The sequence below is a fragment of the Streptomyces humicola genome (assembly GCF_024436035.1).
Taxonomy (GTDB): Bacteria; Actinomycetota; Actinomycetes; order Streptomycetales; family Streptomycetaceae; genus Streptantibioticus_B; species Streptantibioticus_B humicola.
In genome coordinates, this window is record NZ_JANFNG010000020.1 from 1 (window position 1) to 57,671 (window position 57,671).

At 71.6% G+C, this 57,671-nt stretch carries 48 protein-coding genes (1 of these 48 running past the window's edge); 26 read left to right on the forward strand and 22 right to left on the reverse strand.

The window, feature by feature from the left end; translation table 11 throughout:
- From NGB36_RS22365 to NGB36_RS22375, 3 genes are all read right to left on the reverse strand, one after another.
- Positions 1 to 654: ATP-binding cassette domain-containing protein (locus NGB36_RS22365; protein ID WP_255922185.1), on the reverse strand; the 654-nt coding region annotated here is incomplete at its 3' end.
- A complete protein-coding gene (locus NGB36_RS22370; RefSeq protein ID WP_255922186.1) occupies positions 651 to 3,341 on the reverse strand; it encodes an ABC transporter permease subunit in 2,691 nt (896 codons plus the stop codon). The genes NGB36_RS22365 and NGB36_RS22370, both read right to left, overlap by 4 nt.
- A 6-nt stretch (positions 3,342 to 3,347) precedes the next feature.
- Entirely contained in the window at positions 3,348 to 3,866 is a 519-nt protein-coding gene (locus NGB36_RS22375; RefSeq protein ID WP_255922187.1) for a hypothetical protein, read from the reverse strand.
- Positions 3,867 to 3,998: 132 nt separating this feature from the next.
- Here NGB36_RS22375 and NGB36_RS22380 point away from each other — a divergent pair, with 132 nt between their 5' ends.
- From NGB36_RS22380 to NGB36_RS22390, 3 genes are all read left to right on the forward strand, one after another.
- Positions 3,999 to 4,523, forward strand: a complete 525-nt coding sequence (locus tag NGB36_RS22380; RefSeq protein WP_255922188.1) for an MTB12 C-terminal domain-containing protein — start codon at positions 3,999 to 4,001, stop codon at positions 4,521 to 4,523.
- Positions 4,498 to 5,865, forward strand: a complete 1,368-nt coding sequence (locus NGB36_RS22385) for an ABC transporter substrate-binding protein (protein WP_372509502.1) — start codon at positions 4,498 to 4,500, stop codon at positions 5,863 to 5,865. The genes NGB36_RS22380 and NGB36_RS22385 overlap by 26 nt, the downstream gene beginning before the upstream one ends.
- 359 nt (positions 5,866 to 6,224) lie before the next feature.
- Positions 6,225 to 6,449 carry an I78 family peptidase inhibitor gene (locus NGB36_RS22390; protein ID WP_255922189.1) on the forward strand — a complete coding sequence of 75 codons (225 nt, stop codon included), beginning with the start codon at positions 6,225 to 6,227 and terminating at the stop codon, positions 6,447 to 6,449.
- A gap of 81 nt (positions 6,450 to 6,530) precedes the next feature.
- On the opposite strand, the gene NGB36_RS22395 is transcribed toward NGB36_RS22390, so the two are convergent.
- Entirely contained in the window at positions 6,531 to 7,508 is a 978-nt protein-coding gene (locus NGB36_RS22395) for a phosphatase PAP2 family protein (RefSeq protein WP_255922190.1), read from the reverse strand.
- A 585-nt stretch (positions 7,509 to 8,093) separates the two neighbouring features.
- Here NGB36_RS22395 and NGB36_RS22400 point away from each other — a divergent pair.
- Positions 8,094 to 9,737, forward strand: coding sequence for an MFS transporter (locus tag NGB36_RS22400; RefSeq protein WP_255922191.1), 1,644 nt, complete (start codon positions 8,094 to 8,096; stop codon positions 9,735 to 9,737).
- A 45-nt stretch (positions 9,738 to 9,782) separates the two neighbouring features.
- Positions 9,783 to 10,970, forward strand: a complete 1,188-nt coding sequence (locus NGB36_RS22405; RefSeq protein ID WP_255922192.1) for an acyl-CoA dehydrogenase family protein — start codon at positions 9,783 to 9,785, stop codon at positions 10,968 to 10,970.
- A gap of 37 nt (positions 10,971 to 11,007) precedes the next feature.
- Here NGB36_RS22405 and NGB36_RS22410 read toward each other — a convergent pair whose 3' ends face one another.
- Complete coding sequence (locus NGB36_RS22410) at positions 11,008 to 11,454, reverse strand: cell division protein SepF (protein ID WP_255922193.1); 447 nt, start codon at positions 11,452 to 11,454, stop codon at positions 11,008 to 11,010.
- A gap of 564 nt (positions 11,455 to 12,018) precedes the next feature.
- Between NGB36_RS22410 and NGB36_RS22415 the strand changes: the two genes are divergently transcribed.
- The 6 genes from NGB36_RS22415 to NGB36_RS22440 all read left to right on the forward strand — a co-directional run bounded on the left by NGB36_RS22415 (position 12,019) and on the right by NGB36_RS22440 (position 17,961).
- Positions 12,019 to 12,777 (forward strand): S1 family peptidase, encoded by a 759-nt coding sequence (locus NGB36_RS22415; protein ID WP_255922194.1) that lies wholly within the window; start codon positions 12,019 to 12,021, stop codon positions 12,775 to 12,777.
- A gap of 72 nt (positions 12,778 to 12,849) precedes the next feature.
- Complete coding sequence (locus NGB36_RS22420; RefSeq protein WP_255922195.1) at positions 12,850 to 13,800, forward strand: helix-turn-helix transcriptional regulator; 951 nt, start codon at positions 12,850 to 12,852, stop codon at positions 13,798 to 13,800.
- Positions 13,801 to 13,931: 131 nt separating this feature from the next.
- On the forward strand, positions 13,932 to 14,921 hold the full coding sequence (locus NGB36_RS22425) for a slipin family protein (RefSeq protein ID WP_255922196.1): 990 nt from the start codon (positions 13,932 to 13,934) through the stop codon (positions 14,919 to 14,921).
- 385 nt (positions 14,922 to 15,306) lie between these two features.
- On the forward strand, positions 15,307 to 16,401 hold the full coding sequence (locus NGB36_RS22430) for a S1 family peptidase (protein ID WP_255922198.1): 1,095 nt from the start codon (positions 15,307 to 15,309) through the stop codon (positions 16,399 to 16,401).
- Positions 16,402 to 16,598: 197 nt separating this feature from the next.
- The gene (locus NGB36_RS22435; RefSeq protein WP_255922199.1) at positions 16,599 to 17,333 is read left to right on the forward strand and encodes a molybdopterin-dependent oxidoreductase; all 735 of its coding nucleotides are present in this window, start codon (positions 16,599 to 16,601) and stop codon (positions 17,331 to 17,333) included.
- On the forward strand, positions 17,317 to 17,961 hold the full coding sequence (locus NGB36_RS22440; RefSeq protein WP_255922200.1) for a cytochrome b/b6 domain-containing protein: 645 nt from the start codon (positions 17,317 to 17,319) through the stop codon (positions 17,959 to 17,961). Before NGB36_RS22435 ends, NGB36_RS22440 begins: the two co-directional genes overlap by 17 nt.
- A 38-nt stretch (positions 17,962 to 17,999) precedes the next feature.
- Here NGB36_RS22440 and NGB36_RS22445 read toward each other — a convergent pair whose 3' ends face one another.
- Entirely contained in the window at positions 18,000 to 19,211 is a 1,212-nt protein-coding gene (locus NGB36_RS22445; protein WP_255922201.1) for a serine hydrolase domain-containing protein, read from the reverse strand.
- Positions 19,212 to 19,276: 65 nt separating this feature from the next.
- Positions 19,277 to 19,831, reverse strand: a complete 555-nt coding sequence (locus NGB36_RS22450; protein WP_255922202.1) for an ester cyclase — start codon at positions 19,829 to 19,831, stop codon at positions 19,277 to 19,279.
- A gap of 199 nt (positions 19,832 to 20,030) precedes the next feature.
- On the opposite strand from NGB36_RS22450, the gene NGB36_RS22455 reads away from it, so the two are divergent.
- The 6 genes from NGB36_RS22455 to NGB36_RS22480 all read left to right on the forward strand — a co-directional run bounded on the left by NGB36_RS22455 (position 20,031) and on the right by NGB36_RS22480 (position 29,274).
- The gene (locus tag NGB36_RS22455; RefSeq protein WP_255922204.1) at positions 20,031 to 23,582 is read left to right on the forward strand and encodes a DNA polymerase III subunit alpha; all 3,552 of its coding nucleotides are present in this window, start codon (positions 20,031 to 20,033) and stop codon (positions 23,580 to 23,582) included.
- 71 nt (positions 23,583 to 23,653) lie between these two features.
- Positions 23,654 to 24,652, forward strand: coding sequence for a DNA polymerase Y family protein (locus NGB36_RS22460; RefSeq protein WP_255922293.1), 999 nt, complete (start codon positions 23,654 to 23,656; stop codon positions 24,650 to 24,652).
- A gap of 171 nt (positions 24,653 to 24,823) precedes the next feature.
- Entirely contained in the window at positions 24,824 to 25,753 is a 930-nt protein-coding gene (locus tag NGB36_RS22465; protein ID WP_255922205.1) for an esterase/lipase family protein, read from the forward strand.
- Between the two features lie 304 nt (positions 25,754 to 26,057).
- Positions 26,058 to 27,587, forward strand: a complete 1,530-nt coding sequence (locus tag NGB36_RS22470) for a carboxyl transferase domain-containing protein (protein WP_255922206.1) — start codon at positions 26,058 to 26,060, stop codon at positions 27,585 to 27,587.
- 56 nt (positions 27,588 to 27,643) lie between these two features.
- Positions 27,644 to 28,897, forward strand: coding sequence for a methyltransferase domain-containing protein (locus NGB36_RS22475; protein WP_255922207.1), 1,254 nt, complete (start codon positions 27,644 to 27,646; stop codon positions 28,895 to 28,897).
- A complete protein-coding gene (locus NGB36_RS22480) occupies positions 28,894 to 29,274 on the forward strand; it encodes a GntR family transcriptional regulator (RefSeq protein WP_255922208.1) in 381 nt (126 codons plus the stop codon). Before NGB36_RS22475 ends, NGB36_RS22480 begins: the two co-directional genes overlap by 4 nt.
- A gap of 12 nt (positions 29,275 to 29,286) precedes the next feature.
- Here the strand turns inward: NGB36_RS22480 and NGB36_RS22485 are convergent, their stop codons facing one another.
- Positions 29,287 to 30,699, reverse strand: coding sequence for a CoA transferase (locus tag NGB36_RS22485; protein WP_255922209.1), 1,413 nt, complete (start codon positions 30,697 to 30,699; stop codon positions 29,287 to 29,289).
- Positions 30,700 to 30,754: 55 nt separating this feature from the next.
- Here NGB36_RS22485 and NGB36_RS22490 point away from each other — a divergent pair, with 55 nt between their 5' ends.
- Positions 30,755 to 32,077 carry a GH39 family glycosyl hydrolase gene (locus NGB36_RS22490; RefSeq protein ID WP_372509503.1) on the forward strand — a complete coding sequence of 441 codons (1,323 nt, stop codon included), beginning with the start codon at positions 30,755 to 30,757 and terminating at the stop codon, positions 32,075 to 32,077.
- A gap of 6 nt (positions 32,078 to 32,083) precedes the next feature.
- Here NGB36_RS22490 and NGB36_RS22495 read toward each other — a convergent pair whose 3' ends face one another.
- The 6 genes from NGB36_RS22495 to NGB36_RS22520 form a co-directional block, all read right to left on the reverse strand.
- Entirely contained in the window at positions 32,084 to 35,338 is a 3,255-nt protein-coding gene (locus NGB36_RS22495) for a lipopolysaccharide biosynthesis protein (protein WP_255922295.1), read from the reverse strand.
- Positions 35,339 to 35,615: 277 nt separating this feature from the next.
- The gene (locus NGB36_RS22500) at positions 35,616 to 36,425 is read right to left on the reverse strand and encodes a polysaccharide deacetylase family protein (protein WP_255922210.1); all 810 of its coding nucleotides are present in this window, start codon (positions 36,423 to 36,425) and stop codon (positions 35,616 to 35,618) included.
- Positions 36,422 to 37,393 (reverse strand): glycosyltransferase family 2 protein, encoded by a 972-nt coding sequence (locus NGB36_RS22505; RefSeq protein ID WP_255922211.1) that lies wholly within the window; start codon positions 37,391 to 37,393, stop codon positions 36,422 to 36,424. The genes NGB36_RS22500 and NGB36_RS22505 overlap by 4 nt, the downstream gene beginning before the upstream one ends.
- On the reverse strand, positions 37,390 to 38,235 hold the full coding sequence (locus NGB36_RS22510; RefSeq protein WP_255922296.1) for a glycosyltransferase family 2 protein: 846 nt from the start codon (positions 38,233 to 38,235) through the stop codon (positions 37,390 to 37,392). The genes NGB36_RS22505 and NGB36_RS22510 overlap by 4 nt, the downstream gene beginning before the upstream one ends.
- Positions 38,236 to 38,713: 478 nt before the next feature.
- On the reverse strand, positions 38,714 to 39,808 hold the full coding sequence (locus NGB36_RS22515; RefSeq protein ID WP_255922212.1) for a GNAT family N-acetyltransferase: 1,095 nt from the start codon (positions 39,806 to 39,808) through the stop codon (positions 38,714 to 38,716).
- Positions 39,809 to 39,810: 2 nt separating this feature from the next.
- A complete protein-coding gene (locus tag NGB36_RS22520) occupies positions 39,811 to 40,233 on the reverse strand; it encodes a DUF1616 domain-containing protein (RefSeq protein ID WP_255922213.1) in 423 nt (140 codons plus the stop codon).
- Positions 40,234 to 40,464: 231 nt separating this feature from the next.
- Between NGB36_RS22520 and NGB36_RS22525 the strand changes: the two genes are divergently transcribed.
- Entirely contained in the window at positions 40,465 to 40,725 is a 261-nt protein-coding gene (locus NGB36_RS22525; RefSeq protein ID WP_255922214.1) for a hypothetical protein, read from the forward strand.
- Positions 40,726 to 40,753: 28 nt separating this feature from the next.
- Here NGB36_RS22525 and NGB36_RS22530 read toward each other — a convergent pair whose 3' ends face one another.
- The 3 genes from NGB36_RS22530 to hmgA all read right to left on the reverse strand — a co-directional run bounded on the left by NGB36_RS22530 (position 40,754) and on the right by hmgA (position 44,366).
- Positions 40,754 to 41,944 (reverse strand): type ISP restriction/modification enzyme, encoded by a 1,191-nt coding sequence (locus tag NGB36_RS22530; protein ID WP_308288906.1) that lies wholly within the window; start codon positions 41,942 to 41,944, stop codon positions 40,754 to 40,756.
- A 313-nt stretch (positions 41,945 to 42,257) separates the two neighbouring features.
- Positions 42,258 to 43,004 (reverse strand): GntR family transcriptional regulator, encoded by a 747-nt coding sequence (locus NGB36_RS22535; protein ID WP_255922215.1) that lies wholly within the window; start codon positions 43,002 to 43,004, stop codon positions 42,258 to 42,260.
- An 18-nt stretch (positions 43,005 to 43,022) separates the two neighbouring features.
- Positions 43,023 to 44,366 carry a homogentisate 1,2-dioxygenase gene (hmgA, locus tag NGB36_RS22540; protein ID WP_255922216.1) on the reverse strand — a complete coding sequence of 448 codons (1,344 nt, stop codon included), beginning with the start codon at positions 44,364 to 44,366 and terminating at the stop codon, positions 43,023 to 43,025.
- A gap of 184 nt (positions 44,367 to 44,550) precedes the next feature.
- On the opposite strand from hmgA, the gene NGB36_RS22545 reads away from it, so the two are divergent.
- From NGB36_RS22545 to NGB36_RS22555, 3 genes are all read left to right on the forward strand, one after another.
- A complete protein-coding gene (locus NGB36_RS22545) occupies positions 44,551 to 45,969 on the forward strand; it encodes an aldehyde dehydrogenase family protein (protein ID WP_255922217.1) in 1,419 nt (472 codons plus the stop codon).
- 67 nt (positions 45,970 to 46,036) lie between these two features.
- Entirely contained in the window at positions 46,037 to 47,119 is a 1,083-nt protein-coding gene (locus NGB36_RS22550) for a Zn-dependent alcohol dehydrogenase (protein ID WP_255922218.1), read from the forward strand.
- A 104-nt stretch (positions 47,120 to 47,223) separates the two neighbouring features.
- Entirely contained in the window at positions 47,224 to 47,853 is a 630-nt protein-coding gene (locus NGB36_RS22555) for a TetR/AcrR family transcriptional regulator (protein ID WP_255922219.1), read from the forward strand.
- A 60-nt stretch (positions 47,854 to 47,913) separates the two neighbouring features.
- Here NGB36_RS22555 and NGB36_RS22560 read toward each other — a convergent pair whose 3' ends face one another.
- Positions 47,914 to 48,375 carry a MaoC family dehydratase gene (locus NGB36_RS22560; RefSeq protein ID WP_255922220.1) on the reverse strand — a complete coding sequence of 154 codons (462 nt, stop codon included), beginning with the start codon at positions 48,373 to 48,375 and terminating at the stop codon, positions 47,914 to 47,916.
- A gap of 92 nt (positions 48,376 to 48,467) precedes the next feature.
- Positions 48,468 to 49,067, reverse strand: a complete 600-nt coding sequence (locus NGB36_RS22565; protein WP_255922222.1) for a hypothetical protein — start codon at positions 49,065 to 49,067, stop codon at positions 48,468 to 48,470.
- Between the two features lie 228 nt (positions 49,068 to 49,295).
- Here NGB36_RS22565 and NGB36_RS22570 point away from each other — a divergent pair, with 228 nt between their 5' ends.
- Positions 49,296 to 52,226 (forward strand): penicillin acylase family protein, encoded by a 2,931-nt coding sequence (locus NGB36_RS22570; RefSeq protein WP_255922223.1) that lies wholly within the window; start codon positions 49,296 to 49,298, stop codon positions 52,224 to 52,226.
- 36 nt (positions 52,227 to 52,262) lie between these two features.
- Here NGB36_RS22570 and NGB36_RS22575 read toward each other — a convergent pair whose 3' ends face one another.
- Positions 52,263 to 53,462, reverse strand: coding sequence for a hypothetical protein (locus NGB36_RS22575; RefSeq protein WP_255922224.1), 1,200 nt, complete (start codon positions 53,460 to 53,462; stop codon positions 52,263 to 52,265).
- Between the two features lie 118 nt (positions 53,463 to 53,580).
- On the opposite strand from NGB36_RS22575, the gene NGB36_RS22580 reads away from it, so the two are divergent.
- The 3 genes from NGB36_RS22580 to NGB36_RS22590 are packed head-to-tail and all read left to right on the forward strand — an operon-like array spanning position 53,581 to position 55,991.
- Positions 53,581 to 54,357, forward strand: a complete 777-nt coding sequence (locus NGB36_RS22580; protein ID WP_255922225.1) for an SDR family oxidoreductase — start codon at positions 53,581 to 53,583, stop codon at positions 54,355 to 54,357.
- A gap of 34 nt (positions 54,358 to 54,391) precedes the next feature.
- Positions 54,392 to 54,988, forward strand: a complete 597-nt coding sequence (locus NGB36_RS22585) for a TetR/AcrR family transcriptional regulator (RefSeq protein ID WP_255922226.1) — start codon at positions 54,392 to 54,394, stop codon at positions 54,986 to 54,988.
- 16 nt (positions 54,989 to 55,004) lie between these two features.
- Entirely contained in the window at positions 55,005 to 55,991 is a 987-nt protein-coding gene (locus NGB36_RS22590; RefSeq protein ID WP_255922227.1) for an NADPH:quinone oxidoreductase family protein, read from the forward strand.
- 63 nt (positions 55,992 to 56,054) lie between these two features.
- Here the strand turns inward: NGB36_RS22590 and NGB36_RS22595 are convergent, their stop codons facing one another.
- Positions 56,055 to 57,263 (reverse strand): acyl-CoA dehydrogenase family protein, encoded by a 1,209-nt coding sequence (locus NGB36_RS22595; RefSeq protein ID WP_255922228.1) that lies wholly within the window; start codon positions 57,261 to 57,263, stop codon positions 56,055 to 56,057.
- 5 nt (positions 57,264 to 57,268) lie between these two features.
- On the reverse strand, positions 57,269 to 57,671 hold the 3' end of the coding sequence (locus tag NGB36_RS22600) for a phosphotransferase family protein (RefSeq protein ID WP_255922230.1). 620 nt of this gene lie beyond the right edge of the window; only the last 403 of its 1,023 coding nucleotides appear in the window; its start codon lies beyond the right edge, outside the window — the gene reads right to left on this strand; it ends in the stop codon at positions 57,269 to 57,271.

Below are 57,671 nucleotides of genomic sequence, written 5' to 3' on the forward strand. Positions count from 1 at the left end.
GTGTTCGCCCGGCTCGCCGGCGAACACCACGGCGCCGCGCCGCAGCTCGTAGACTACGGCGGCCGCGGACCGCAGCCCCTCGGGAAGCCGCTGCTCGGCCACCACCACGGTGCGGCCCGCCGACGCGAGTGAGGCGAGCATCTGGTGAGTCCGCGCCGCGGCGGCGGCCGACAGCCCCTGGCCCGGCTCGTCGACGAGGACGAGCCGGGCGGGGCCGATCAGGAGCCGGGAGAGCGCCAGCATGCGCTGCTCTCCGCCGGACAGCGTCCCGGCGTGGTGGGAGAGCAGCTCCCGCAGCGCAGGGAAGGCGGCGAGCGCGGGTGCCGGTTCCGTCGAGTCCGCACCGGCGACGGCGAGGTTCTCCGCGACGGTGAGCGAGCCGAACACCGCACGCTGGTCCGGCACGAACACCAGGCCGCGACGGGCGCGGCGGTGCGCGCTCAGCCGGGTGACGTCCTCACTGCGCCAGACCACCCGGCCGGCGGCCAGCGGAACCGTACCGGCCAGAGCGCGCAGCACGCTGCTTCTCCCCGACCCGTTGCGGCCCACGAGAACGGTCAGCCGCCCCGCCGGGATGGCCAGGTCGATCCCGTGCAGCGCCTCCAGCGGCCCATACCGCACACGCGCCGCCCGCAGCGCGATCTCGACGCTCACGGCAGGGCCTCCGCGTACGCGCGCTGCACCCGCGGATCGGTCAGCACGGCTGCGGGCGGACCGGCGGCCAGCAGCCGCCCGCCCGCCATGGCGTATCCGAAGTCGGCAATGCCGCCGACCAGTTCGAGGTCGTGCTCGACGAGGAGCAGCGCCATGCCGTCGGCGGCGAGGGCGCGCAACACCGTGCCGAGCGCCGCGACCTCTGCCTCGTCGAGCCCGGCCGCGGGTTCGTCGAGGAGCAGAACACGGGGCCCGGCCGCGATCGCCCGGCCCAGCTCGGCCCGGCGCAGCAGACCGGTGGGCAGACCGGCGGCCGGCTCGTCGCGCACCTGGTCGAGGCCGAGGAGGCGCAGCGTACGATCGGTGGCCGCGCTCACGTCCGGGCGGCGGCCCTGTTCGGCGCCGACGTGGATGTTCTCGGCGATCGTCAGGCCGGGGAAGACGGCGAGCTGTTGGAACGTGCGGGCAAGACCGAGCCGGGAGCGGGCGTGCGCCGACAGCCGGGTGACGTCACGCCCGCCGAGCAGCACCTGCCCGCCGCCGGGGCGCAACGTCCCGCACAGGCAGTGGAAGAGCGTGGACTTCCCGGCACCGTTCGGCCCGATCAGCGCCGTCACCCGGCCCGGCGGCACGACGATGTCGACGTCGTCGACTGCGGTGTTACCGCCGTAGGCGTAGGTGAGATGACGAGCCGTCAGCCGTACCGCCGGGCCGTGCCGCGCGGTGCCTTTGACGGCCCCGAGGCGGCCGTCGCGGGGGAGCGATACCGAATGGCGGGCGGGCACAGGCCGGTCGGCGCCGGTTCGCCGTGCGGCGATGCGCGCGCGCACCCGCTCACCCGCCGGGCTGAGCGACACGCGCACAGCCGGGGCCGCCGTGAACCGGGTGCGCAGACCGGCCAGTCCGCCGGGGAGCCGACCGAGGAGGATCGCCAGGACACCGATCACGGCCGTCGCGACGCCCTCGCCCGTCCCGGAGTCGAGGCCGACGAGCAGGGCCGCGGCGATCAGCGCTCCGAGCGCGCTGTCCGTCCCGAATACCACCACCGCCGCAAACCACAGAAGCCCGTACAGCGGATCGAAGGTGCCCGGGTCGAAGGCCTGCACCCCGAGTCCGAGCATGCCTCCGCCGAGCCCGGCGAGGGCCGCGCCCACCACGAACGTGAAGATCTTCAGCGTGGGCACCCGCACCCCGGCCGCCGCCGCGCCCGGCTCGTGCTCGCCCATGGCGGTGAGCGAACGCCCCAGCCGGCCCCTGCGCATCGTCGCCACGGCCGCCAGAACACAGCCGAGCAGCAGCAGTTCGAGCACGTAGTACGCCCGGTCATCGGAGAAACCGGCCGGACGCGGAAGCCCGGCCCCGAGCCCCGATGTGGCGTACGGCTGGGCGAGGACGAAGCGGCTGACGGCCGTTCCGACGGCGAAGGTGGCCAGCGCCAGCGCGAGCCCGCGTCGCCGGATCGCAGGTCCCCCGGTCAGCAGCCCGAGCGGAGCGACCAGCAGGACCGCGACGAGCAGCGCCGCGAGCCCGGGCAGCCGGGGTACCCCTGGGAAGCGGCCCGCCGCGAGCAGCCCGGTGAACAGCGCCCCGAGCCCGGCGTATCCGGCCTGCCCGAGCGAGATCTGCCCGCCGTACCCGCTCACCACCACGATCGACAGCAGGATCACCGCCATCGCGGGGACCTGTACCGATGTGCTCAAGTCGGTCCCGGAGAAGCCGAGCGGGAGCAGGAAGAGCACCGCGCACGCTGCCCATGACCGGTAGGCCCGGTACGAGCCACGTGACGTCACCCCCCGCACCGGCACCAGGCCCGATGTGACCGAAGCCCCGATCTGCGGGCCGGCCACCACGGCGACGAGGAGGGCCACGACGAAGAGATTCGCCCCGACCGCCTGCAGCAGCGGCTCAGCCCACCCTTGCGGATGGAAGCGGGTCAACTGGCTCTGGCCGACGCCGATCGCCAGCGCCACGGCGACCACCGCCGGCAGGCTGCGCATGCCGGCGGCGACGGCCACCGCCATCGTCTCCATCACCAGCAACGACAGACCGTACGGATCGAGCCGCAGGAACGGTGCGAGGAGCACCCCCACGAGACCGGCCGTGAATGCGCCGAATGCCCAACCGGCCGCCGCCACCCGGTCCGCGTCGATCCCGGCGAGCGTGGCCAGACGCCGGTCGTCGACGACCGCGCGCAGCCTGACGCCGTACGGCGTCCAGCGGGTGACCGCGGCGACCGCGCCGCCGACCACGGCGACCGTGGAGAGCGCGGCGACCGACTGCGCCACGGGACCCCACGGCACCAGCGACGGCGCATCCGCCCGCGCGCCCCCGCCCCACAGCAGATACGCCGCGCCGACGAGCGTGACGAAGACACCGAGCGTCGCCACCAGCGTCTCCGCGGGCCCGGCATCGCGCGCCGCCAACGGCCGGAAGACGGCGCGGTCGAGGAGGAGCCCGAGCCCCGGCGCGATGGCGCCGAGGCACGTCGCAGCGGCGAGCCAGAGCGGCCAGCCGTGCACGACGGCGAGCTCCCGCAGCGCATAGGCGGTCACGGTGGCGATCGCGCCGTGCGCGAGATTGAGCACCCCCGTGGCGCGGTAGGTCACCACCAGGCCGATGCCCGTCAGTGCGGCCGCGCCACCTACCGCGATCCCGGCAAGGGTGAGGTCGACGGTGAGCGAGGCCACGTGAGGTCAGCGCTCCGGTTCGGGCGCCGGTGGTTCGCACACGGGGCAGGGGCGCAGGCGCTCCTCGTCCGCGGGAGCCTCGGCGGCCTCCGGTTTCCCGGCCACCAGGGGGCAGTCCGCGCGGTGCAGCATCGTGCCGCCGGGAACGGCGACCAGATGTGCCGATGCGGGTGCTGCGGAGGTGGGCACCGGTTCTTCGTCCTGGGTCAGCAGCCGGTACAGCTCCTCGACACGGGACTCCGCCGCTCCCGCTGCGGTCCCGCTCCCGGTCCCGTCCCGGGCGAGTAGCACCGCGCCCGCGACGATCAGGGCGGCGCCGGGAATCGTCGCCGACGCGAGGTAAGGAAGCTGACGTTCCGTTAGACTCTGACCGGAGACGCCGTACCACCCCAGGACACACAGCACCGCGCCCGCGGCGAGCGCGACCCAGCCGCCCCAGTCGGAGACGGCTCTGCGCAGCCGCTCGTGTCCGTGGCGTTCCGCAGCGACGTCGGATGCCTCAGAGGCCTCAGAGGCTGCGACCATCGGGCCCCCTCGGGGTCGGCGGACGAGGACTGACAGAGCGTCAATTGAGTGTGCATGTCACTCGATTTGCTATAGTATGTCGGCGACGGTAGGAGATCAATCGTCCGCACCCCGTCCGGGACGGTGAGGCAGATGGCCAGCAACCCGCGCATGACGACGGCATCGGCTCTGATATCCGTGGCCCTCGCGCTGGCCGTCACCGGCTGTGGATCGACTGCGAGCAGCGGCAGTTCGAGCCCGACCCCGACCCCGACCCAGACGTCGACGCCCACCCCTTCCCCGACGGCGGCCGCGCCCGGCAACCCCGCCGCCGCCAGGACGCAGGTCGAGCAGGACTGGGTGAAGTTCTTCAGCCCCAAGACCTCACTGGCGGACAAGACCACGCTGCTGGAGAACGGGCAGCAGCTCCAGCAACTCGTCCAGAGCTTCGCCAACGACCCCCGGGTGGGCCAGGTCGAGGCCTCCGTGCAGAACGTGCAGTTCACCTCGCCGACCGGCGCCACTGTGACGTACACCCTCTCGCTCAAGGGCACACCCGTGCTCCCCAACGCCTCCGGCACCTCCGTGCTGCAGAACAACGTATGGAAGGTCTCCGACAAGTCGCTGTGTTCGCTGATCGCGCTCGACACCAGTGCGCCCAAGGCCCCCGGCTGCTGAGCGGCGAGCCGTCCGCAGGGCAGGCCTGGCCGCGCTTGCCGCCGCCGCGCTCGCGCTGAGCGCGGCCTGCGGAACCCGCCTCCCGGCCAGCGCGTTCAGCGGGAGGCCGACGGCCACCGCACCCACGGCCGCACCCATCAAGATCGGCATCGTGACCAGCACCACCAGCCCCGTCGGAGGAAGCACCTTCATCGGACCCCGGGACGGTGCCGAGGCCTACCTCGCCATGGTCGACGCCAAAGGCGGCGTCAACGGCCATCCGATTCAGGTGATCACCTGCGACGACGGCGGCAGCGGCGTCGGGAACACCTCCTGCGTGCACAAACTCATCGATCAGGACGGGGTCTTCGCCCTCGTGGCCACCACCTCCCTGGACTACGCCGGCGCGCCGTACGTCAGCAGCAAGGGAGTGCCGGACGTCGGCGGCCAGCCCATTGGCACCGCCTACGACACCTATCCGCATCTGTACGGGATCTACGGCAGCGACGAACCGCGGCAGGGAACACCCGGCTGGGGAGGCACCCTCTACGGCGGCACCGAGGTCTACCGCTACTTCAAGGAGGCGCTCGGCGCGCGCACCGCCGCGGTCGTCTACTACGACCAGGCCGACTCCGCCCGCTACGCCGGCCAGATCATGGCCGGGCTGCGCACCGAGGGCTACCGGGTGGTGCCGGAGCAGGTCGACTTTGCGCTGCCCAACTTCCCCGCGGTCGCCGCCGATCTGCGCTCCCACGGCGTCGACCTCCTCCTCGACGCGATGGACACCCACGGCAACGCCCAGTTGTGCCGTGCCATGCAGGACGCCGGGGTGAAGGTCGCAGCCAAGGTCACCAACGTGCAGAACTGGGACTCGTCAGTGCCCTCCGACTACAGCGACGCGCCGGGCTGCCGCAACGCGCTGTGGGTCACCGGATCCAGCCGGGACTACGACGACTCCTCCAACGCCGCAGTGCGCGCCTTCCGTTCCGGCATGGCCGCCTACGCCGCGAAGAACGGCGGCAGCCCCGCCGGGCTCTCGCAGTGGCAGCTCGAAGGGTGGGCGGCCGCGATGTGGCTCACCGACGCCATGTCCGGCTGCCCGTCTGCGGACAGCGCGGGAACGGGACCGGCTCGCGCCTGCGTGGAGCGGTTCATACAGCGCCCGCAGCCGTACGACGCGCGGGGCCTGCTGCTGCCCGTCTCGTTCAGCCGGGCCGCCTCGCCCCCGAGGACGGCGCGCACCTGCCTGTCGGTGGCGCGCTGGCAGGACTCGGCCGACGGCGGACGCGGCGGCTGGCTCCCTCAGGGGCCCGACATGACGCGCAACTGCTTCACCGTTCCGCAACTGCCGTACCGCCCGTGAGTGCTGTCGAGCACATCGGACGTCGTGGACAAGAGGTGCTTTTTGTGGAGGAGTTGTGTAATGGCTCCGAGGCGCGTGCAGGATATTCCATCTTAACTTCCGGATTAATCTCACGGATATGCGTAGGACGGTCGTTCGGTAGACGGACCGGATCCCTCCGGTGAATATTGCTGGCGCGTGCACGTATCAATGCGATGGGGGTCAGATGTCACCCATTTCGGTGAGCGGTCACCGCGCCCGAGAGTGACGGCGGGCCCCAAACTCCTTGACGCACACTGTGACAGAAGCGTGACGATGGACCGGGAACTCGGCACGGTTTGCGGTTTCCGAAGGGGCGCGTGGGTCTTACGGTGAGCTCCATGACGCCAGTGACGAACCCCCGTCCGGAGGGGAACAATGCCCGCGACGACCCGGACAGCTATGTCGGGCTGCCCGTTGAGGAGGCTCGGCAACGGGCCGCGGAGCGCGGCTGGAGCCCGGTGCGCACTCTGCCGCCGGACGCGGTGGTCACCCTGGAGTACGTGGCGGGGCGGCTCAACCTCAGCGTCGACAACGGCCGCGTGGTGCGCTGCTGGCGCGGGTGAACGCGCAGACGCGGAGGGGCCCGCGGGGCGTCGTGCGTACCGTCCCCGCGGGCCCTTCCGCGCTCGTCGTGGTTGGGCGGGTCAGACGGCCGGGCCTCCGCGGCCGCGTACGGTCGGCACCGGCACCGGCGGCGTGGGGCGCGCCGGGCGCTCGGCGTGCGGCCGCCGGGGGCCGGCCGGGGTGACCGGCGAGCGCTCGTGCCGCGGCGGGTACGTCCGTACCGGGTAGTGGGGTGCGCGCGGCGCGGCCGACGGCGTACGGGCGCTGACCCCGGCGCCGACGGGCAGCCGCACGGGTGCGGTGTCGCCCTCCACGCGGTCCTTCGGCAGCCGCGGGGGGAGCAGCTCGCCGCCCGCGGCAACCGGCGGGGCCACGACCGGCGGTGCATAGGCCGGACGTCCGCGCCACTGCACCCACCGCGCCATCGCCCACTGCTCGGTGCGCGCCACGGCGGGCTCGAACCAGGGCAGGGCAAGCAGTACGAGCAACCCGGCGCACCAGCCGCTCAGTACGTCGCTGACCCAGTGCGTACCGAGGTAGATCGTGGTCATCCCGACCGCGAGCGCGAGCATCGCACTGATCACGGAACCGACCCTGCGCGCCGACGGCGTGGTGGCCAGATAGGCGAGCACCCCCCAGGTCACGACCGCGTTGGCGGTGTGGCCGGAGGGGAATATGTCGCCGCCCGCGAACATCTCCGCGGAGCCGATCGTGGTCGCGTAGTGCGGGCCGAGCCGGCCGAGTCCGTACTTGGCCGCGCCGACGGAGATGTTGAGCAGCAGCAAAGAGGTGCCGAGGACCAGCAGCGGACGCAGGGTCCGCTGCTTCCAGGTGCGCCAGCCCAGCCAGGCGGCCACTATGACGGCGGTGGGCCCGCGCTGTCCGAGGACGACGAAGTAGTCGAGGAGGGTGTGGATCTGCGGCCACTGCTTGTAGGGCCGGAAGAGCATCACCTGCCAGTCCAGCTGCACGAGCCAGGACGTGGTGAGTACGGCTGCGACTATGGCCGCGTAGGCCACCAGCGTCGTGCCGAACAGCCAGAGGCGTGTTCGGCTCATCCGCGGGATCTCGCGGTCGCTCGGTCGCTCCGCTGCCGGTCGGTGTTCCGGCGGGGCGACGATTAGGTCGGTACGCACGCATTCGACGTTACAGGCTGTGACGGCAGTTTCCGGTCGCGGCAGGCGCTTTGTGATGACGATGTGATGTGGCCGTAGTCACGGGATGTCGCACAGCTCACATTTTCCACTTGTCGTTGCGGAGGCCGGACTTGGTGTCGCGCGGTGTGCGAGAAATTCGTTGCGGAATTCCGCGGCGGCTGTCCGGGCGATTTCCCTGCCCTGAATTGGCGGGGGCGTGCAGGACGCCTGACGCTGTTTCGGCTCCGCCGGGAGAGGGTCCTTCCCGTACGCCATCGCCCGGCGTGGTGTACGGCGTGCGCGGGTCCGGAGGGCGAAGAGTGACGAACAGTGGCGTCCTGGTGTGACCAAGCGCACAAGGAGCCCGCGGAGGGTGGGGCCGGTGAATCGCCCACAGCCGGCGCACAGCTGCGTTGTCCCGTTCGCGTACGCTGGCCGTTCACTCCTGCACCACCGGCCGGGTGTGAGGGGGTGGGTACGAGCGGACGAAGCGGCGGAGGTGCATGGATGCCAGGGACGAGCACGGCCGGTACGCACGCGACGGCCGCCGTCCCCAGGAGCCGCAGCGCCGAGCCCGGCACCACGCCGGGCGTGGCCGCCGGCGCCCGCCCGGGCCCGGCGAACCGGTGGTCCGTCCTCGTCGTACTCTGCATCAGCTTGCTGCTCGTCGCCCTCGACACGACCGTGCTGCACGTCGCCGTCCCCTCGCTCACCGAGCAATTGCGGCCCGGTGCGACGCAACTGCTGTGGATCGTCGACGCCTATCCGCTCGCCGCCGCCTCCCTGCTCATCCTCTTCGGCACGCTCGGCGATCGCATCGGCCGACGGCGAGTCCTGCTCCTCGGCTACGGGCTCTTCGCCGCCGCCTCCGCGGTGGCCGCCTTCGCCGCCACCCCGCACGTCCTCATCGCAGCCCGCGCCCTGCTCGGCGCCGGCGGTGCGATGATCATGCCCTCGACGCTCTCGATCCTGCGTCAGGTCTTCCCGGACCGGCGCGAGCGCGCCGCAGCGATCGGCGTGTGGAGTGCGGTCTCCGCCGTCGGCGCCGCGGTCGGGCCCGTGCTCGGCGGCTTTCTCGTCGAGCGCTTCTGGTGGGGCTCGGTCTTCCTCGTCAACGTCCCGCTCCTGGCGGTGATCTGGCCGGTCGCCCGACGGCTGCTGCCGGAGTCCACCGGCGACCGCGACGGACCGTGGGACCTGCTGGGGGCGATGATGGCCGCCGCCGGCATCCTCGGCGCCGTCCTCGCGATCAAGCGCCTGGGCGCAGGCGCCCCGCTCCAGCAGCCTTCGACGCTCGTGCCGCTCCTCGGCGGCGCGGCGCTGCTGTGGCTCTTCGTGCGACGCCAGCGCCGCATCCGGCATCCGCTGCTCGACATGGCGTGGTTCGCGCGGCCGGCCTTCGGCACCTCCGTCGGTTGCATCGTGGTGGCGATGCTCGCGCTCGTCGGCCTCGAGCTGATCGCCGTCCAGTACCTCCAGCTGGTGCTCGGCCTGGAACCGGTCGAGGCCGGGCTGCGGCTGCTGCCGCTCACCGTCGCCGCGATGGCCGCAGGACTCGCCGGCGCACGGATGCTCCACCGCCTCGGCCCGCGGCTGATGACCGGCCTGGGTTTCGTGCTCACCGCCGGCGCCGTCCTCACCCTTACCGCCGTGGGCGAGCACGACCGCCCCTGGCTGCTCACCGGCGCCTTCGTGGTGCTCGGCTTCGGGGTGCAGACCGCCCTCTTCGGGGCGTACGAGTCCATGCTCGACGATGCCCCGGCCGACCGGGCGGGCGGGGCCGCGGCGATCGGCGAGACCTCGTACCAGCTGGGCGCGGGCATGGGCATCGCCCTGCTCGGCAGCGTGATGAACGCGGCATACGCGCCCGGCGTCCGGAGCGTCGCGGGGGTGCCCCCAGCGGCGCGCGAGGCGGCGGGCCGCTCGCTCGGCGAGGCATACGCGGCCGCCGGCGCCCTCGGTGAACCGGCCGGGGACGTGCTGCGCGGTGCCGCCCGACACTCCTTCGTCCACGGACTGCACGTCACCCTCGTCGTCAGCGCCGCCCTGCTGCTGCTCGGCGCGGGCGCGGCGCTGCGACTTCCGCGCGCGGCCGCTTCTGCCTGCCGGCCGGACCGGGAGGGTCTTTACGGCGAGCCGTCGCGGCCGTAGCGTCGGGAGCGCTATCCCAAGATCGTTCAGCCGGAGGTCCCACCCATGAGTGGCAGTCCCTTGCCGTCCTTCGACCCGTCCGACCCGCTCGGGATCGACGACCTGCTCAGCCCGGAGGACCTCGCCGTCCGCGACACCATGCGCCGTTGGGCGAAGGACCGCGTCCTGCCGCACATCGCCGAGTGGTACGAGCGCGGCGAGCTGCCCGCCATCCGCGAGCTGACCCGTGAACTGGGCTCGATCGGTGCGCTCGGCATGTCGCTGAAGGGGTACGGCTGCGCGGGCGCGAGCGCCGTGCAGTACGGGCTCGCCTGCCTGGAGCTGGAGGCCGCCGACTCCGGCGTCCGCTCACTCGTCTCCGTACAGGGTTCGCTCGCCATGTACGCGATCCACCGCTTCGGCTGCGAGGAGCACAAGCAGCAGTGGCTGCCGCGGATGGCGGCGGGCGAGGTCATCGGCTGCTTCGGGCTCACCGAGCCCGACCACGGCTCGGACCCGGCCGGCATGACCACGTACGCCAAGCGGGACGGCGGCGACTGGATCCTCAACGGCCGCAAGATGTGGATCACCAACGGCTCGGTCGCCGGGGTCGCCGTCGTGTGGGCCCGTACCGACGAGGGCATCCGCGGCTTCGTCGTCCCCACCGACACCCCCGGCTTCTCGGCTCCCGAGATCAAGCACAAGTGGAGCCTGCGCGCCTCGGTCACCAGCGAGCTGGTCATGGACGACGTACGGCTGCCGGCCGACGCCGTACTCCCCGGGGTCACCGGGCTGCGCGGGCCGCTCACCTGCCTGAGCCATGCGCGGTACGGGATCGTATGGGGCTCGATGGGCGCGGCCCGCGCCAGCTTCGAGGCGGCACTGGAGTACGCGAAGAGCCGTGAGCAGTTCGGCCGGCCCATCGGCGGCTTCCAGCTCACCCAGGCCAAGCTCGCCGACATGGCCGTCGAGCTCCACAAGGGCATCCTGCTCGCCCACCACCTCGGGCGGCGGATGGACGCGGGCACGCTCCGTCCCGAGCAGGTCAGCTTCGGCAAGCTCAACAACGTGCGCGAGGCGATCGAGATCTGCCGCACCGCGCGCACCGTCCTGGGCGCGAACGGCATCTCGCTGGAGTACCCGGTGATGCGCCACGCCACCAACCTGGAGTCGGTGCTCACCTACGAGGGCACCGTGGAGATGCACCAGCTGGTGCTCGGCAAGGCGCTCACCGGGCTCGACGCGTTCCGGTAGGCGGAGCGCGTGGCGGACGGGTCCGGAGCGCGCGGGCTCAGCTCTGGTTGAAGAAGCCGTCGGCCTTCCGGCCGGCGGCCTCCCCGTTGACGACCTTGTAGTCGGCGGGCGTCAGCAGGAACACCCTGCCGGCGACGCGCTCGATCGAGCCGCGCAGCCCGAACTGGAGCCCGGCGGCGAAGTCGACCACGCGCTTGGCGTCGGACGGCTCCATGGCGGTGAGGTTCATGATGACCGGGATACCGTCGCGGAACAGCTCTCCTATCCCGCGCGCGTCGCGGAAGCTGTTGGGGGTGACGGTCGCGATGCGGCGGCCCTGCTCCTCGGCGGCATCGCCCACCACCCGCACCCGGGGGTCGGTCACCCAGGCATCGGCGGGCCCGGGTCCCTCCGCGTAGTCCGTGTACTCCTCGTCGTAGTACTGCTCGTCGCTGCCGTCGTCGACGAGCCCCAGCCAGGCGCTGGCCCTGCGCACCGAACCCATGGACGCCTCCTCTCGCGCGCGGTCCGTACCGTCCGCCCGTCCGCTCTCCTCATCCTCCTCCTATCGTCGTCCATGATGCTGATGATGCGCCAAGTGGAATGCGGTCCCGGTGGGGATTCGTGACGGTTCTGGTGCACAGCCATACGTGGCGATACGTCAGGTAATCGTAGAAATCCAGAAGGTGACGGCGTGAAAGGGTGCGCCCCGCAGGATTTCTCCCCGGCGGTGCGCCCGAAGGGGTGACGGGTGGCCCGAAGGCGTTCAGGCAAGCCCAGGCAAGGCAGGGTGGTGCGGTGCCGCAGTGCTGAGGGGGCGTCAGTTCCTTCGCAGTGCCTCCAATGCCACCTTGTGCACTGCGGACCGAGGGTGGGAGGAAGGGTCCTACCAGCGCGGAACCCTCCAGCCCACGGGAGGAACGAGTGACCTCCAAGCGCATCAGCGGACGCACGGTGTCCCGATGGCGTTTCGCCGCCGCCGCGGCGGCAGCCGGCGCGGCAGCCCTCTGCGGCGCCGCAGCCGGCGCCTCCACCACCGCGGGCGCGATACCGGAGCTCACCGCCGCGCGTGACGCGATCGCCGCGCTCTCCGTCCCGGGCACCGCGTGGTCGGTCGATCCGGTGCCACACCCTCTCCGTCACCGCCGACGCAGGCGTCGGCGACGCGCGGTTCGCCGCGCTGCGCGCGACGGCCGCCCGGTACGGGGACCTGGTGAACGTACGGCGCGTGGCGGGCACCCTCCATGAGGCGCTGCCGACCGGCCCCTTGCCGGGCGGTGCGGCCATCTACGGCGGCGGCTACCGCTGTTCGCTCGGTTTCACCGTGCACAGGGGGACCACGCCCTACTTCCTCACCGCGGGCCACTGCGGCCAGGCCGTCTCCACCTGGTACGCGGGCGCCCACCGCTCCGCGGTGCTCGGGCACACCGTCGCCTACACCTACCCCGGCCGTGACTACGCCCTCGTCGAATATGCCGGTCCGGCGTACCTCTGGCCGAGTACGGCCGGCGGCGGCCGTGCCGTAACCGGTGCAGCCGATCCGTACGTCGGCGAGCACGTCACCAGCCGCGGCAGTACGAGCGGTGTGCACAGCGGCACCGTCACCGGCCTCGACGCCACCGTCGACTACGGGAACGGCGAGGTGGTCAGCGGCCTGATCGAGACCGACGTCTGCTCCGAGCCGGGCGACAGCGGCGGTCCGCTCTACAGCGGAACCACCGCCCTCGGCCTCACCTCCGGTGGTGACGGCGACTGCGCCTACGGTGGTGCGACGTACTTCCAGCCGGTCACGGCAGCGCTGAGGGCATACGGGGTGCGGATCGGATGACGGGATGTCCGCACGCAGCGCCTGCGCTGCCTGCGGACACGCCCGGTCCGCAAGGGATGGCAGCATGGCCCCATGCTGGAGACCTCGGCACGACTGCTGCGCCTGCTCTCCCTCCTGCAGACCCGCCGGGACTGGCCGGGGGCGGAGCTTGCCCAGCGGCTGGGGGTGACGCCGCGCACGATACGCCGCGACGTCGACCGGTTGCGGGGCCTCGGCTACCCCGTGCAGGGCACTACCGGCACGGCGGGCGGCTACCGACTCGGCGCCGGGGCCCAACTCCCGCCACTGCTGCTCGACGACGAGGAGGCCGTGGCGGTGGCGCTGTGCCTGCGCACCGGCGCGGGCGGCTCGGTCGCCGGCATCGAGGAGACGGCCGAGCGGGCCCTCGGCAAGTTGGAGCAGGTGCTGCCGTCGAGGCTGCGGCACCGGGTGCGGGCGATGGAGGCCGTCGCCGTCATGAACGATGCAACCCGGGCGGCGGTGAGCCAGGAGGTGCTCACCGTCATCGGGGTGGCCTGCCGCGACCACGAACGGCTGCGCTTCGAATACCGCGACCACTCCGGCGCGGCGAGCCGCCGGGTCGTCGAGCCGCACCGCCTCGTCCAGCACGCCCGCCGCTGGTACTTGCTCGCCTGGGACACCGACCGCGACGACTGGCGCACCTTCCGCGTCGACCGGATCACGCCCAGACAGCCCACGGGCCCGCGCTTCGTGCCGCGCGAGCCTCCGACCGACGCGGCCACCTATGTGGCGCGCGGGGTGAGCACGCGGCCGTACCGCTACCGGGCCGTGGTCACCCTGCATGCTCCCGCCGAGACGGTCGCCCGCTACACCGGGACGGGCTTCGCCACCGTGGAAGCGATCGACGCGTCGTCCTGCGTGCTCCGCACCGGTTTCGACTCGCTCGACTCGCTCGCGGTCTACCTCGGGCTGTTCGGCGTCGATTTCACGGTGCAGAAGCCGCCGGAACTCGTCGAGCACCTACGGGCGGTATCCGATCGGCTACGGCGTGCGGCCCCCTGACGGCGGAGCCGCCGAGGCGTACCGTGAAGTAAGGAAGAACGGTAGGGGAGAGCGGCGAGTCAGGGTTCGGGCGCATTCCCCGGGACCGTTCGTTTCACGATGCCCGCGCGTGCGGACGGCAGGGGGCCGTGATGGTCGTGGATGTAGTGGCCGCAGCCCTGAGCTTCGGCCTGGTGTATTTCCTCGCGGGCGCCCGCGTGGTCCAGCAGTTCGAGCGTGGCGTGGTGTTCCGGCTCGGGCATCTGAAGGACCCCGTCCGCGGCCCGGGCTTCACGATGATCGTTCCCGTCATCGACCGGCTGCGGAAGGTCAATCTGCAGATCGTGACGATGCCGATCCCGGCCCAGGAGGGCATCACCCGCGACAATGTCACGGTCAGGGTGGACGCGGTGGTCTACTTCAAGGTCATCCACCCTGCCGACGCCATCATCAACGTCGAGGACTACCGCTTCGCCGTGCTGCAGGTCGCCCAGACCTCGTTGCGGTCGATCATAGGCAAGAGCGAGTTGGACGACCTCCTCTCCAACCGCGAGAAGCTCAACGAGGGTCTGGCGTTGATGATCGACAGCCCGGCGCTCGGCTGGGGCGTGCAGATCGACCGGGTGGAGATCAAGGACGTATCGCTTCCCGAGACCATGAAGCGGTCGATGGCGCGTCAGGCCGAGGCAGCGCGTGACCGCCGGGCGCGCGTGATCAACGCGGACGCGGAGCTGCAGGCGTCGCGGAAGCTGGCCCAGGCGGCCGCGGTGATGGGCAGCCAGCCGGCCGCGCTCCAACTGCGGCTGCTGCAGACCGTGACGGCGGTTGCGGCGGAGAAGAACTCCACGCTCGTGCTGCCGTTCCCGGTGGAGCTGCTGCGGTTCCTGGAGCGTGCGGCGCAGAATCCCGGCGTGCTGCACGGCGGGCCGGACGGCGCAGGGTCGGCGGCGGCCGCCGAAGCGGCAACGGAGGCCGACGCCGGTCTGGACGCGGGGCTTGAGCCGGGTCTCGCACCGGAGTTGGAGACGGACGACCCGGTGGACCCGGTGAACCCCGTCGGTCCGGTGAACCCCGTCGGTCGGGTGGATCCGGTGGACCTTGCGGAGCCGTCGGACCCGGCGGAGCGTACAGCGGACGGGTGACCGACCGAGTGGTGGGTTGAGCACCCGTAATACGGACGCGTGCGGTCGTTATCGGACAACCCGCCATTTTCACAGGGTGCTCACAGCACCGCGCGGTGCGTAGCGGGATCGAGGCGCAAGCGCTTGTTCCGCCGGCGCAATGCGCCAATCGTGCGGCCATGGAAGGCGAGGGCGGCGTGCGCGGAAGCGCACGCCGCCCTGTGCCCGGCCGGAATTGGGTCTTGCATGTCATCGGTGCCTGTCGGAATACTCGGCCGCGCTGATTGGCATGGGCACGACGCATTCACTCCCTGTATGTCCCGCTTCGGCCCATCTCCTCAGCTGCTCCGCCCTCCGCGGCCCGTGACAACCGGGACGGGCCCACCCCCCACGGGAGGTTTCCGAGTTGAGACACCGGCGAATACCGAACCGACGCGTGATCCTGGCCGGAGCGGGCGCCGCCGCTCTCGTCGCCGCCGCGATAGTGCTGCCGAACGCCGAGGCCGCCAACACATCGTCGGCCACCCCCGCCCCCGCGCCCGCCGGGCTCACCGCGGTCGCGGCGCAGACGCTCGCATCGAACCTCGCCCACCGCCTCGGCGGCAGCGCGGCCGGTTCCTATTTCGACGCACAGGCCAAGCGCCTCGTCGTCAACATCACCGATCCCGCGGATGCGGCCATGGTCCGCGCGGCAGGCGCCGTGCCGAAGACCGTCGAGCACTCGATGGCCCAACTCCGCTCCGCCACCGCCACCTTGGCGCAGCAGGCGCGCATCCCCGGCACGGCCTGGGCCATCGACCCGCGCGCCGACCAGGTCGTGGTCACAGCCGACACCACCGTGACGGGTACGAAGCTCGCCCGGCTGGACAAGGCGATGGGCGTCCTCGGCTCCATGGCGACCATGCGCCACTCCAAGGGGCAGTTCAAGCCCTTCGTCGCGGGCGGCGACGCCATCTGGGGCAGCGACGTGCGCTGCTCGCTCGGGTTCAACGTCACCAAGGGAGGCGCACCGTATTTCCTGACCGCGGGCCACTGCGGCAATGCCGCCTCCAGCTGGTCGGACTCGCAAGGCGGCTCCGAGGTCGGGCAGACGGTCGACTCGCAGTTCCCGGGCACCGACTTCGCGCTGGTCAAGTACGACGACGCCAACGCCAACCCGCCGAGCGCCGTCGACCTCTACAGCGGAAGCCAGCAGCAGATCACCCACGCCGCCGATGCGACCGTCGGCGAACAGGTGCAGCGCAGCGGCAGCACCTCCCAGGTGCACGGCGGCCAGGTCACCGGGCTGAATGCGACGGTCAACTACTCCGAGGGGACGGTCAACGGCCTGATCCAGACCAACGTGTGCGCCGAACCCGGCGACAGCGGCGGCGCGCTCTTCGACGGGGACGCCGCGATCGGTCTCACGTCGGGCGGCGACGGTGACTGCACCTCCGGCGGCACGACGTACTTCCAGCCGGTCACCGCGGCGCTGAGCGCGGAAGGAGCCACCATCCCGTAGCACCGGAACCGCACCAGGATCCCCCCACGGGTGGAGGCCGTCTGCGCGAGCGATCGCGCAGACGGCCTCCACCCGTTCGGCGTCCCGCAGTGGTGCCGCAGTGGTCCCGCAGGGGAACTCTTACGAATGCCTGACGGCTGCCGCATTGCGCGGACCGGCGCTGGTCGTCCCCCGGCCCGGCGTGCTCGAATGGACGTATGAGCAGCGACGGCACAGGTGGTGCGGACCGCGCGGGCACGCCCGTCGGGCGGCGGGTGATCCTTGCCATGCTGGGGCTCGGCGCGGCCGGTGCAACCGTGGGCGGATACCTGCAGAACGGCATCGACAACGTCCTCGCCTCGGTCACCGCCAAGGATCCGACGGGCCTGAGCGGCTTGCTGCCCGGGGGCGGGGGATTCCGCTTCTACTCGGTCGCCGACACCATCCCGCACCGCTCGCCCGCGGACTACCGGCTCACGGTGGACGGCCTTGTCGAGCGCCCCGCGACCTACACGCTCGCGCAGCTGCAGGCCATGCCACGCACCCGGCTGGTCAAGGACGTGCAGTGCGTGACGGGCTGGCGCGTGCCGCACACCCCGTTCACCGGGGTGCTCCTCTCCCACCTGCTGGACGAGGCCGGGGTCAGACCCGGCGCCAAGGCGCTCACCTTCACTTGCTTCGACGGCGTCTACAGCGAGAGCCTCACCCTGGACCAGGCGCGTCGCCCCGACATGATGGTCGCCTACGCCATGGACGACAGGCCGGTCACCGACGCGCACGGCGGCCCCGTCCGCCTCTACGCCGCACCGATGTACTTCTACAAGTCGGCGAAATGGCTGTCCGGGATCACCGTCACCGACCACGTCCAACCCGGCTACTGGGAGCACTACGGCTATGACGTCGACGCCTGGGTCGGCAAGTCCAACGGGCGGACCGATGCCCCTACCGACTGACGCGACGCACACCACCGGTGAGGCCGGCGCGCCGGAGCTGCTGCGCCGCTTCACCACGGCCGAGCGCTGGATCCACCGCACCACTGCCCTGCTGATGGTCATCGCCCTGATCACCGCGGCCTTCCTCTACCTGCCCGCGCTCGCCGAACTGGTGGGCCGCCGCAGGCTGTTGGTCACCGTCCACGAATGGGCGGGGATCACCCTGCCGGTGCCGCTCCTTCTCGGCCTGCTCTCCCGCGCCTTCCGCGCCGACCTGGGCCGTCTCAACCGCTTCGGCCCGCACGACCGCGGCTGGGTGCGGGCCGCGCTGCGCGGCCACCACCGGCCGTCGGGCAAGTTCAACGCGGGCCAGAAGCTGTACGCGGCGGTGATCGCCGGTGCCGTGCTCGTGATGATCGGCACCGGTCTGATCATGTGGTTTCCGCACCTCGCCCCGCTGATCTGGCGCACCGGCTCCACGTTCGTCCACGACTGGCTGGCACTGCTCATCGGCGTGCTGGTGGCCGGCCACATCTGGATGGCCGCCCGTGACCCCGAGGCCCGCCGCGGCCTGCGCACCGGCCATGTCTCCCGCACGTGGGCGCGGCGCGAGCACCCGCTGTGGGAGAAGGAGCAGCGCGGCGAGTAGCGGTCCGCCACGGGACCGGACCCGGTCGTCGATCGCCCTCAGTCGTCGATCGCCTGGTAGGCCGACGTCCAGAAGTCGAGCCAGACGACGGGAGGTTCGGGTGAGGTCCAGGCGCACTGGGTCATCAGGATCCCGGTCATCTCCTCCGTCGGGTCCGCGTACCAGGAGGTGCCGAGCCCGCCGTCCCAGCCGTAACGGCCGGGGACCGACCAGATGTTGTCGCGTGCCGTGATCACGGACATGCCGAACCCCCAGCCATGGCTGTCCCAGAAGCCCGGGACGAACTGCGAGACCGCCTTCTGCGCGGGTGTCAGCTGATCGGTGGTCATGGCCTCGACCGAGAGCCGCGACAGGATGCGCTCGTTCCCGTACCGGCCCTTGCCCAGCAGCATGCGTCCGAAGGCCAGGAAGTCGTCGGCCGTCGAGACCAGCCCCCCGGCTCCGGAGGGGAACGCGGGAGGACGGCTCCACTCGCCGTTCTCCGCCTCGTCGTAGAGCGTCAGCGCACCGGTCCGGGGATCGGGGGCGTAGCCGGTCGCCAGCCGGGCGAGCTTGTCCGGCGGCACGCTGAAGCCGGTGTCCTTCATCCCCAGCGGACCGAAGAGCCGTTCGCGCAGGAACGTCTCCAGCGGCTGCCCGGAGGCGCGCGCGATGAGCACGCCGAGGACGTCGGCGCCCGTGTTGTACATCCATTGCTCGCCCGGCTGATGGATCAGCGGGAGCGTGGCGAGACGGTGCATCCACTCGTCCGGTGCGGGCACCGTGGCGGGTCTCGGTGGGCCCTGGCCGAGGCGCAGCCCGTCCACGGCCGTCTGGAGCGGAAAGGTGCCGGGCGGCGCCATGACGACGCCGAAGCCCATCCGGAAGGTGAGCAGGTCGCGGACGGTGATCGGCCGGTTCGCGGGTACGGTGTCACCGAGCGGTCCTTCGAGCCGTTTGAGGACCTTGCGGCCGGCCAGTTCGGGGAGCAGCCGGTCCACCGGCTCGTCCAGCCGAAGCCTGCACTCCTCCACCAGGATCATCGCCGCCGCGGCGGTGACCGGTTTGGTCATCGAGGAGATGCGGAAGATCGTGTCACGGCGCATCGGCCGGTCACCGCCGGCCGCCTGCGCGCCGATCGCGTCGACGTGCACCTCGCCGCGCCGGCTGATCAATGTGACGAGGCCGGGGACCTTGCCGTCCGCGACATGGCCTGCCATGACGTCGTGCATGCGGTCAAGACGCGCCTTCGACAGGCCTCCGGCGCCCATCGCAGCCCCTTTCACCCGGGGTGTAACCCCGGGGGTGTCGCCCGGGAGTGCTGCTCACATGCCGTTCAGCTGTCCTGGGCCTGCTTGTGTTCGTGCCGCTCGTGGTGCCGTTCGTGCCGCTCGTGCCAGCGTTCGACGAGCTGCGTCTTCGCGTTGAAGGCAGCCAGCATCGCACGGTCGGCGGCCGATCCGCGATGCGGCAGCATGCCGACCTGACGGGCGAACTCGGCGCCGTCGAAGGCGACCCGGTTGTGACGGATGCGACCGGAGTCGATCTCCATGAAGTCGACGCCTTGGATGTCGATCTTGTGGTGGTTGGGCGCGATGCCGTGGAACGGCTTGCCCTCGAAGGTGCCGGTCATCCGCCACTCGATGGCCGCGCGCCGGTCGTCCCCGGTGACACCCTCCAGCGTCATCGAGGCGTCCGGCAGGGCGGCGCGGAGCTCTTCGAAGTGCTCCCGTATGGCGGTCCGCCCGCGCTGCTCACCGACGGGAAGGACGTCGAAGACGGCGTCCTCGTGGGTGAGTTCGGCGAAGCGGTCGAGATCACCGGCGGCCAGCGCCTCGAAGGCGGTGCGAGCCACGTCGGCTGGTGCTACGGGTGCAGTGGGTGCGCTCATGGCCTCCTCCTGACGATCTCCTGAGCAGGCGCTCTTCCAGCGATTCCAGCGTCCCGCGGCCGACGGGAACACGCCACACGCGGTGTGACTCTTTCGGGGGCACGTATGTCGAACGTGTATTCGAACCTGGTCTATGGTGGAGACAGGGAGGTGAGAGGGACATGGCGGTCGGGGGGTGCGGGAGCAGCAGGAGGTGCGTATGCCTGGCTTTACGCATCTGCATGCCGTTTCGGGGTTCTCGATGCGGTATGGGGCAAGCCATCCCGAGCAGCTCGCGGAGCGCGCCGCCGAGCGGGGAATGGACGTGCTTGCGCTCACCGACCGGGACACCCTCGCCGGGACGGTGCGATTTGCGAAGGCGTGCCGCGCGGCCGGGGTGCGGCCGGTGTTCGGTGCCGGTCTCGCCGTACCGGAGAAGCTCGCCGTACCGGAGAAGGGTGGGACGCCGGGGCGCGGGGCGCGACTGCGTACCCCGGTACGGGGAGGTGCCTTTGTCGATGAATCGGCACCGCGTGCGGTCTTCCTCGCCCGGGACGGGGCGGCGGGCTGGGCTGCGCTGTGCCGGCTGGTCAGCGCCGCGCACCGCGCGGAGTCGGCCGCCGAACCGGCGAACGTACCCCGGCTGAGCCGGCAAGACCTGGCGGCAGCAGCCGAAGGGGAGGCGCTGGTCGTGCTGCTGGGAGCGGACTCCGAGGTCGGCCGCGCGCTCTCCGCGGGACGACCCGACCGGGCCGAACAGCTGCTCGCGCCCTGGCGCGAGATGTACGGGGAGGCGCTGCGGCTCGAAGTCGTGCACCACGGGCGCCCAGGCACGGGACCGGGCTCGCTGCGGCTCGCGGCCCGTACCCTCGGCTTCGCCGTCGAGCAGGGCGTACGGGCGGTGCTGACCAACGCCGTACGGTACGCCGACCCCGGACAGAGCCAGGTCGCCGACATCCTGGACGCCGCCCGCCGCCTCGTCCCCGTCGACACGCGCAAGCAGGAGACGCTGGACAGCGGTGAGCGCTGGCTCAAGGACGCGGTCGGCATGGCGCTGATCGCCGAGCGGGTCGCCGAGGCGGCCGGATTCCGCCGTGATGCCGCACACAGGCTGCTGCGGATGACTGAGGAGACCGCGGCCGGCTGCACCGTCGACCCGGAGGGCGACCTCGGGCTCGGGCAGGTGCACTTCCCTGAGCCGGAGCTGGTCGGAGCGTATGTGCGGACCGCGGACCGCGTGCTGCGCTCCCGCTGCACCGCCGCCATGGTGGCGCGGCGGTACGACCACGACCGCGTCCGCTGGAGGCGGTTGGACGAGGAGCTGCGTACCATCGCACGGCTCGGTTATGCCGGGTACTTCCTCACCGTCGCCCGGGTCGTCGACGACACCCGTGCGCTCGGTATCCGTGTTGCGGCCCGCGGCTCCGGTGCCGGTTCCTTCGTCAACCATCTGCTGGGCATCACCATCGCGGACCCCGTCGAGCACGGGCTGCTGATGGAACGTTTCCTCTCGGTGCAGCGCAAGGCGCTGCCCGACATCGACATCGACGTGGAGTCGGCGCGCCGCCTGGAGGTCTACCGGGCGATCTTCGACCGCTTCGGCGCCGAGCGCGTCGCGACCGTCTCCATGCCCGAGACGTACCGCGTACGGCACGCCGTGCGCGACGTGGGCGCCGCGCTCGGCATGGACCCGGTGGAGATCGACCGGCTGGCGAAGGCCTTCCCGCACATCCGTGCCCGCGACGCCCGTGCCGCGCTCGCCGAACTGCCCGAGCTGCGCGGCATCGCACAGGAGGACCACGGAGGGCTGTGGGAGCTGGTCGAGGCGCTCGACGGGCTGCCGCGCGGGGTCGCCATGCACCCGTGCGGGGTGCTGCTCTCCGACGCCGGGCTGCTCGACCGCACCCCCGTCATGCCGACCAGCGGCGAGGGCTTCCCGATGTCGCAGTTCGACAAGGACGACGTCGAGGAGCTCGGACTGCTCAAGCTCGACGTGCTCGGGGTGCGCATGCAGTCCGTGATGGCGCACGCGGTCGCGGAGATCGCCCGCACCACCGGCCGCCGTGTCGACCTCGACGACCCGGCGCAGGTGCCGCCGGGCGACCGGGCGACGTACGAGCTGATCAGGTCGGCCGAGACGCTCGGCTGCTTCCAGATCGAGTCGCCGGGCCAGCGTGACCTGGTGGGACGGCTGCAGCCCAGCACCTTCCACGATCTGGTGGTCGACATCTCGCTCTTCCGGCCGGGCCCGGTCGCGGCCGACATGGTGCGGCCCTTCATCGAGGCCAGGCACGGGCGCAGGCCCGTCCGCTACCCGCACCCCGACCTGGAGGAGCCGCTGCGGGAGACCTACGGCGTCGTGGTCTTCCACGAGCAGGTGATCGAGATCATGCGCATCATGACCGGTTGTGACCGGGCGATGGCCGACGAAGCGCGGCGCGCCCTGTCGGATGCCGACCGGCAGGGGCGGGTGCGGGTCTGGTTCGGGGAGAAGGCCCGGGGGAACGGCTACTCCGCCGAGGTCATCCGCCGTACCTGGGAGATCCTCGAAGCCTTCGGCTCCTACGGGTTCTGCAAGGCGCACGCGGTCGCCTTCGCGGTGCCGACGTACCAGTCGGCCTGGCTCAAGGCGCACCACCCGGCGGCCTTCTACGCCGGCTTCCTCACCCACGACCCGGGCATGTATCCCAAGCGGCTGCTGCTCGCGGACGCGCGCCGACGCGGGGTGCCGGTGCTGCCGCTCGATGTGAACCGGTCCGGCGTGGACTATCGGATCGAACTGGTGTGCGGCAATGAGGGCGATGAGTGGGGGCTGCGGCTCGCGCTCTCCGAAGTGCACGGCATCAGCGAGGAGGAGACCGCCCGGCTGGTCGCCGGACAGCCGTACTCCTCGCTCCAGGACGTGTGGCAGCGAGCCCGTCCCAGCCGCCCGGTGGTCGAACGGCTGGTACGGGTCGGCGCGTTCGACGCCTTCGGCGTGGGCCGTCGCGATCTGCTGCTCCAGGCCGCGGAGCTGCACCGGCAGGGACGGACGCGGGCCGCCGCATACGAGGGGCAACTCCCGCTCGCGGCGGGGGATTCCGGGACCGGCCGGTCCGGGGGCGGGCTGCCCGACATGGACGCGGACGAACGCCTCGGCGCCGAGCTCGGGGTCCTCGGTATGGACGTCTCCCGTCATCTGATGACCGACCACGGCGCCTTCCTCGAGGAGCTGGGCGTCGTCCCGGCGAACCGGCTGCGCGAGGTGCGGCACGGAGGGACCGTGCTCGTCGCGGGCGCCAAAGCGGCCACCCAGACCCCGCCGATCCGCTCCGGGCGCCGCGTCATCTTCACCACCCTCGACGACGGGACCGGGCTCGTCGACTGCGCGTTCTTCGACGACAGTCACGCGGCGTGCGCATACACCGTCTTCCACTCCTGGCTGCTGCTGGTACGGGGAGTGGTGCAGCGGCGCGGCCCGCAGAGCCTGAGCGTGGTCGGCGCTGCCGCGTGGAACCTCGCCGAACTGGCCGAGCTGCGGCGGGAAGGCGGTCTGGACGAGGTCGCGGCGCGGCTCGCGCGGGGCGCGGATGCGGCCGTGGACGCCGGTGCGGAGGCCGGTGCGGAGGCCGGCGCCGAGGTGCCCGTGGCCCCGGGCGACCGCACCGGAGGCCGGCGCATCCATCTGCCCACCGGCTACGAACTCCACCCGTGGGCCGATCTCCAGCCCCCGGGCGACCGCGCCGCCACCGGCCGCAAGCTGTGGCACTCCAGCCCGGGGAGCGCAGGATGAGCCGGCTCACGACCAGGCAGACCACGGCTGAACGGAAGCTCGCCGCCGCGCCGGACACCGGTGGCCGGCCCATGGGCGCGAACGTGCTGCACGTGCGCTTCCGCCCCGCCGGCCGCCGCACGCCCCTCACGGAGGAGTCGTACACCTGCCTACTCGGCCTGCTCATGGAGATCACGCCGGTCGTCGAGGCGTTGCCACCCGACGCCGCCCTTGCCGATGTGCGCGGAAGCCTGCGCTACTTCGGCCGTACGCCGGCCGAACTCGCCGCCCTGATCAGGGTGCGGTCGCTGGCCCGTTACGGCATCGACTGCACCATCGGCGTCGCCGCCAACCCGCTGCTCGCCCGTATGGCCGCGTGCGAGGGCGGGCCCGGCGCGGTCTGTGCCCTCCCCGACGAGCCCGGTGCGGTCGCCGCGTTCCTCGACAGCAGACCGGCCGCCGCCCTGCACGGCGTCGGGCCGGCCACCGCCCAACTCCTGTGCGACTACGGGCTCGACAGCGTCGGCCGGATCGCCGCCGTGCCGCTCGGCACCCTGCAGCGCATCCTCGGTGCCTCCGCCGGGCGGCGGATCCATGACCAGGCCCGTGGCATCGATCCGACCCCGGTCACCCCGAACGCCCCCGCCCGTTCCGTCGCGGGCGAACGGCGCTTCGACCGCGACGAGCTGGACCCGGACCGCCATCGTCGCGCGCTGCTCTCCCTCACCGAGGAGCTCGGCACACGGCTGCGCGGCGACGAGCAGATCGCGGGATCGCTCACCCTCACCGTCCGTTACGCCGATCGGACCGCCACCACTCGTACCCGTCCGTTGCCCGAGCCGACCGCGCACACCGCGGACCTCACGCGCGCCGCGTACCGGCTGTACGCCTCGCTCGGTCTGCAGCGCGCCCGCGTGCGCGCGGTCGCACTGCGGGCGGAGGGCCTGACGGAGGCCGAACTAGCCGCACACCAGCTCACGTTCGACCCGGCCGACGACAAGGCGCGCCGGATCGAGGAGGCCATCGACCGTGCCCGCGCCCGCTTCGGGCCCCATGCCGTGCTGCCCGCCGCGCTCCTCGGCGCGGCGTGAACCGTGAGGGTGGATCACGGATTTCACACGCATGGCCGATTTTTTACTCGCAGGTAACTAGTCATTTTTACTACTGGTCCGTAACTTGGCGGAACGCGCGGCGAAGCTGTGATCCGGATCACGGGCCGTACGGGTCGCGGGACCCCAGAGCCTGACCTGCGAGGAGATCACATGAGCCTGCCCGCATCACCGAAACCGCCGAAACACGCCCTGACGCGCCGACGGCGCCGCGGCCTCGGCACACTGTCCGCCCTCGCCCTGGCCACCGCGGTTGCCGCCACCCCCACGGCGGCGAGTGCGGCAACCTCCGCGACGTCGTCGGCATCGGCGACCGCGCCGTCCAGCGGCTGGAACGACTACTCCTGCAAGCCGTCGGCGGAACACCCGCGCCCTGTCGTGCTCGTGCCCGGCACCTTCGGCAACAAGACCGACAACTTCCTCGCCCTCGCCCCCTACCTGGTCGAGCGCGGCTACTGCGTCTTCTCCTTCGACTACGGGCAGTTGCCCGGCGAGACGCTCTTCGACGGGCTCGGCCCGATCGCCGCATCGGCCCAGCAGCTCTCCGACGAGGCGGACAAGGTGCTCGCGGCCACCGGCGCTTCCAAGGTCGACATCGTCGGGCACTCGCAGGGCGGCATGATGCCCCGTTACTACCTGGAGTTCCTCGGCGGCGCGGCCAAGGTGAACTCCCTGATCGGCCTCGCACCCGACAACCACGGGACCACGCTCGACGGGCTGACGGCGCTGCTCCCGTACTTCCCGGGCGCGGCGCAGGCGCTCCAGGGCGTCACACCGGGGCTGACAGACCAGGTGGCGGGTTCGGCGTTCATGCAGAAGCTCAACGCGGGCGGGGACACCGTGCCGGGGGTGCGGTACACCGTGATCGCGACCAGGTACGACGAGGTAGTCACCCCGTACACCTCGCAGTTCCTCTCCGGGTCCGATGTGCACAACGTCCTCCTCCAGGACCTGTGCCCGCTCGACCTCTCCGAGCACGTGACGATCGGTCTGACGGACCGCATCGCTTATCACGAGGTCGCCAACGCGCTCGACCCCGCGACCGCCACTCCGACCACGTGTGCGTCGGCGGCTGACGGCTGAACGGCTGACGGCTGACGGCGGCGGACGGGGTGCCCGGTTCACACCGGGCACCCCGTCCAGTCATCCGCGCCCCGGCGTCACGAACGGCGGCGGCCTTGCGGCGTGCGGTCATCGTGGACGGCTCCTTCTCGGGTCGACGACGGAGCCGGGGGCGGCGAGGTGGGGGATCCGCACCCCGGCGCTGAGCACGCTAGCGGCGCGCGAGGGCCGGTCCGGCTGCTCGGACGGCGTATGAGCAATCCCTATGAGCCCGTTAGGGACCACTCATCGCTGATTAAGAACGGGACCGTGGCAGGGTGTCCGCATGACCGTGCAACAGCTGATCGATTCGGCGCTCGATCCGGGCACCTGGCGCAGTTGGGACGAGCCGGTGCCGGTGCCGGTGCGTGACGAGGACGCGTCGTACCGGGCCGCGTTGGAGCGCGCCCGCGCCAGGACCGGACGCGAGGAGTCGGTCGTGACCGGCGAAGGACGCATCCACGGGCGCCGGGTGGCGATACTCGCCTGCGAATTCGGCTTCCTCGCCGGTTCGATCGGGGCCGCGGCGGGGGAGCGGCTGGTACGAGCCGTCGAACGGGCCACCCGCGAACGCCTTCCGCTCCTGGCGTCTCCGGCGTCGGGGGGAACGCGGATGCAGGAGGGCACCATCGCCTTCCTGCAGATGGTCAAGGTCGCGGCCGCGATCGCGGACCACAAGGCCGCCGGACTGCCGTACCTCGTCTATCTGCGCCACCCGACGACCGGCGGGGTGCTGGCCTCGTGGGGATCGCTCGGGCACGTCACGGCCGCCGAGCCCGGGGCGCTCATCGGTTTTCTCGGACCGCGCGTCCATGAGGCGCTCTATGGGGAGGAGTTCCCCAAGGGCGTACAGACCGCCGAGAACCTGCTCGCCCACGGTCTCGTCGACACGGTGCTGCCCGCAGGGCAGTTGGCGGACGCGGCGGCGCGGGCGCTGGACGTGCTGTGCGGGGAGCAACGGCAGGGCGGTGATGCGGAGCCGGCGCCGCAGGGTTCGGCGTCGGGTTCGGTGCCGGGGGCGACACCAGGGCCGGTGTCGGGGCCGGCTCCCTCGGCTGAGGAATCGATCCGCCGCTCGCGGCGGCCCGAACGGCCTGGTCTGAGGGCGCTGTTGCGGCATGCGGCCGCCGACGTCACCCCGCTGAGCGGCACGGGCGCGGGGGAGAGCGACCCGGGGCTGCTGCTCGCCCTCGCACGGTTCGGCCCGACGCCCTGCGTCGTCATCGGCCACGACCACCGCAGCGAAGGCGCTCCGTCGCCGCTGGGGCCGGCAGGGTTGCGTGAGGCGCGGCGCGGGATGCGGATCGCTGCCCAACTCGGGCTGCCGCTCCTCACCGTGATCGACACAGCGGGCGCCGCGCTGTCGCAGGAGGCGGAAGAGGGAGGTCTTGCCGCGGAGATCGCGCGCAGCCTCGCCGATCTGGTCACTCTTCCCGCGCCCAGCTTGTGCCTGCTGCTCGGACAGGGCGCCGGCGGCGGCGCGCTCGCGCTGCTTCCCGCCGACCGGGTGCTGGCCGCGCGCCACGCCTGGTTGTCGCCGCTGCCTCCCGAGGGCGCCTCCGCCATCCTGTACCGGACGACGGAACGCGCCTACGAGATCGCTGAGCGGCAGGGCGTGCGCTCCGCCGATCTGCTGGCGCACGGCATCGTGGACCGGATCATCGAGGAGACACCGGACGCCTCCGACGCACCAGAAGTCTTCCTCGGCCGGCTGGGTGAGGTCCTGGGCGCCGAGCTCGCAGCGCTCCGCGCCCAGGACCGCACCGCACGGCTCGCCGCCCGCCGCGCCCGCTACCGGAGGCTGGGCCTGGACTGAGCGGACCGGGCCGCAGGTCGCAGGCCGTTGTCAGTGGCGGGTGCGAAGATCGGGGCATGGATACGAAGAGTGACCGGATCGGCAGTTCCCGGACCGACAGCAAGCAGGCCGACAGCAAGCAGGCCGGCAGGAAGCAAGCGGACAACCGGACCGACGCGGCACCGGACTGGGATGCGGCTGCCGCATCGTTCGACGACGAGGCGGATCACGGCCTGCGCATCCCCCAGGTCCGTACGGCATGGGCGTCACGGCTGCGCGCATGGCTGCCGGATCCGCCGTCCGACGTACTCGATCTCGGGTGCGGTACGGGAAGCCTCACGCTGCTGGCGGCCGAACTGGGGTATCGGGTCACCGGCGTCGACCGTTCGCCGCGGATGGCCGAACGGGCCGCGTCGAAGCTTGCCGCGAGCGGGGGCAGTGCGTGGGCGCGTGTGCTGATCGGGGACGCGGCCGAACCACCCGTCGGCGACGGGCGGTTCGACGTGGTGCTGGTCCGGCACGTGCTGTGGGCGCTGCCGGATCCGCGGGCGGCGCTGCGGCGCTGGGTGCGGTTGCTGCGGCCCGGCGGCAGACTCGTGCTGGTCGAGGGACGCTGGGGTGCGGCAGAGCCCGTCGCCTCCCGCGCCGGCATCCCCGCCGAGGCCCTCGCAGAGCTGGCCGCGCCACTGGCATCGCGTACGTACGTCGAGCAGCTCGGTCACGACCAGGCGTTGTGGGGCCGGGAGGTGAACGATGAGCGCTATGTCGCGATCGTCCATCCGGAGCCGGTTCGGCGGCGCCACAGCGAGATCGTCGATGTCCATCTGATCCTGCGGCAGGACGACCGGATACTTCTCGCCCGGCGCGCCAACACCGGCTATGCCGACGGCCTGTTGCATGCGCCGAGCGGGCGTGTCGAGGATGGCGAGGACGTGCGGGAGGCGCTGATACGCGAGGCCCGGGAGGAGATCGGAGTCGTCATCGACCCCGGCGACGTACGGGCCGCGCTGGTGATGCAGCACCGTGCGCCGGACGGGGATCCGCGCACCGGTTGGTTCTTCGAAGTCCGCAGTTGGAAGGGCGAGGCGGTCAATCGCGAACCCGACAAATGCTCCGAGCTCGGCTGGTTCCGGCTCGACGCGCTGCCCGACGACATGGTGGCGTACTGCAGGGCGGGCATCGACGCCTACCGCTCGGGCCGGCGCTTCGTCCTGCACTGGCACCGTCCGGGCGACGCGATCGCATACGACCCGCAGGGTCCCAGCCGCGCTGTGGGCCTGGAGCACAATGAGTGGCACAATCCGTCGCACCCCGCGGGAGGCCGCACGTGAGCCTGAAGATCATCGTCGATCCGGCGTCGGCCGCCCCGCCGTTCGAGCAGCTGCGGGAACAGATCGCCGGACAGGCGCGAAGCGGTGCACTGCCCGTCGGATACCGGCTGCCGACCGTTCGCGGGCTCGCCGGAGAACTGGGCCTGGCAGCCAACACGGTGGCCAAGGCGTATCGCGCGCTGGAGGCCGACGGAGTGATCGAGACGCGCGGACGCAATGGCACGTTCGTCGCTGCGGCGGGTGACGCGGCGGTCCACCAGGCGGCTGCAGCCGCAGCGGAGTACGCACGGCGCGCCCACCGCCTCGGCCTCGACCGCCGGGCCGCGCTCGCTGCGGTCGAGGACGCCCTGCGTGCGACATACGAACAGTCGGGATAGGACCCGGCACGCTCATTGCCAGCGGGGCTCGTCCGTGCCGGGGCGGCCGGGCGGGCGTGACCAGTCGGACGGGCCGCCGTCGATGCGGACCGGAGGGAGGGCATGGCGGAGGCGGCCGAGCGCGGAGTCGGTCTCGGTGAGATGGAGGTGGGGATCGTATGGATCCAGAGGGCCGATGCGTGGTTCGGGCCGGATGCGGTCGACGAGCCAAGCGGCGGTTGCGGCCAGGCTGAACCGCAGCACCCGGCCACCGCCTGCCGTGTGCCGCTCGGCCAGGGCACGCAGCACCGCGGCCGCGATGAGATAGCCCGTGCCGTGGTCCAGCGCCTGGGCGGGAAGGGCGCCGGGCCAGCCGTCCGGTGCCGCCTCGACCGCCGCGATGCCGCAGGCCGCCTGTACCAGGCTGTCGAAGCCTCGGCGCGCGGCCCACGGTCCGTCGCCGCCCCACGCGCACAGTTGAGCGACGATCAGGTCGGGCCGCTGCTCCAGCAGGACACCGGCCGACAGGCCGTACCGGTCCAGGGCGCCGGGCCGGTAGCCCGTCACGACGACGTCAGCCGTGACGAGCAGCTCCTCGAAGCGGGAGCGGTCCGCCCGCACGTCCAGGTCGAGCAGACAGGACCGCTTGCCGAATCCGGTGTCGGCGTGCGCGTCCGCGCTCTCCGGCAGCTGTGGTGAATCGACGCGCAGCACATCCGCGCCGAGCAGCGCCAGCGTCCGGGTGGCAACCGGCCCGGCGATCACCCGCGTCAGATCGAGCACCCGGACGCCGCGAGCAGGCAGCAGCACGCCGCCGTCGAGCGGGCCGAGCCGCCGTACCGGGGCGGCGCCCCCAGCCGCCCTCTCGACGCCGATGAGAGGCCCGGCGGCCGAGGCCCGGCCGGGTTCCGATGCGGCCCACTCCTGCGGCGTGCGCACAGCGACCGCGAGCCCGCCCTCCGCGTAGACCTGCTCCTGCACGTGTTCCGCCGCCTCGTCCCGGATCACGGCGGCGAGATGGTCGGCGAGCACCTTGTCCTCGTCGCCGTCGGGGATGCCGAGGGCGGCCAGCAACCGGGCACGGTGATGCGGGTAGTTGGCGTGCGTACGCACCCATCCGTCGGCCGCGCGCCAGAAACCGGAGAGCGGAGCGAACGTCGCCCCGGGCCGGCCGCCGATCGTCAGATGCCGTTCGCTGGCGAACGCCGCGGCAACCGCCCCGTCGTCCACCCGCACCGCCGGCGGGTCGCCGCCCGAGCGCACCGCCGCCAGCTCCGCGGCGGCGAGCGAGCACGCGGTGACAGTCGCCCGCGCCAGCTCGATCACCGGCAGCCGAGCCGTCAGCACACCACCCGGCCCGCCGGACGCCACCCGTTCCAGCGCCTGAGGGGCGCCTCCGACAGCCGCCCACGCCTCTTGCGTCGCGCCCTTGATCCGACTCGTCATGCGGACATTCTGCTCCGGCCCCGCTCCGGGCGGCCCGGCAGCCTACAGTTCCCTTGTGAGCCGCCGCATCGTCCTGCTGGCCGCCGTCGGCGTGACCGGCCTCGGGCTTCTGGTCGCCCTGTGCGGCGCTCCGCAGCCCCGCACGACCGGCAGACAGCCGACCGCGCAGCTCGGCTGGGGGTTCACCCACACCCAGTACAGTGCCGACCAGGGCAGCGCGGCCGACCGGAACACCGCCCTCGCCACCCTCTCCGCCCAGCCCCTCCCGCAGGACCAGGCCATCATGGGCTGGGGCACGGACAACCCTGAACCCGCGGCCGGCCGCTACGACTTCACCACCCTCGACAGCCGCATCGCCCTGATCCGCCGCACGGGCGGCACACCGGTGATCACCCTGTGCTGTGCCCCCGACTGGATGAAGGGCGGTCGTCCCGGCACCACCGACTGGTCGACGCTGGAGACCGCGCCCACTCCCGGCCACTACGCCGACTTCGCCGCGCTCGCAGCCACCGTCGCGCGTCGCTACCCCTTCGTGCGCCACTTCATCGTCTGGAACGAGTTCAAGGGATTCTGGAGTGACACCGCGGGCCGCTGGGACTACGAGGGCTACACCCGCCTGTACAACCTCGTCTATCGCGCCCTGAAGCACGTCGACCCGCAGATCATGGTGGGCGGCCCCTACCTCGACATGGACAGCCTCGCGCCCGGTGACGACTCCAACGCCTCAGCCGTCGGCGGCCCTTGGGGCAGCCTCGACCAGCGCACCGTCGATGCTCTGGACTACTGGCTGCGCAACAAGGCAGGCGCCGACTTCCTGGTGGTCGACGGCTCCAGCACGGGCAGCGACAACAGGCTCTCCCCTGACGCGTTCACCGCGACCACGAAGTTCTCCGCCGTCAGCCGGTGGCTGCGCCGGATCAGCGGCCTGCCGGTGTGGTGGGCCGAGTGGTACGTCGAACCCGAAGGCGTCCAATGGCCCGACGACGAACTCCTCGCCGTCCAGGCGGCCGCCATGATGGAGATCGCCAAGGGCGGCTCGTCCGCCGCCTTCTACTGGAACCCCGAGACCGAGAGCGGCAGTTGTCCCGGCTGCCTGTGGCGCAGCACGGCAGCGGGCGCCCCGGGCGGAGGCACCGGGCTGCCGATGCTTCAGCTGCTGCAGCGCTTCGCCTCGGCCTTCCCGCCCGGTACTCCGCTGCGCGCCGTCACCGTCGACACCCCGGCCGTGCGTGTGCTCGGCGACGCGCGAGCCGTCCTCGCGGTCAACACCACCGCCCGGACGGTGCGCGCCCGGGTCGACGGTCACCGCGTCGACCTGGGGCCGTACGCCGTCGTGTGGACGACATCGATGCCGTTGATGACGCCGACGACACCCTGAGCCGGTTCAGCTCAGCGTCACAAAGCGGTCGACGACGGAGATGAGGACCACCACGAGCAGCGGCACCGCGGCGATGAGCGACAGCCGCATGCCGCGCCCGCGCCGCTGCGGTGCCACCAGCACCCGCGCCAGCTCGCGCGCCCCCAGCAGGACGATCAGCGCCAGGGCGGCGATCACCCCCGCGACCGTCCACGGCGTCCACGTGATCACCGGACCGGCCTCGCCGGTCACCGGCCGCGGCACCCGGCCCGCCGGCGGCGAGGAAAGCTGGTACACGGTGGCATCGGCATCCGACATCGCTACCTTCAGCTGCCCGTTCCCGGTCAGTGCGGCGCCGAACCGCCCCGGCCAGTCGGACGGATAGCCGCCGTCCAGCTCGAGCGACTCCGTCAGGCCGCTGCTGACGATCAGGTAGGAGTTGGGCCCGGCGCTGCGCAGATCGTCCACCAGTACCCCGACCCGCGTCGGATCGTGCGGTGCGAGCACCGGCACATAGTCGACCTTCTCCATATCGCGGGCCATCCACGGCAGGTTCGGCGTCACGTCGGTCGACGGATCCTTGCTCGGCCACAGCAGCCGGGCCGACGGCGAGTCGTGGTCGTAGACGAAGTCCATCGCCGCGACCTCTCCCGTCCGCACCCGTTCGAACGGCTCGTTGCCCCAACGCGCCACCAGGAAACCGCCCATGAGGACGAGCCCGGCGAGCAGCGCGGCGAGCGGCCCGCGCCACGGACGGCCGGGGCGCGGCGTGCTACGGGGGAAGAAGGCCAGCGCGGCAAGCACGCTGGCCCCTGGCAACGCGAAGAGGAAGACTCGCAGCGCCATTTCGCCGCCGTACGACTGCATGCCGAAACCGAGGAACGGAACGAGCAGCAGGATCAGCATCGCCCGGTCGCTGTAGCCGGTCCGTCGTCTGCGCAGCCAGCCGTAGGCCGCGAGCGCCAGCACCCCTGCGGCGAGCCCCACCCGTGCGTACAGCACCAGCTTGTGCGTGCTGCTGCCACCCTGGATACGGCCCGAGACGCTGGAGGTGACGTTTGCGCCGAGCGAGCCGAAGCTGCCGAACAGATCGCCCCAGTGGCCCGACCAGTACGGCTCGGCGAGATAGGCGACCCAGCAGATCACCATCACCCCGCACAGCAACGGAAGACCCCGCAGGTCCACGCGGCGCCAGACGACGAGGGCGGCCACCACCCCCGTCATCACAAAAGGGGTGAGCTGATGGCTGACGACCGAGGCCGCAAAGAGCGCGATCACGAGGACGAGCAGCACCGCCCGTTCCCGCGGCTGCGCACGATGCGCCTGCGCCTCACCCGCAATCGGCCCCGTACCCTCACCCGGCGTGCCGAACCACACCAACAGCACGGCCACGAACATCAGATAGAAGAAGTAGTTGACCGACTGCGGTGAGAAGTAGTCCTGACCCACCCAGCCGCACAGCGCGAACAGCCATGCCGCGCACCACTTGGTGCGCCACCCGGCCCGCACCGCCCGCAACAGCAGCATCATCGGCGCCAGATACAGCAGTTCGACGGCGAGCGGCCACCAGCGCAGCACCTGAGTCAGATCGCTGATCCCGCAGGCCTTGGTGACGAGCGCGACAGCCGCGAAGAATCCCGGCCAGGAGAACCGGGCATCCAGATACGGCCGTGCGGTGCCGGTCCGGTCGATGTACTCGATGAACCCGGCGTGCTGCCAGGCGGTCGCGAACCGCGGCTGGGCCTCGAGCAGCGCAGGCACGCCGTGCAGTGAGACGACCGTGGCCAGCAGGACGGTGAGCAGCAGCACCGTGCGCGGGGTGCGCAGCCACAGCCCCCAGCAGAAGGCCACGACCAACAGGGCCGAGCCGAGCAGCGTCAGCGGCGGCAGGACGGATATCAGGCCGAGCCCGTTCATCCGGTTGAGCGAGGCGTCGTTCATCCCCCGCAGCGGCAGCCAGTACAGGGCGAGCGCGACGACCAGCGTCACCCAGCTCCCCGCCCCGGGCGCCCGCCCTCGCCATGTCCTGCGCACTCGAGCCCACATCCGCGTCCGTGACGATTCCCGTATCTTCCGTACCGGCCGCGCCCTGAGCACCTGCGCAAGCCCGAAGCAGGCGACCACCGCGATCACGCTCTGGCTCGCCAGCTCCGCAACGCCCGCTCCCACGATGCCCAGCGGATGCAGCAGCGCCATCGTCGACCCCAGCACCAGCACGCACAACAGCCCCTGCAGCACGGCGATCCTGGAGGTGCGGCTCTGCGCGCGCAGCACCCCGAAGTACGCCTCGAACAACACCCGCGTCAGCGACGCCAGCGCCATGAGGCGCAGCAGCGGTGCGGCCTCGGCAGCGTACGCGGGACCGAAGACATGCAGCACCGGCGAGGCGAAGACGGCCAGGAACATACAGATCGGGATCATGATCCGGGCCATCCGGCCCAGCGCCGCACGGCAGTTCTCCGCGATCCGCGAGGGATCGTGGGCGCCCTCGACGGTCAGCGATGCGCCCATGTTGATCGCCAGCAGGTCGACCGTGCTGCCGATCGTCGACGTGACGTAGAAGTACGCGTTGTCCTGCGGGCTGATCCGGGAGGCGACCAGCACCGGCACGAGATAGACGACGGCGAGTGCGAACAGCGAGCCGGTGCAGTCACCGGCCAGGAACCGCCGGACCTCACGCCCCGTAGGCGGCACCGCGCCGGCCCGCGTGGCCTCGATGTGCCGCGGGATGAGCCGCCGGAAGACCAGCCAGCCCAGCGGCAGCACGGACAGGGCGATCGCCGCGACCCACGAGACGAACACCCCCGTCGCCGGGACGAGCGCGGCGAGGACGACCAGAAGCACCAGCTTCCCCGTGGAGAAGACGGTGTTCCCGACCGGCACCCACACCGCGCTGCGCAGCCCCGTCAACACCCCGTCCTGCAAGGTGAGGACCGACCAGGCGATCACCGAGCCGATGAACGCGAGCCCGGGCAGAAGCCCGTGCAGGAAGTGGTACGACGGTCCCCACAGGCCGAGCGTGAGCAGAAAGACCAGTGCGGCGGCCGTCACCACTGCGGCGCTCGCCAGGTACGTGCGCACGACGAGCCTGGCCGTGTGCTTCCCCGCCACGGGGATGAAGCGTGCCAGCGCCCCCGTGAGCGTCACCGCGGCGATCCCGGCGAGGAACTTCATCGCCGCGATCGCCGCGGAACCACGGCCGACCGCAGCGTCCGGGTAGTACCGCGCTGCAACCAGCCAGTAGCCGAGGCCCAGCACCGCCGACACCCCGGTGTTGAGCATCAGCGCATACGCATTGCGGAACAGCGGGTCGCGCGCGCCCCGGCCGCGCGGCGGCCGGACCGGCGGTGCTTCGTTCGCTTCTCCGCCCTCCCCCTGATCCGCGGGGGGACCTCCGCCCAGGCTCCGCGGACGGCCTGCGGTGCCGGAGGCATGCCTCTCGACAGGAGCCTCGGCCGGCCTCCCCCACCTCCGCGGGGGGACGCCCTCCGCCTGCTGGCGTGCGTCGCTCAATGGCGTCTCCTCCGGCTCCTGAGCCGGCTGCTGGGCGGTGGTCGTCTCAGACACTGGCCTCGCGTACCTTCCGCACTGCGCGGCGCGTTCGCCGGATGATCGCGTAACTGCGGGTCAGCGCCCGGTCGCTGGCGAAGTGGAATCCAAGACGCCGACCCTCCACCAGCCGCTCGAACTCCTCGATCCCGGTGGACCGCCGTACCGTCACCCGCCGCAGTGCGTACGGCCCCTGCGTCGGGTGGGCCATGCCATTGCCCACCGCGAGCCCGACTCCGTAGCCGGCGGCGCGCACGAAACGCCGTACCCGGCGGCTCGAATATCCGTACGGGTAGGCGAACGAGCCCGGAGCCGTCCCCAGCTCCTCGTGCAGGATCTCCTTGCAGCGCACCACCTCGAACCACAGGTGTTCGTCGGGGAGCTGGTCCAGCTGGGGATGGCTGTGGCTGTGCGCTCCGATCTCCAGTCCTGCGGCGGCCAGTTCACCCACCTGCGCCCAGTCGAGCATGGTGTCCGGTGCGCCGGGGGTCAGGTCGGCGGCGGGCCGCCCGCGCAGCCAGCCGGTGGAGACGAACAGCGTCGCCACGAATCCGTGGCCCTTGAGCGCGGCGAGGGCATGGCGGTGCACCCCCTCGTAGCCGTCGTCGAACGTGATCAGCACGGGACGCGGCGGCAGCGGCCGCCGGTCCCGCCAGGCCTCGGCGAGCCGCCCCGCGGTCACCGGGGTGAACCCGCCCGCGGCGAGAAGCTCCATCTGCTGGGCGAACGCCACGGGTGCCACCGACAGCCGTCGCGCCGCCCGGGACGGGACGTCCGCCACGGCGTGATACATCAGCACCGGCACCGGCGAACCGCTCATGCGACCGCTCCCCCCGTCCCCCCACGGCCCCCGCGCGCCCGCAGACTGCCGAGGGCGTACCCCGCGCCGGCCGTCGCCACGCCGGCCACGATGGCCCCCGCACGGGCCGCGCCTCCTGCGCGCCCCAGCAATGCGTCACGCGCTCCTCGCAGCGCGCCCACCGGCAGCACGCGCGTGGTGTAACGGCGCTCGGAGGCGAGCCCCGCCCCCACGCCCACACGACGGGTGACCAGCGCCTTCGACAGGCCCTCCGCCCAGCAGCGGGCGCGGAAGTACGAGAAGCTCTCCCGCGCCCGCGGCACCCGGTGGTGGATCACGGCGCGGTCGTCGATGAGCACCACCGCGTCCGGCAGCGCCCGCTGCAGCCGGATGCACAGCTCGGTCTCCTCGCAGCCCAGCGGCCGCCGGTCGCCGTCACGCCCGATGCCGGTGGCGAAGCCGCCCGCCGCGTCGAACGCCGTGCGCCGGAAGGACGCGTTGCCACCCAGCACATTGCGCACCTGCACCCGGCCCGGCGGCAGTCCCAGATAGCTGCAGCCGACCACCCAGTCGAACTCGCGCGGGAACCACACGGGCCGGCGGCCCGACGACCAGACGGGCACCGTCCGTCCGCCGACCGCCATCACCCGCGGCTCCTCGTACGCCGCCGCGAAGTGCCGCAGCCAGTCGCGCTCGGCCACCGCGTCGTCGTCGAGGAACGCGATCACCGAGCCGGTGGCGGCGGCGATGCCGGTGTTGCGGCCGGCCGACAGGCCGCGCGGACCGGCGTTGGGCAGGACGACGACCGACGGATCGTCCTCGTAGTGTGCGCAAAGGCGGCCCAGCAAAACGGGGTTGTGGTCCACCACGAGCAGCATCTCGTGCGCGGGCAGGCTCTGCGTGGCCACCGAGGCCACCGAGGCGAGGATGTCGTCCCAGCGGTCCTCGGTGTACACGCAGATCACCACGGAGAGGGTCTCCGTGCTCAAGAGCCCTCCCCCAGACCCACACCGCCCGCTGCCGTGAGCACGGCGGGCCGCCGTCTGCGACGTCTGCCGCCCCGCTCCCGCACGATCACCTTCAGCACCCGCAGACCGTCGCGGACCGCTCGCAGGTTGCTCGCGCCGTGGATGCGCAGATGTTCGTGGCTGGGGATCTCCTGGACCCGCAGCCCGGCCTTGACCACCCGTATGTTCATCAGGGTCTCCACTTCGAATCCGGCGCAGTCCAGGGCGATGTGGTCCAGGCAGTGGCGCCAGAAGGCGTTGTAGCCGTAGCACAGATCGGTGTACCGGGCGCCGAACTTGGCATTGACCAGGGCACACAGCACCCGGTTGCCGAGTCTTCGGATCAGCGTCATGTCGTCGGTGCCGCCGCCGTTGGCGAACCGCGAGCCTTTGGCGAAATCGGCCCCTCCCACGAGCGCCGAGACGTACGAGACGATTTCCCTGCCGTCGGCGGACCCGTCCGCGTCCACCATCACGATGATCTCTCCGGTGCATGCGGCGAAGCCGCTGATCAGTGCGTCTCCTTTGCCTCTGCCGAACTGGTCGACGACGGTGACCGACGGCCACAGTTCACGGGCGACCTTCACGGTGTCATCGGTGGAATGCCCGTCCACCAGAATGACTTCATGTATCCAGGGCGGGAGTGTTGCGAAAACGTGCGGGAGATTTTCCGCCTCGTTCATCGCGGGTATCACGACACTGACGGGCGGTGCAATTGCCAGATGCGAAGAAACCGGCCGGAAGGCCGGCCCGGCGACGGAGCCGGCTAATGTCGCTCTTAAAGGCGGCTGGTCCGGCGCGGCTGGTTGCGCGTAGGAAGTCACGATTCCAATTCCCTCTCGTCCGGGGGATCGTTCACGCGGGACGGTCCTGAGGTATGTCCGGTTCGAAAGGGGGGTCTCACCACGCCCAGAGAATGCCCCCAACTGGCATGCGGGCATGATGAGTTGGCATAGGTGACAGGCCGCGCGGCGCGCGGCTCGGCACATACGCGGTGTCCGAGCACGGCACCCCCCTACCGCGCCCCGCACCGGAACCCATCGCGGCCTGCTCAGCCCTCCCCTGGGACCGCTTTTCATGATGGGGCGATGCGGGTGGAAGTACGACGGTATTGATAGTCGGCACTCTATGGCAAGACCTGCACCGAGGATTACCCTTTGGCGGAATTGCCGTCATGATGTCGCTTTGATCTTGTTGTATCGACAGATCATGTGCGATGCCGCAATTTTTCTGCCATGACCACAGACACATGAGCCGCGCGCGAGGTTGTACGAACGGAAGTGCGATACAGGCCAGCGGTGTTCACCCGCGGGAGCGCAGCCGCCCCAGCCGCTTGAGAAGCCAGTCGGCCGGATCGCGCAGCTCCGGGCGGCCGACCACGGTGTTGCGCAGCGCCCGGACGGGCGCCCGCCGGGTCCGGTGCAGGGCGGCGACCGGGTGCGGACGCGTCACCCAGCCTTCGCCGACGGTCAGATCGCGTGTCTTCAGCGACTCCTTGTACGGCATCGCACCCCGCCCGAGATCGAGATAGGCGGTGCCGTCCAGCGCGGCCGCCTCGGCCATCCGCAGGCACAGCACCAGACCGGGGGAGTACTTCGCGTACCCGGTGTCGTAGGCCGGGAACCAACAGGCCAGGACGTGCGGCGAGTGCAGCCCGAAGTGCGCGGCGACCGGCAGCCCGCCCGCGTACAGCACCGAGAGCCGCCCGGCGAAGTGGTCCTCGCGCGAGTGGAAGAGATGCTCGACGAGCCCGACGATCCACGGGCGCGCAAACCGGTCGCTGCGCCCCGTCCGCCGGTACTGCGCCGACTTCCAGGCCATCAGGGTACGCAGCACCGCCGGGTCCCGCTCGTCGTGCACATAACGCAGCTCTCCCGCATCGCGCGCAAGGCGGCGCTCCTTGGCGAGCGTGGTGCGCGTGAACTTCGGTGCGTGGCTGCGCAGATGGCGCAGATACGCCTCGTACCCCAGCTCGATGTCGATCACCGGCGAGGCGTAGCAGCCGCTCACTCCGGACTCGAACGGTTTCTGGCCCTCCACCAGGTGGTCGAACTCCCAGATCGCAAGCCCGCAGGCGCGCAGCAGCTCCCGGGCGTCCCACTGGAAACCCGGCCGGTGGACGAGCCCCTGGCAGTCCGAGAGCCCGAGCCCGACCGCCCGTCCCACCCCCGTTGCCGTGCGCTCGAAGGCGAAGAATCCGGCCGGCTCGCCGTCCTCACGGATCACCGCGACGCGCACCCCGCGCCGGAACCGGCCCACGGCCAGGGCGAATTCGAGTGACAGAAACGGATTGGCGAGGCCCGGGAAGCCGGAGCGCCAGGCCCGGGACTGCATGCGGGCCCACGCCGCCCGGTCCGCACCGCTCAGTTCCCCGGGCCGGTGGAGCGTGATGTCCACGGCTAGGGTGCCCTCTTTCCCGGTGCCGTCGGCCGGCGGTAGGCGCGCCGCACCAGCGGCAGCAGGAAGAGTGCGATGCTCACCACGGCCACCGCGGCGACGCCGCCGCGTATCGACCACAGATGCAGCATCAGCATCACCTGCGCGACGATCAGGTCGATCACGACCGAGCCCGTCACGGCCACGACGATCCTGCTCAGCGGGTCCAGGCCGCGCAGTACCGAGGCGAGCGCCGCGCCCGGAGCGACGACCAGGAAGAAGAAGGTGAACGGTGCGCGCAACGGCGAGCCGATGTCCGCCAGGGCGAGCACGGCACCGACCCCGCCGGTCCCGAACGCGGCTCCCGCGAGAAGCGGCAGCGATTCCCTGGCGACCGACTGCCTGACGGATGGCCTTGTGACGGATTCCTTGGTGATGGGATGCATGGACGGCTCGCCCCCCTCAACCCCCGCGACCCGGGCTTCAATGTCGCGCAGCGTACACAACTCCGTCAAGTACGTCCGCGAAGGACCGGTCTTGCCCAGATCGTTATGGAACATGGCGTCAACACGCGGGCATGGCAGGTGAATCCGCGGCCTCGGATCCCCGCGTGACGCGTAGGAGCGATAGGGTTACGCTGCCCGGGCCGGGTGCCCTCGTACGGGTGGGGAGTGTCAATGGAACAGATAGTGCGCAGCAGGGCGCGAGTCCCTGCCATCAACTGCGGTAGTCGCGCGAGCAGTGCGCGTCTCGACCGCCATCTCGCGGTCCTCGGCGGCCCTGCCGTGCCGCCGCGCGAGACGGCCGAGGCGACATCGCTGATGCGTGAGCTGACGACGCGCGACCAGGCCTGCGCCAAGGAGAACCGCGGCGCCCGGCTTTCGCTGTTCGCCCCGCTGCGCAGGCTTCGCCGCACGCTCTTCGGCAACCGGGGCTGAACGGCGGAGGTATCGGTCGCACCAGCCGTTACACCAGCACGAACTGCCCCTCCGGCCCTTCTTCGTGATGGTCGAGCACGGAGGCCGGGCGCCGCACGGCATCCGGCACCGGCAGGATCCCCGCCCGCCGAAGATCGTCCGTGCCGATGCAAGGGCCCGCGTCCAGGAGCCGGCCCAGCTCCCGCTGTTCGCCGCGCAGGCCGGCGAGCAGCGCGAGGACCGTGACCAGTTCGAGCAGCTCCGACGTCCACTCCTGCGGCCAGGCGCGTACTCCGATCGCCGCAAGCGTTCCGGCGGGCGCTGTGGCGGTGCGCGAGGCGAACCAGCTCTCCAGCACGCCGACCCCGCCCACCCGGAACTCCCACACCGCCTTCGGCACGGGGGCGATCCGGCCCTCCCCGACGAGAAGCGCCCGCTCCTCGGCGTCGTACCGCAGTCCTGCTGGGCACGCCGGCAGCGGTGCACGGACGTACGGCCGTTGCCCGCCGGGGAGCCGCGGCCGCTTCCCGGAACCCTCTCCCCGCAGCTCGACCCACCGCATCCGCCGCCCGACGGCGACCCCCATGTCCCACAGCTCGGGACGGGTGGTCAGCGGCACGACGTGTCCGCCGAACCCGTCCGCGCCGGGGTGCGCCGTCGCCGTGATCCAGGCGAGCACGTCGTCGGCGCCGACCTCGCGCCCCAGAAGCCCTGCGAGAAGCCCGGTCAGCCCGGGTGCCAGATTGGGCTCGCGCCCACCGGGGCGCCGGTACAGCGGCCGGATCCGCCCCGCACGCCCGGCCGGTGACCGCCCGTCCGGCACCAGCGTGCTGAGCACCAGCAGCTCGTCCTGTTCGACGACGAAAACCTGACGCGCGTCCGCAACCCGCCACATTTCGGGCCGTGCTGCATCGATCAGCCGTTGATCGGGTATCAGCCACTGCTGGTCGAACGCGCCGTGCAGCACCCGCACCGGCTCGGGGCACGGGCCGCTCTCCCGGGCCATCCTGCCCGTCGGCGCGGCATGTCCCGGCAGTTGACCGACGGCGCTGTGCAGCGTACGGGAGCGCGTGGGGCAGAAGAGCACGCCCCGCTGCTCCTCCTCCGCAACACCGACCAGTGCGTTCCAACGGGCTCGCAGCGAGCCGGCATCCGGAGCCATCACCCAGCCGCGGCCGAGCCGTAGCGGAGCGGCGGACCAGGGCATCAGATCATCGAGCAGGGGCACGTCGTCGCTCACCGCTCAGATGGTACTGACGGTGGCCGACAGTGTGCCTCCGGCCGGGTGGATCCGGCCGGTCCGTACGGAGCAACGCGGCGCGCCGCCTCGCCTGCCGCACGCGGCCGAGGTGCGCTGTCAGAAGTCGTCGCTGTCCGAAGTCGTCCCCGTCCCATGGTCCTCTACGGAAGGGGTTCCCGGTGAGACGTTGCAACAAGCCGCTGCTGCGGCGGGCCACCCGAGCCGTCGCCCTCGCGGTCTTGGCGGTGTTCTGTCTTGCGAGCGCGCCCGCCGCCCTGGCCCGGGAGGTCCACCACCCCAGGCCGCACCGGCATCAGTCGGTCTCCAGGGTGACGGAGAAGGAGAAACGGTCGCCCCGGTAGTGGATGCGGGCAACGTCCACCACCCGGCCGCTCTCGTCGTAGGTCACGCCTGTGTAGTGCAGGATCGGGCTGAGCAGCGGCACCTGGAGCAGCTCGGCGGTCTGCGGGTCGGCGAGCCGTGCCTCGACGGTGTCGGTGATCCGGCTGATCCGTACCCCGAGACGGTCCTTGAGCACCTTCGTCATCGGCCACCGTTCCAGGTCGCGGGGGTCGATCCGGTCGCCGAGACCGGGGAGTACATGGTTCTCCGCCCAGTTGGTCGGCTCGCCGCCGTCGTCGACGCGCAGCCTGCGGAACCAGGCGGCCTCGGCCAGGTCCGGGAAGTACCCGCCGAGCTCGGGCGGTACGGGACGGCGGCCGTGGTCCAGCAGGGTCGACCGCATGCCCGACTGCTGGGCCACGATCGCGTCCACCGAGCCGAGCAGCCGTACCGGTGCAGCCCGCCGTGCACCGGGCTCGATGAAGGTGCCGCGCCGCCGGTGACGGCTGATCAGCCCCTCCTCGACCAGCGGCTTGAGCGCCTGCCGGACGGTCAGCACGCTCACCCCGTAGTGCGCCGCCAGCGCGTCCTCGGTCGGCAGCCGCAGGGGCGCGTCCTGCGGCCTGCCGAGTATCGAGGCGCGCAGCGACTGCGACACCTGATACCACAGTGGCAGCTTGCGGTTCAGGACGATCGAGTCGGGCGCGAATTCGGTCACGGGGCGTATCCGATGCGGTCAGGACGTGAAGTGGCGCTCCAGACCCTGCCATACCGCGTCGTACCCCGGCTGGCGGTGGTCCGCGCCGAGCGCCTGCGCCGTCGGCACCACAGGCCAGCGCGTTTCGAACATGAAGGCCAGGCCGTCGTCGACCTTGTGCGGCTTCAGCTCGGCCGAGCTCGCCGCCTCGACGGTCTCACGGTCGGGCCCGTGTGCCGACATCATGTTGTGCAGCGACGCCCCGCCCGGCACGAACCCCTCCGCCTTCGCGTCGTACGCCCCCTCCACCAGGCCCATGAACTCGCTCATCACATTCCGGTGGAAGTACGGAGGACGGAAGGTGTCCTCGCCGACCAGCCAGCGCGGGGCGAAGACCACGAAGTCCGCATTGGCGAGCCCCGGGGTGTCGGACGGCGAGGTGAGCACTGTGAAGATGGACGGGTCGGGGTGGTCGTAGCTGATCGAACCGAGCACGTTGAAGCGATTCAGGTTGTAGACGTACGGCACGTGGTTGCCGTGCCACGCGACGACGTCGAGGGGGGAGTGGCTGTACTCGGCCGCCCACAGGTTGCCGCCGAACTTGTTCACCACCTCGACCGGTTCGTCCCGGTCCTCGAACCAGGCGACGGGCGCGAGGAAGTCCCGTGCGTTCGCCAGGCCGTTGGCCCCGATCGGGCCGAGCTCGGGGAGGCGGAACGGCTGCCCGTAGTTCTCGCAGACATAACCGCGCGCCTCGCCGTCGAGCAGCTCCACCCGGAAGCGGATCCCGCGCGGGATCAGCACGACGTGCCCCGGCTCGGCGCTCAGCAGCCCCAGCTCGGTGCGGAGCAGCAGCCCGCCGCGTTCGGGCACGATCAGCAGTTCGCCGTCGGCGTCCGAGAAGACCCGGTCGGTCATCGAACGGTTCGCCGCATACCAGTGGATGCCGATCCCGGTCCGCTGCAGCGCGTTGCCGTTGCCGCCCACCGTCACCAGGCCGTCGACGAAGTCGGTCGGCGCCTGGGGGAGCGGCAGCGGGTTCCAGCGCAGCCGGTTGGGGTCGGGTTCGACCTCGGTGAAGGGTGCCGTGCGCAGCTGCCTGTTGCCGATCCGGTGGAACGCCGGATGGGCCGCCGAAGGCCGGATCCGGTACAGCCAGCTGCGCTGGTTGTGGTGGCGCGGCTCGGTGAAGGCCGTGCCGGACAGCTGCTCGGCGTAGAGGCCGAGCGGTGCGCGCTGTGGTGAGTTGCGGCCCACCGGCAGGGCGCCGGTCACCGCCTCGCTGACGTGCTCGTTGCCGAAGCCGGGGGAGTACGTGAGACCGGCCGCGATCTTGCGGGCCGCCTCCGAGCCGCCCGCGACCCCGTCGTGCGTTGTGCCCATCGCCTGCTCCCTCTCCCTCACCTAGTCGCCACTGAATCCTATGCTCGACCATAGGATTGCGCGCGGCAGGCCGTCAATGATGCGGGGGCACCTGGCGCCGCCTGCTGCGGTGTGACTACGTTGAGGAGCTACCGGCGAGTCACCGCACCCGCTGCGACCGCACCCGTTCTGGGAGGACGACGACGTGAAGGCCCACGAGGCGATGTACATCGACGGTGACTGGCGGCTGCCGGCGGGCCCGGAGACGGTCGAGGTGGTGAACCCCGCCGACGAGCAGGTCATCGCCGCCGTCCCGGCCGGAACGCCCGCCGACGTGGACGCGGCCGTCCGGGCCGCGCGCGAGGCCTTCCGCGGCTGGGCGGCCACCCCGCCCGCCGAACGCGCCGCATGCATCGCCGCGCTGAGCGAGGCCATCGGGTCGCGCAAGGACGAGATCACGGCCACCGTGACCGCGGAGCTCGGCTCGCCGCTCTCCTTCAGCCGCGTCGTCAGCGCCGATCTGCCGGCCACGGTCGCCGCCTCGTACGCCACGCTGCTGCAGACCCACCCCTTCGCCGAGCGGATCGGCAACTCCACCGTCCACCTCGAACCGGTCGGCGTGGTGGGGGCGATCACGCCCTGGAACTACCCGCTGCACCAGATCGTCGCCAAGGTGGTCCCGGCGCTCGCCGCAGGCTGCACGGTGGTGCTCAAGCCCGCCGAGGACACCCCGCTCGTCGCCCAGCTCTTCGCCGAGGCGGTGCACGAAGCCGGCTTCCCGGCAGGGGTGTTCAACATGGTCACCGGCTACGGCCCGGTCGCGGGCCAGGCGCTCGCCGAGCACGAGGGCATCGACATGGTCTCGTTCACCGGGTCGACCGCCGTCGGCCGGAAGATCGCCGCCGCAGCAGGCGCCTCACTCAAGCGCACCGCCCTCGAACTCGGCGGCAAGTCGGCCAATGTGATCCTTCCGGGCGCCGACCTCGCCCGAGCCGTCAACGTCGGAGCCGCCAACGTCTTCGCCAACTCCGGCCAGACGTGCAGCGCCTGGACCCGGATGCTCGTCGACGCCGAGGGCTACGACGAAGCCGTCGCGCTCGCCGCGGCCGCCGCCGCCAAGTACGTGCCGGGCGACCCGACGGACCCTGCCACCCGCATGGGGCCGCTCGTCAACGCCAAGCAGCGCGACCGGGTGCGCGGCTACATCACCAGGGGCATCGAGGAGGGCGCCCGGCTGGTGGTGGGCGGCCCCGAGGCACCGGAGGGCCGCAAGCGGGGCTTCTACGTCCGCCCGACCGTCTTCGCCGACGTGAGGCCCGGCATGACCATCGCGCAGGAGGAGATCTTCGGTCCCGTACTGTCCATCCTGCGGTACGAGGACGAGGATGAGGCGCTGCGGATCGCGAACGGCACGGTCTACGGCCTGGCGGGCGCCGTGTGGTGCGACGACGAGGAACGCGCCGTCGCCTTCGCCCGCCGGATGGACACTGGCCAGGTGGACATCAACGGCGGCCGCTTCAACCCGCTGGCCCCCTTCGGCGGGTACAAGCAGTCCGGTACGGGGCGGGAGCTCGGCGCCCACGGCCTGGCCGAGTTCCTCCACACCAAGTCGCTGCAGTTCTGATCCCCTCACCCTGACCCCCGAACCCGCACACGCAACCCCGCACACGCAACTACCGCAAGGAGCCGCTGTGGTCCGCGCCGCTGTCCTGCCCGCCGTGGGCGCCCCGCTGGAGATCGCGGAGATCGAGCTGCCGGAGCCCGGTCCGGGCCAGGTCCGGGTGCGGCTCGCGGCCGCCGGGGTCTGCCACTCGGACCTCTCGCTCTCCAACGGAACGCTGCGGCAGCCGGTGCCGGCCGTGCTCGGCCACGAGGGCGCCGGCACGGTGGCGGCGGTCGGCGAGGGCGTCACCTCCGTCACGCCGGGGGAGCATGTGGTCCTCAACTGGGCGCCGTCGTGCGGGGCGTGCCACTTCTGCGGGCTCGGCGAGCCGTGGCTGTGCGCCAACGCCGCGGCGGGCACCACGCACCCGTACGCCAAGCGGTCGGACGACGGCAGCGAGCTCTACCCGGGACTCGGCACCGCCGTCTTCGCCGAGGAGACCCTGGTGGCGGCGAACGCCGTGCTCCCGCTGCCCGCGGGCGTGCCGCTCACCGAGGCGGCCCTTCTCGGCTGCGCGGTGCTCACCGGCTACGGCGCCGTGCACCACGCGACCCGGCTGCGGGCCGGCGAATCGCTCGCCGTCTTCGGTGTCGGGGGGGTCGGCCTCGCCGTCCTGCAGGCCGCACGCATCGCAGGGGCCGGACCGATCGTCGCCGTGGACGTCTCGCCGGAGAAGGAGGAGCTGGCGCGCGCTGCCGGTGCCACCGACGTCCTCCTCGCCTCCGAGGAGACGGCCAAGCAGATCAGGAAGCTGACCGGCGGCTACGGTGCTGATGCGGCCATCGAGTGCGTCGGCCGCGCGGAGACCATCCGCACCGCGTGGTCCGCGACCCGCCGCGGCGGCCGCACCACGGTGGTGGGCATCGGCGGCAAGGACCAGCAGGTCACCTTCAGTGCCCTCGAACTCTTCCACTTCGCCCGCACCCTCACAGGCTGCGTCTACGGCAACAGCGATCCGGCGAAGGACCTGCCCGTGCTCGCCGAGCACGTCCGTGCCGGACGGCTGGATCTGGGTGGTCTCGTCACCGAGCGGATCGGCCTGGAGGAGATCCCGGCGGCCTTCGACGCGATGCTCGCGGGCCGAGGCGGACGCGCGCTCGTCGTCTACTAGCCCACTGCGCCCCGCCCGGCTTGGCCTAAGCGCTTGCTCAGCCATGACGGTATGGTGGTCGCGCGAGGCCGACTGCGGCAGAGCTCGGGAGGACGGGACGCGCGATGGGTGTGGAGGAGACGACGGCACCGGTGGCGAACGTGCCGTGGCAGCAGATCACCCCGGACGCGGCACGGCGGCTGGTGATCGCCGCGGTGGAGGCGTTCGCCGAGCGCGGCTATCACGCCACCACCACCCGGGACATCGCAGGCCGGGCCGGAATGAGCCCCGCCGCCCTCTACATCCACTACAAGACCAAGGAAGAGCTGCTCTACCAGATCAGCAGCGTCGGCCACTGTCTCGCGCTGCGGCTGCTCGAGGACGCCTCGTCCGGCGAGGGCACCCCCGCCGACCGGCTCGCCGCGGCGGTGCGGGCCTTCACCCGCTGGCACGCCGAGCACCACACCACGGCCCGGGTGGTCCAGTACGAGCTGGGCGCGCTCTCCGAGGAGCACCTTGCCGAGATCGTGGATCTGCGCCGCCGTACCGACCGGGTGGTCAGAGGCATCATCCAGCAGGGTGTGGACGCGGGCGACTTCGCCGTGCCGGACCTGGCCGGGACGACGCTCGCCGTGATGTCGCTCTGCATCGACGTGGCGCGCTGGTTCGGCTCGGAACGCCGCCGCTCGCCCGAGGAGCTGGGCGGGCTCTACGCCGACCTGGTGCTCCGGATGGTCCGGCCCGCGGCCTGTTGACCCGGCTGCGAGCCGTGCTCACACGTCAGCGCTCACACGTCCGCGCTCACACGTCCGCGCTCACAGGTAGTAGCGGGCCACCGTCTCCGCGACGCAGACCGGCTTGTCGCTGCCCTCGCGCTCGATCGTCACGCGCACGACGATCTGCGCCCCGCCCGGCACGTCGCTCACCTCGGCCAGCTGGGCGGAGGCGCGCAGCCGTGAGCCGACCGGAACGGGGGAGGGGAAACGCACCTTGTTCACACCGTAGTTGACGCCCATCGTCACGCCCTCGACCGCCATCAGCTCGGGCATGAAGGACGGAATGAGGGAGAGCGTCAGGTAACCGTGCGCGATGGTCGTGCCGAACGGCCCCTGGGCGGCCTTCTCCGGATCGACGTGGATCCACTGGTGGTCACCGGTCGCCTCGGCGAACAGATCGATCCGCTTCTGGTCGATCTCCACCCAGCCCGTCGGCCCCAGCTCTTCCCCGACGGCCGTGCGCAGCTCGTCCACCGAGGCGAAGATCCTGGCCTGCGACATAGCGTACCTCCCACTGGCTGCTGTCTAAGCGCTTGCTCACCGCGCCTGCCCAGCATGGTTCGCCCGTGCGGAGCTGTCAACGGACGGGCGGCTCAGTGCAGGGCGAGTCGCGCGGCCCTCGCGACGTCGAGCGCCTGCTGCGTCAGCACCGGCTGCGGTACGACGATGCCGCAGTTGCCGCAGACGGCGCCCGTGTGCGGGAAGCGGTGCAGATCGGTGCGCCAGACGATCCGGACGTCCTGGCAGACCGGGCAGGTGTTGCCCGGATCGGACTGGAGCGCCGAGATGAGCCGGCGCAGCACCTCGGCGAGCCGGTCCGTCGGGTGGACCAGCGGGTCGTCGCACCAGGCGATCCCGCACCCGCCCCAGGTGCGCCGGTGCCAGTCGTCGAGGGCGGTCGGCTGGCGTATGCCGTTGTGCTTCTCGCGCTTGCGGCGGGCGGCGAACTCCCCCTCGTACGCCAGCCACACGGCGCGCGCCTCCTCCAACTCCTCCAGCGCTGCCACGAGTCGATCCTGCCCCGGCCACCTGTCCTCGGTGCCGAACCTGGCACGGGTGCACAGATGGTGCCAGGTCGCCCGGTGGCCGTAGGGGGCGAAGCGCTCAAGGCATCTGCGCAGTGAAGAACGTTGCTGGGCCGCCACCAGACGTGGATCGCGAACTTGGCTTGCGAGACTGCGGAAACCGGCCATATCGTCCCACCTCGGTCATTGCTCGGCCATCACGGGCGACGCGCGACGTCGCGGTGCTGTGAGTTGGACGTACAAGTCCGCGATTCGGCTCCCGCCTGCCGGCTGCAGCGGCCATCATCGGCCACCGGCAGAAACATGACGGGGGCTCATCTTTGCTTGTTCATTTGTCTTCCCATGTGCTCCTACCGGCGGTAACGTCCGTCGCGTTGCCTCACCGGAGGAGCAGGCATGCGACGAAAATTCTGGCGGTCTTCCTGCTCGCGGACCGCGCGGACGGCCTCGCCGGCGCTCAGTCGGCCCACCTTGCCCGCCATCGGGCAGGGGTCCGGCCCGCTCGGGCGTCAGACCGCAGGCACCCTCAACCTCAGAACTGCCGCGGCGGCCGCGCTGCTCGCGCTGGGCGCCACCCTCATCGCACCCGTCACACCGGCGGCCCGCGCCGCCGACTCCGGCGCCGACTACTGCCACGGCCAGTGCAACGACATCCTGCCGCCCGGCGAGAACGGCAACGAAACCCTCGCCGACATCCTCGGCAACCGGCTCTTCGGCACCCATCCCGCCCACAGCACCGACCAACTGGGCCCCTACGACGCGCTGTCCGGCGGTTACCCCGGGCTCACCGACGCAAGCCTGAGCCAGTTCTTCAACGACGCCTCGTTCGGCGTCCCGAAGGACCAGATCGCTTCCGTGATCAGCCCGCGCCCGGACGTCACCATCACCCGCGACAAGGCCACCGGCGTGCCGCACATCCAGGGCACCACCCGCTCGGGCACCGAGTTCGGCGCCGGATACGCCGCCGCCCAGGACCGGTTGTGGCTGATGGACCTGTTCCGGCACGTCGGCCGCGGGGAGCTCACCTCGTTCGCGGGCGGCGCCGCCGCCAACCAGGGTCTGGAGCAGGAGTTCTACCAAGCCGCCCCGTACACCGAAGCCGATCTGCAGGCGCAGGTGAACCGGATCGCGAGCGCCAACGGGGCTCGCGGCCGCCAGGCGCTGGCCGACGCCCAGAACTACGTCGACGGCATCAACGCCTATATCGCGCAGGCGAAATCAGGACGATACTTCCCCGGCGAGTACGACCTGACCGGCCACGTCGACCCGATCACCAACATAGGTGAAATCCAGCCGTTCAGACTCACCGACCTGATCGCCCTCGCCTCGGTCATCGGCGCCCTCTTCGGCTCCGGGGGCGGCGGCCAGGTCCAGTCGGCGCTCTCGCTCCTCGCCGCACAGCAGAGATACGGAGTCGCCGAAGGCACAAAGGTCTGGGACTCCTTCCGGGAGCGCAACGACCCCGAGGCCGTGCTGACCGTCCACGACAAGAGCTTCCCGTACGCGGGCGAGCCGGCCCACCCGCAGGGCGTCGCCCTGCCCGACGCCGGATCCGTCACCCCGGAGCCCCTGGTCTACGACCGCACCGGATCCGCGGCCTCCGCCTCCGCGGCGGCCAAGAAGGCCCCGGTCGCCGCGCCGGCCAAGCTCAAACCGTTGCAGGGGATCTTCGACAACGGCGTGCTCCCCGCCAACCTCCTCTCCTCGCCCCGGAAGGGCATGTCCAACGCCCTCGTGGTCTCCGGCAAGCACACCGCAAGCGGCCACCCCGTCGCTGTGTTCGGCCCGCAGACCGGCTACTTCGCCCCTCAGCTGCTGATGCTCGAAGAGCTCCAGGGGCCCGGCATCAGCGCGCGCGGCGCGGCCTTCGCCGGGCTCAGCCTCTACGTCGAGCTCGGCCGCGGACAGGACTACGCGTGGAGTGCCACATCGGCCGCGCAGGACGTCACAGACACCTACGCCGTCCCGCTGTGCGACCCCAAGGGCGGCACCCCGTCCAAGGACTCCCTGTATTACATGTGGCACGGCTCGTGCATCCCGATGGAGAAGCTGGAGCGCTCCGACTCCTGGTCACCCACGCTCGCCGACTCCACGCCCGCGGGCTCGTACCGCATGCAGATGCTGCGCACCAACTACGGACTGGTGCTCTACCGGGCCACGGTCGCCGGCCGGCCCGTCGCCTATACCGAGCTGCGCAGCTCGTACATGCACGAGGCCGACTCGATCATCGGCTTCCAGATGCTCAACGATCCCGGCTACGTCCACGACGCCAGGTCGTTCCAGAGCGCCGTGCAGCACATCAACTACACCTTCAACTGGTTCTACGCGGACTCCCGGCAGACCGCCTACTACAACTCCGGCTCGAACCCCGTGCGTGCGGCGGGCGTCGACCCCTCCCTGCCCATCCGGGGTGAACAGCAATACGAATGGCGGGACTTCGACCCTGCCACCAACACCGCCGCCTACACCCCGCCCTCCCAGCATCCGCAGTCCATCGACCAGGACTACTACATCTCCTGGAACAACAAGCAGGCCAAGGACTACACCTCGGCCGGGTTCGGCGACGGCTCGGTCCATCGCGCCAACCTCCTCGACGCCCGCGTCAAGGCACTGGTGCGCAAGGGCGGGGTCACCCGCTCTGAACTCACCCAGGCGATGGCCGACGCCGCCGTCACCGACCTGCGCGGCGAGGACGTGCTGCCCGACCTGCTCGCCGTGCTGGGCAACGGTCCCATCACCGACCCGCAACTCGCTCAGGCCGTCGCCGAGCTGAGGAACTGGAGCCAGGACGGAACCAAGCGGCGCGAGACCACTCCGGGTTCGCACACCTACGCCGACTCCGACGCCATCCGCATCATGGACGCCTGGTGGCCGCTGCTGGTGCAGGCGGAGTTCGAACCCGGCCTCGGCAGCGGCCTGTACAACGCGCTGACCGCCGACGTCCCGGTCGACCAGCCGCCGTCGGCGAGCCAGGGACCGACGGGCGGGCACGCCGGCAGCTCCTTCCAGTACGGCTGGTACTCCTACGCCGACAAGGACCTGCGAGCGGTGCTCGGAGAACACGTCGAGGGCGGCCTCGCCCAGCGGTACTGCGGCGGCGGCGACCTGACCGCCTGCCGGGCGACGCTGCTGGCCACCCTCAAGCAGGCGGTCGCGACCCCGGCGACGCAGGTCTACCCCGGCGACAGCACGGGCTGCGCGGCCGGCGACCAGTGGTGCGCCGACTCCATCGAGCAGCATCCGCTCGGCGGCATCAACGACGACCGCATCTCCTGGCAGAACCGGCCCACCTACCAGCAGGTGGTGGAGTTCCCCGCGCACCGCTGAACCCGCGGACCGGGCGCGGAAGGGCCGGGCGCATCGTCAGCCGACGATGCGCCCGGCCCGCAGCACGACCCGTCCCAGTGCCGCGTGGCAGATGTCCGAATGCGCTCCGACCGGCGGCCGGCCGGCGCGTACCACCGCCCGCGCGTCGACGCTGACGCACCCCCGGGAAGGGAACGGCCCCGCGCTCGGCGCGGTCTGCGCAAGCGTCATGCGGACGGCTGCGCCGTCGCCGTGCACACCCTCGTAGCCGACCGCCGCATGCCCATCGCCGAAAGCGGTGCCGTCGATCAGGCGCGAGGCGAGCGGGTAGAGGACGCCCAGCGCATTGTCGTGGACCGAATGGCACGCCACCAGCGGGCCGTCGATCCTGTGCAGCTGGTCAGCCAAGGCAGGGTGCGAAAGGGCCCCCTGGAGCAAGGTGACCGAGCGCACGCACCCGGGCTCCCGTGGCAGCGCCGGCAGCGCGGAGCAGACCAGACGCCCCCCGAGGCTGTGCCCGAGCAGATGGATGCGCAGTGTCGGCGCGGCATCGGCGATCCGGCGCAGCAGCGGACCGAGCCCCGACTCGCCGACCACACCCGCGCGTTGCGCCGTCAGCGAGTACACCGCCCAGCGCAGCACCTCGCGCGCCCCGCTCCACACCCTGGCCTGCCCGGGGGCGGCTCCGGCGCCCGCGCTCTGCAGCGCATCGGCGAACGACTCGCAGATCTCCCGCGGGGTGTGCGCCGATGCGTGGTCGGTCGTGCGGACGAACCCGCGCAGCAGACCGATGTACTCCCGGAGCGCGTCGTCGGACGCCGGTCGGTCGCGCAGCAGCTCGGCCATCCGGCCCAGGTCGTCGGCGCGCCCGGGGAACTGCTGCGTCAGTGCGGTCAGCGTCGGCTGGTCGAGGCCCTGCCGTACCGCCCGGTCAGCTGCTTCCTCAGCGTTGGGTGAGGGGCGGTAGTCGGGGACGGCTTCGTCGGTGAAGCGCATCGACGGCCAGTGCACGCCCGCGTATCCGACGCGGGCGGTGGCGCGTCCGGCTTCGAGCAGGGCGGGAAACGGTGTGAAGAAGCGGCGGAAGACCCGGGACGCCGTCGGGTGGTCGTTGTTCCACGCGTGCGCGAAGACGATCAGATCGGTCAGGCCGGCCGAGGCGATGGAGCGCACGAGAGCGTCCGGGCGCTGCGGGGCGGCCCGCCCGTCCGCGTCGAAGCTCACGTCCCAGTACGGATCCACGCCGATGCCCGCCATGCCCGCATCATCGCCGGAGCGTGCCGTTCCCACCAGGGCGGCTCGCGACGCCCGACGACTTCCGCAAGGCCATACCGACTGGTTAGTATGTTGCCTGGCCGAGCCGAAAGGAGCCGTCGTGGGCGCTCATCAGGGAGTACGAATCTTCGTCAGCGGAGCCGGGCGGGGCATCGGCGCCGCGCTGGCCCGCCGGTTCGCCGCCGAGGGCGCGCGGGTCGCGGTCAACGACCTCGACTCGGACGCGGCGAAGTCGGTCGCCGACGAGACCGGCGGGGTGGCGCTCCCCGGCGACGCGGCCGGCGAGGACGGCGTCGCCGGACTGATCGCCCAGGCCGAGGCCGCGCTCGGCGGCGGGATCGACATCTACTGCGCCAACGCGGGAGTGCCGACCGGCGGAGGCCCCGACGCACCCGAGGCCGACTGGGCGCTCGCCTGGGACGTCAATGTGATGGCTCATGTCAGGGCCGCCAGGGTGCTGCTCCCGGGCTGGCTGGAGCGCGGCGAGGGCCGGTTCGTCGCCACCGTCTCGGCGGCCGGGCTGCTGACCATGGTCGGCGCCGCCCCGTACTCGGTGACCAAGCACGGTGCGCTCGCCTTCGCGGAATGGCTCTCGCTCACCTACCGGCACCGCGGCATCCACGTGCACGCGGTCTGTCCGCAGGGCGTACGCACCGACATGCTGGCCGGCACCGGCGAGACCGGCCAACTCGTGCTCGCCCCCACCGCGATCGAGCCCGAGCAGGTCGCCGACGCGGTGCTCGACGGCATCGCCGACGAGCGGTTCCTGATCCTGCCGCACGCGGAGGTCGCGGCATACTACGGTGCCCGTGCCGCCGACCCGGACCGCTGGCTCGACGGCATGAACAAACTCCAGCGCAAGCTCGAAGGCCGGTGAGCACCCCAAGGCCGGCACGCAAAGGACGGTAGTCGTGGCACACGCACCCAGCAGCAAGTCGGCGGCCGTGGCACAACGGCTGCTGGCCGAGGCCACCCGGCTCTTCGCCGAGCGTGGCTTCGAGCGAACCTCCGTCCAGGAGATCGTGGAAGCCGCCGGCGTCACCAAGGGCGCCCTCTACCACTACTACGGCTCCAAGGACGACCTGCTGCACGAGGTGTACGCGCGGGTGCTGCGGCTGCAGACCGAGCGCCTGCAGCAGATCGCGGGCGGCGAGGGCACGGTCGGGGAGCGTCTGCACCGTGCGGCGGCGGACGTGGTCCTCACCAGCATCGAGAACCTCGACGACACCAAGATCTTCTTCCGCTCGATGCACCAACTCAGCCCCGAGAAGAACAAGGCGGTGCGGGCGGACCGCCGCCGCTACCACGAGATGTTCAGATCGCTGATCGAGGAGGGGCAGCGGGACGGGACCTTCCGGACCGGGCCGCGCCCCGATCTCGTCGTGGACTACTTCTTCGGCTCGGTGCACCACCTGGGCACCTGGTACCGCGAGGACGGCCCGCTCTCCGCAGAGCAGGTGGCCGCGGAATTCGCTGATCTGCTGCTGTATTCGCTACGGCGGCCCTGAACACGCGGGAGGCGTGATGCTGGCATGGCGCGTCGAGAAGAACGGGGAGCCGCACGAGGTGATGCACCTCGACGAGATACCTGACCCGGTGCCCGGCCCGGACCAGGCGCTGGTCCGGGTGCGGGCGGCCGCCGTCAACTTCCCCGACGCCCTGTTGTGCCGGGGCCAATACCAGGTCCGGCCCCCGCTGCCGTTCACCCCGGGCGTAGAGCTGTGCGGCGAGGTGCTGGCGGCGGGCGAGGAGGCCATCTCCGTCGCGCCCGGCAGCCGGGTGATCGCGCAGCCGGTGCTGCCCGGCGGTGCCTTCGCCGAACTGGCGGTGGTCCACGCGTCGAGCGTACGGCCCGCCCCTGAGGCCTTGGACGACGCCGAGGCGGCGGCCCTGCACATCGGCTACCAGACAGGCTGGTTCGGCCTGCACCGCCGCGCCGCGCTGCGCTCCGGCGAGACGCTGCTCGTCCACGCCGCCGCAGGCGGGGTCGGCAGCGCCGCCGTTCAGCTCGGCAAGGCGGCGGGCGCCACGGTCATCGGGGTCGTCGGGGGTCCGGACAAGGCCGATGCGGCCCGCAAGCTGGGCTGCGACGTCGTCGTCGACCGGCGCGCGCAGGACTTCGTCGCCGTGGTGAAGGAGGCCACCGGCGGCCGGGGCGCCGACGTGGTCTACGACCCAGTGGGCGGCGACGCCTACACGAAATCCACCAAGTGCATCGCCTTCGAAGGCCGCATCGTCGTCGTGGGCTTTGCGAGCGGCACCATCCCGGCGCCCGGCCTCAACCACGCACTCGTCAAGAACTACTCGATCCTCGGCCTGCACTGGGGCCTGTACAACACCCACGACCCGGCGGCGATCGAGGAGTGCCACCGCGAGCTCACCCGGCTCGCCGCAGAGGGAGCCGTCAAACCGCTGGTCAGTGAGCGTGTCGCGCTCGACGGCGCGGCGCAGGCGGTGCAGCGCGTCGCCGACGGCACCACCACCGGGCGAGTCGTGGTCACGCTCGGCTGAACACCACGAAGCGGGAGGGGGGCGGACCGCCGGAGCGGACCGCCCCCCTCAACCGGCGCCCCGCTACCGGTACTTCTTCAGCTCGCGCCGGGCGAGCGACCGCTTGTGCACCTCGTCCGGACCGTCGGCGAGCCGCAACGACCGCGCCGCCGACCACAGTCCGGCGAGCGGGAAGTCCTGGCTCACTCCGCCGGCGCCGTGCACCTGGATCGCCCGGTCGACGATCCTCTGGACCGCCGACGGTGTGGCGATCTTGATGGCCTGGATCTCGGTGTGCGCGCCCCGGTTCCCCACGGTGTCCATCAGCCACGCTGTCTTGAGCACCAGCAGCCGCAACTGTTCGATCTCCACCCGCGCTTCGGCGATCCACTCCTGGACGACACCCTGAGCGGCGAGCGGCTTGCCGAAGGCCGTACGGGACACAGCGCGCTGGCACATCAGCTCGACTGCCCGCTCGGCCATGCCGATCAGCCGCATGCAGTGATGGATCCGTCCGGGGCCGAGCCGGGCCTGGGCGATGGCGAAGCCGCCGCCCTCCTCGCCGATCAGATTCTCCACCGGGACGCGCACGTCCTCGAAGACCACCTCGGCATGGCCGCCGTGATCCCCGTCGTCGAAGCCGAAGACGCGCATCCCGCGCCGGACGTCGAGGCCCGGTGTGTCGCGCGGCACCAGAATCATGCTCTGTTGGCGGTGGTGTTCCGCCGATGGATCGGTCTTGCCCATGACGATGAAGATCCGGCAGTTGGGGTTCATCGCCCCGGAGATGTACCACTTCCGGCCGTTGATGACGTACTCGTCACCGACGCGCTCGATACGCGTCTCGATGTTGGCAGCGTCGGACGAGGCGACATCGGGCTCGGTCATCGCGAAGGCGGAACGGATCTCCCCGGCGAGCAGCGGCTCCAGCCATTGCTTGCGCTGCGGCTCGGAACCGAACTCGCTGAGCACCTCCATGTTCCCGGTGTCCGGTGCGGCGCAGTTGAGCGCGGGAGGCGCCAGGTGCGGGCTGCGGCCGGTGATCTCGGCGAGCGGCGCGTACTGCAGATTGGTCAGCCCGGCACCGTACTCCCCCGGAAGGAAGAGGTTCCACAGGCCCTGCCTGCGCGCCTGTGCCTTCAGCTCCTCGACGACCGGGGGAGGCGACCACGGGTCGCCGGCGTTCTCCCGCTGTTCGGCGAAGACCGGTTCGGCCGGATACACGTGCTCGTCCATGAACGCCCCGAGCCGCTGGCGCAGCTCTTCGGTGCGGGCGTCGAAACCGAAGTCCATGGCGGTCAGTCCTCCTTGATGATGGTCAGTCCGCGGTCGATGAAGACCGGCACGAGGGTGCCGATCCGGTCGAAGCCCGCCCCCACGGTCCGGCCGAGGGTGAAGCGGTAGTGGATGCCCTCCAGGATCACCGCGAGCTTGAAGTACGCGAATGCGGCGTACCAGGCGACGGCGGAGACGTCCCGGCCCGAGCGTTCGGCATAACGGGAAATCAGCTCTGCGGTGCCGGGGTGGCCCGGCGCGCTGCTGGCTGTGGCGACGGGAGAGTTCTCGACCGGCAGCCGGTCGCTGTACATCACCAGCAGCCCGAGGTCGGTGAGCGGATCGCCGAGTGTCGACATCTCCCAGTCGAGCACAGCGCGGATCCGGTCGTCCGGGCCCACGAGTACGTTGTCGAGCCGGTAGTCG

Bases quoted from the DNA above. Each gene is read 5' to 3' on its own strand.
- NGB36_RS22565 (WP_255922222.1), bottom strand. From the start codon at position 49,067: ATGGCCGGTTTCCGCAGTCTCGCAAGCCAAGTTCGCGATCCACGTCTG.
- NGB36_RS22395 (WP_255922190.1), bottom strand. From the start codon at position 7,508: ATGAGCCGAACACGCCTCTGGCTGTTCGGCACGACGCTGGTGGCCTAC.
- NGB36_RS22495 (WP_255922295.1), bottom strand. From the start codon at position 35,338: ATGCTCAACACCGGGGTGTCGGCGGTGCTGGGCCTCGGCTACTGGCTG.
- NGB36_RS22420 (WP_255922195.1), top strand. From the start codon at position 12,850: ATGCTGGAGACCTCGGCACGACTGCTGCGCCTGCTCTCCCTCCTGCAG.
- NGB36_RS22380 (WP_255922188.1), top strand. From the start codon at position 3,999: ATGGCCAGCAACCCGCGCATGACGACGGCATCGGCTCTGATATCCGTG.
- NGB36_RS22410 (WP_255922193.1), bottom strand. From the start codon at position 11,454: ATGGGTTCGGTGCGCAGGGCCAGCGCCTGGCTGGGGCTCGTCGACGAC.
- NGB36_RS22455 (WP_255922204.1), top strand. From the start codon at position 20,031: ATGCCTGGCTTTACGCATCTGCATGCCGTTTCGGGGTTCTCGATGCGG.
- NGB36_RS22520 (WP_255922213.1), bottom strand. From the start codon at position 40,233: ATGCATCCCATCACCAAGGAATCCGTCACAAGGCCATCCGTCAGGCAG.
- NGB36_RS22425 (WP_255922196.1), top strand. From the start codon at position 13,932: ATGGTCGTGGATGTAGTGGCCGCAGCCCTGAGCTTCGGCCTGGTGTAT.
- NGB36_RS22465 (WP_255922205.1), top strand. From the start codon at position 24,824: ATGAGCCTGCCCGCATCACCGAAACCGCCGAAACACGCCCTGACGCGC.
- NGB36_RS22375 (WP_255922187.1), bottom strand. From the start codon at position 3,866: ATGGTCGCAGCCTCTGAGGCCTCTGAGGCATCCGACGTCGCTGCGGAA.
- NGB36_RS22445 (WP_255922201.1), bottom strand. From the start codon at position 19,211: ATGGGCGCCGGAGGCCTGTCGAAGGCGCGTCTTGACCGCATGCACGAC.
- NGB36_RS22570 (WP_255922223.1), top strand. From the start codon at position 49,296: ATGCGACGAAAATTCTGGCGGTCTTCCTGCTCGCGGACCGCGCGGACG.
- NGB36_RS22590 (WP_255922227.1), top strand. From the start codon at position 55,005: ATGCTGGCATGGCGCGTCGAGAAGAACGGGGAGCCGCACGAGGTGATG.
- NGB36_RS22595 (WP_255922228.1), bottom strand. From the start codon at position 57,263: ATGGACTTCGGTTTCGACGCCCGCACCGAAGAGCTGCGCCAGCGGCTC.
- NGB36_RS22450 (WP_255922202.1), bottom strand. From the start codon at position 19,831: ATGAGCGCACCCACTGCACCCGTAGCACCAGCCGACGTGGCTCGCACC.
- NGB36_RS22440 (WP_255922200.1), top strand. From the start codon at position 17,317: ATGCCCCTACCGACTGACGCGACGCACACCACCGGTGAGGCCGGCGCG.
- NGB36_RS22555 (WP_255922219.1), top strand. From the start codon at position 47,224: ATGGGTGTGGAGGAGACGACGGCACCGGTGGCGAACGTGCCGTGGCAG.
- NGB36_RS22500 (WP_255922210.1), bottom strand. From the start codon at position 36,425: ATGAGCGGTTCGCCGGTGCCGGTGCTGATGTATCACGCCGTGGCGGAC.
- NGB36_RS22485 (WP_255922209.1), bottom strand. From the start codon at position 30,699: ATGACGAGTCGGATCAAGGGCGCGACGCAAGAGGCGTGGGCGGCTGTC.
- NGB36_RS22525 (WP_255922214.1), top strand. From the start codon at position 40,465: ATGGAACAGATAGTGCGCAGCAGGGCGCGAGTCCCTGCCATCAACTGC.
- NGB36_RS22390 (WP_255922189.1), top strand. From the start codon at position 6,225: ATGACGCCAGTGACGAACCCCCGTCCGGAGGGGAACAATGCCCGCGAC.
- NGB36_RS22460 (WP_255922293.1), top strand. From the start codon at position 23,654: ATGGGCGCGAACGTGCTGCACGTGCGCTTCCGCCCCGCCGGCCGCCGC.
- NGB36_RS22405 (WP_255922192.1), top strand. From the start codon at position 9,783: ATGAGTGGCAGTCCCTTGCCGTCCTTCGACCCGTCCGACCCGCTCGGG.
- NGB36_RS22560 (WP_255922220.1), bottom strand. From the start codon at position 48,375: ATGTCGCAGGCCAGGATCTTCGCCTCGGTGGACGAGCTGCGCACGGCC.
- NGB36_RS22470 (WP_255922206.1), top strand. From the start codon at position 26,058: ATGACCGTGCAACAGCTGATCGATTCGGCGCTCGATCCGGGCACCTGG.
- hmgA (WP_255922216.1), bottom strand. From the start codon at position 44,366: ATGGGCACAACGCACGACGGGGTCGCGGGCGGCTCGGAGGCGGCCCGC.
- NGB36_RS22400 (WP_255922191.1), top strand. From the start codon at position 8,094: ATGCCAGGGACGAGCACGGCCGGTACGCACGCGACGGCCGCCGTCCCC.
- NGB36_RS22475 (WP_255922207.1), top strand. From the start codon at position 27,644: ATGGATACGAAGAGTGACCGGATCGGCAGTTCCCGGACCGACAGCAAG.
- NGB36_RS22575 (WP_255922224.1), bottom strand. From the start codon at position 53,462: ATGGCGGGCATCGGCGTGGATCCGTACTGGGACGTGAGCTTCGACGCG.
- NGB36_RS22435 (WP_255922199.1), top strand. From the start codon at position 16,599: ATGAGCAGCGACGGCACAGGTGGTGCGGACCGCGCGGGCACGCCCGTC.